Annotated in this window: 49 protein-coding genes and 5 tRNA genes (1 of these 54 only partly in view); 18 read left to right on the top strand and 36 right to left on the bottom strand. The window is 38.4% G+C overall.

The genetic code is table 11. The features are described 5' to 3' along the window. Positions 1-168: 168 nt before the first annotated feature. The gene (locus ABXG98_RS04280) at positions 169-930 is read left to right on the top strand and encodes a hypothetical protein (RefSeq protein WP_353537436.1); all 762 of its coding nucleotides are present in this window, start codon (positions 169-171) and stop codon (positions 928-930) included. A 2-nt stretch (positions 931-932) separates the two neighbouring features. On the opposite strand, the gene yaaA is transcribed toward ABXG98_RS04280, so the two are convergent. Further along, positions 933-1,706, bottom strand: a complete 774-nt coding sequence (gene yaaA / locus ABXG98_RS04275; RefSeq protein ID WP_353537435.1) for a peroxide stress protein YaaA — start codon at positions 1,704-1,706, stop codon at positions 933-935. Positions 1,707-1,943: 237 nt separating this feature from the next. Here yaaA and tal point away from each other — a divergent pair, with 237 nt between their 5' ends. The 7 genes from tal (at position 1,944) to ABXG98_RS04240 (ending at position 12,684) form a co-directional block, all read left to right on the top strand. Further along, positions 1,944-2,912, top strand: a complete 969-nt coding sequence (gene tal, locus ABXG98_RS04270; protein ID WP_353537434.1) for a transaldolase — start codon at positions 1,944-1,946, stop codon at positions 2,910-2,912. Positions 2,913-2,998: 86 nt separating this feature from the next. Then, on the top strand, positions 2,999-3,244 hold the full coding sequence (locus tag ABXG98_RS04265) for a DUF3545 family protein (RefSeq protein WP_353537433.1): 246 nt from the start codon (positions 2,999-3,001) through the stop codon (positions 3,242-3,244). A gap of 180 nt (positions 3,245-3,424) precedes the next feature. Next, positions 3,425-4,237, top strand: coding sequence for an alpha/beta fold hydrolase (locus ABXG98_RS04260; protein WP_353537432.1), 813 nt, complete (start codon positions 3,425-3,427; stop codon positions 4,235-4,237). A 268-nt stretch (positions 4,238-4,505) separates the two neighbouring features. Further along, positions 4,506-4,955 (top strand): hypothetical protein, encoded by a 450-nt coding sequence (locus ABXG98_RS04255; protein WP_353537431.1) that lies wholly within the window; start codon positions 4,506-4,508, stop codon positions 4,953-4,955. A 180-nt stretch (positions 4,956-5,135) separates the two neighbouring features. Continuing rightward, positions 5,136-6,257 carry an efflux RND transporter periplasmic adaptor subunit gene (locus ABXG98_RS04250; protein ID WP_353537430.1) on the top strand — a complete coding sequence of 374 codons (1,122 nt, stop codon included), beginning with the start codon at positions 5,136-5,138 and terminating at the stop codon, positions 6,255-6,257. 33 nt (positions 6,258-6,290) lie between these two features. Next, a complete protein-coding gene (locus ABXG98_RS04245) occupies positions 6,291-9,578 on the top strand; it encodes an efflux RND transporter permease subunit (protein WP_353537429.1) in 3,288 nt (1,095 codons plus the stop codon). A 31-nt stretch (positions 9,579-9,609) separates the two neighbouring features. Beyond that, a complete protein-coding gene (locus ABXG98_RS04240) occupies positions 9,610-12,684 on the top strand; it encodes an efflux RND transporter permease subunit (RefSeq protein WP_502901536.1) in 3,075 nt (1,024 codons plus the stop codon). 45 nt (positions 12,685-12,729) lie between these two features. Here the strand turns inward: ABXG98_RS04240 and ABXG98_RS04235 are convergent, their stop codons facing one another. Continuing rightward, a complete protein-coding gene (locus ABXG98_RS04235; RefSeq protein WP_353537427.1) occupies positions 12,730-13,563 on the bottom strand; it encodes a pseudouridine synthase in 834 nt (277 codons plus the stop codon). Between the two features lie 93 nt (positions 13,564-13,656). Between ABXG98_RS04235 and ABXG98_RS04230 the strand changes: the two genes are divergently transcribed. Genes ABXG98_RS04230 through ABXG98_RS04220 form a run of 3 tightly spaced genes read left to right on the top strand, consistent with a single transcriptional unit; the run spans position 13,657 to position 16,266 of the window. Then, positions 13,657-14,724 (top strand): DUF3549 family protein, encoded by a 1,068-nt coding sequence (locus ABXG98_RS04230; protein WP_353537426.1) that lies wholly within the window; start codon positions 13,657-13,659, stop codon positions 14,722-14,724. Between the two features lie 39 nt (positions 14,725-14,763). Further along, positions 14,764-15,066, top strand: a complete 303-nt coding sequence (locus ABXG98_RS04225; protein ID WP_353537425.1) for a DUF3301 domain-containing protein — start codon at positions 14,764-14,766, stop codon at positions 15,064-15,066. Between the two features lie 54 nt (positions 15,067-15,120). Then, positions 15,121-16,266 carry a DUF805 domain-containing protein gene (locus ABXG98_RS04220; protein ID WP_353537424.1) on the top strand — a complete coding sequence of 382 codons (1,146 nt, stop codon included), beginning with the start codon at positions 15,121-15,123 and terminating at the stop codon, positions 16,264-16,266. Positions 16,267-16,388: 122 nt separating this feature from the next. Here the strand turns inward: ABXG98_RS04220 and ABXG98_RS04215 are convergent, their stop codons facing one another. The 11 genes from ABXG98_RS04215 to ABXG98_RS04165 all read right to left on the bottom strand — a co-directional run bounded on the left by ABXG98_RS04215 (position 16,389) and on the right by ABXG98_RS04165 (position 25,997). Then, on the bottom strand, positions 16,389-16,802 hold the full coding sequence (locus ABXG98_RS04215; protein ID WP_353537423.1) for a putative zinc-binding protein: 414 nt from the start codon (positions 16,800-16,802) through the stop codon (positions 16,389-16,391). A gap of 118 nt (positions 16,803-16,920) precedes the next feature. Beyond that, positions 16,921-18,462 (bottom strand): cobyric acid synthase, encoded by a 1,542-nt coding sequence (locus tag ABXG98_RS04210; RefSeq protein WP_353537422.1) that lies wholly within the window; start codon positions 18,460-18,462, stop codon positions 16,921-16,923. 112 nt (positions 18,463-18,574) lie between these two features. Continuing rightward, positions 18,575-19,267 (bottom strand): YehS family protein, encoded by a 693-nt coding sequence (locus ABXG98_RS04205; protein WP_353537421.1) that lies wholly within the window; start codon positions 19,265-19,267, stop codon positions 18,575-18,577. A gap of 182 nt (positions 19,268-19,449) precedes the next feature. Further along, positions 19,450-19,962, bottom strand: coding sequence for an HvfA family oxazolone/thioamide-modified RiPP metallophore (locus ABXG98_RS04200; RefSeq protein WP_353537420.1), 513 nt, complete (start codon positions 19,960-19,962; stop codon positions 19,450-19,452). A gap of 206 nt (positions 19,963-20,168) precedes the next feature. Continuing rightward, positions 20,169-21,479 carry a hypothetical protein gene (locus ABXG98_RS04195; protein WP_353537419.1) on the bottom strand — a complete coding sequence of 437 codons (1,311 nt, stop codon included), beginning with the start codon at positions 21,477-21,479 and terminating at the stop codon, positions 20,169-20,171. Between the two features lie 2 nt (positions 21,480-21,481). Then, positions 21,482-22,099, bottom strand: a complete 618-nt coding sequence (locus ABXG98_RS04190) for an energy transducer TonB (protein WP_353537418.1) — start codon at positions 22,097-22,099, stop codon at positions 21,482-21,484. 3 nt (positions 22,100-22,102) lie between these two features. Next, a complete protein-coding gene (locus ABXG98_RS04185) occupies positions 22,103-22,507 on the bottom strand; it encodes an ExbD/TolR family protein (RefSeq protein WP_353537417.1) in 405 nt (134 codons plus the stop codon). Positions 22,508-22,519: 12 nt separating this feature from the next. Next, entirely contained in the window at positions 22,520-23,044 is a 525-nt protein-coding gene (locus tag ABXG98_RS04180) for a MotA/TolQ/ExbB proton channel family protein (RefSeq protein ID WP_353537416.1), read from the bottom strand. Further along, a complete protein-coding gene (locus ABXG98_RS04175) occupies positions 23,044-24,393 on the bottom strand; it encodes a MotA/TolQ/ExbB proton channel family protein (RefSeq protein ID WP_353537415.1) in 1,350 nt (449 codons plus the stop codon). The genes ABXG98_RS04180 and ABXG98_RS04175 overlap by 1 nt, the downstream gene beginning before the upstream one ends. Then, positions 24,393-25,172: a DUF3450 domain-containing protein gene (locus ABXG98_RS04170; RefSeq protein ID WP_353537414.1), complete on the bottom strand. Its 780-nt coding sequence runs from the start codon at positions 25,170-25,172 to the stop codon at positions 24,393-24,395. Before ABXG98_RS04170 ends, ABXG98_RS04175 begins: the two co-directional genes overlap by 1 nt. Before the next feature lie 450 nt (positions 25,173-25,622). Further along, positions 25,623-25,997 carry an MGMT family protein gene (locus ABXG98_RS04165; protein ID WP_353537413.1) on the bottom strand — a complete coding sequence of 125 codons (375 nt, stop codon included), beginning with the start codon at positions 25,995-25,997 and terminating at the stop codon, positions 25,623-25,625. A gap of 91 nt (positions 25,998-26,088) precedes the next feature. Between ABXG98_RS04165 and ABXG98_RS04160 the strand changes: the two genes are divergently transcribed. Then, the gene (locus ABXG98_RS04160) at positions 26,089-26,547 is read left to right on the top strand and encodes a YaiI/YqxD family protein (RefSeq protein WP_353537412.1); all 459 of its coding nucleotides are present in this window, start codon (positions 26,089-26,091) and stop codon (positions 26,545-26,547) included. Between the two features lie 779 nt (positions 26,548-27,326). Here ABXG98_RS04160 and ABXG98_RS04155 read toward each other — a convergent pair. Next, entirely contained in the window at positions 27,327-28,163 is an 837-nt protein-coding gene (locus tag ABXG98_RS04155) for an ion transporter (RefSeq protein WP_353537411.1), read from the bottom strand. A gap of 2 nt (positions 28,164-28,165) precedes the next feature. Next, positions 28,166-28,822, bottom strand: coding sequence for an MBL fold metallo-hydrolase (locus ABXG98_RS04150; protein ID WP_353537410.1), 657 nt, complete (start codon positions 28,820-28,822; stop codon positions 28,166-28,168). Positions 28,823-29,004: 182 nt separating this feature from the next. Here ABXG98_RS04150 and ABXG98_RS04145 point away from each other — a divergent pair, with 182 nt between their 5' ends. After that, positions 29,005-30,345, top strand: coding sequence for a sodium-dependent transporter (locus ABXG98_RS04145; protein WP_353537409.1), 1,341 nt, complete (start codon positions 29,005-29,007; stop codon positions 30,343-30,345). 33 nt (positions 30,346-30,378) lie between these two features. Here the strand turns inward: ABXG98_RS04145 and ABXG98_RS04140 are convergent, their stop codons facing one another. Continuing rightward, positions 30,379-31,701 (bottom strand): DNA recombination protein RmuC, encoded by a 1,323-nt coding sequence (locus ABXG98_RS04140; RefSeq protein WP_353537408.1) that lies wholly within the window; start codon positions 31,699-31,701, stop codon positions 30,379-30,381. A 268-nt stretch (positions 31,702-31,969) separates the two neighbouring features. Between ABXG98_RS04140 and ybeD the strand changes: the two genes are divergently transcribed. The 3 genes from ybeD (at position 31,970) to lipA (ending at position 33,951) form a co-directional block, all read left to right on the top strand. Then, positions 31,970-32,233, top strand: a complete 264-nt coding sequence (ybeD, locus tag ABXG98_RS04135) for a DUF493 family protein YbeD (protein WP_353537407.1) — start codon at positions 31,970-31,972, stop codon at positions 32,231-32,233. A gap of 94 nt (positions 32,234-32,327) precedes the next feature. Further along, complete coding sequence (lipB, locus tag ABXG98_RS04130) at positions 32,328-32,960, top strand: lipoyl(octanoyl) transferase LipB (protein WP_502901535.1); 633 nt, start codon at positions 32,328-32,330, stop codon at positions 32,958-32,960. Further along, positions 32,953-33,951, top strand: coding sequence for a lipoyl synthase (lipA, locus tag ABXG98_RS04125; RefSeq protein ID WP_502901534.1), 999 nt, complete (start codon positions 32,953-32,955; stop codon positions 33,949-33,951). The genes lipB and lipA overlap by 8 nt, the downstream gene beginning before the upstream one ends. Positions 33,952-34,079: 128 nt before the next feature. On the opposite strand, the gene ABXG98_RS04120 is transcribed toward lipA, so the two are convergent. Beyond that, positions 34,080-34,970 carry a prenyltransferase gene (locus ABXG98_RS04120; protein ID WP_353537404.1) on the bottom strand — a complete coding sequence of 297 codons (891 nt, stop codon included), beginning with the start codon at positions 34,968-34,970 and terminating at the stop codon, positions 34,080-34,082. Between the two features lie 147 nt (positions 34,971-35,117). Here ABXG98_RS04120 and ABXG98_RS04115 point away from each other — a divergent pair, with 147 nt between their 5' ends. Then, positions 35,118-35,567, top strand: a complete 450-nt coding sequence (locus tag ABXG98_RS04115) for a bacteriohemerythrin (RefSeq protein ID WP_353537403.1) — start codon at positions 35,118-35,120, stop codon at positions 35,565-35,567. Between the two features lie 176 nt (positions 35,568-35,743). Here the strand turns inward: ABXG98_RS04115 and ABXG98_RS04110 are convergent, their stop codons facing one another. From ABXG98_RS04110 to ABXG98_RS04025, 18 genes are all read right to left on the bottom strand, one after another. Then, a complete protein-coding gene (locus ABXG98_RS04110; RefSeq protein ID WP_353537402.1) occupies positions 35,744-36,082 on the bottom strand; it encodes a type II toxin-antitoxin system HicB family antitoxin in 339 nt (112 codons plus the stop codon). Then, positions 36,079-36,327: a type II toxin-antitoxin system HicA family toxin gene (locus ABXG98_RS04105; protein WP_353537401.1), complete on the bottom strand. Its 249-nt coding sequence runs from the start codon at positions 36,325-36,327 to the stop codon at positions 36,079-36,081. Before ABXG98_RS04105 ends, ABXG98_RS04110 begins: the two co-directional genes overlap by 4 nt. Positions 36,328-36,564: 237 nt before the next feature. Continuing rightward, positions 36,565-36,654, bottom strand: a tRNA-Ser gene (locus ABXG98_RS04100). A gap of 113 nt (positions 36,655-36,767) precedes the next feature. Then, positions 36,768-37,826 (bottom strand): quinolinate synthase NadA, encoded by a 1,059-nt coding sequence (gene nadA, locus ABXG98_RS04095; protein WP_353537400.1) that lies wholly within the window; start codon positions 37,824-37,826, stop codon positions 36,768-36,770. A gap of 374 nt (positions 37,827-38,200) precedes the next feature. After that, a tRNA-Lys gene (locus tag ABXG98_RS04090) sits at positions 38,201-38,276 on the bottom strand. 39 nt (positions 38,277-38,315) lie between these two features. Beyond that, positions 38,316-38,391 (bottom strand) — tRNA-Lys (locus tag ABXG98_RS04085). A 30-nt stretch (positions 38,392-38,421) separates the two neighbouring features. Continuing rightward, positions 38,422-38,497 (bottom strand) — tRNA-Lys (locus tag ABXG98_RS04080). Between the two features lie 122 nt (positions 38,498-38,619). Beyond that, positions 38,620-38,695: transfer RNA gene (locus tag ABXG98_RS04075), tRNA-Lys, on the bottom strand. A gap of 210 nt (positions 38,696-38,905) precedes the next feature. Further along, positions 38,906-39,694 (bottom strand): tol-pal system protein YbgF, encoded by a 789-nt coding sequence (ybgF, locus tag ABXG98_RS04070; protein WP_353537399.1) that lies wholly within the window; start codon positions 39,692-39,694, stop codon positions 38,906-38,908. A gap of 44 nt (positions 39,695-39,738) precedes the next feature. Next, the gene (gene pal, locus ABXG98_RS04065) at positions 39,739-40,278 is read right to left on the bottom strand and encodes a peptidoglycan-associated lipoprotein Pal (protein ID WP_353537398.1); all 540 of its coding nucleotides are present in this window, start codon (positions 40,276-40,278) and stop codon (positions 39,739-39,741) included. Between the two features lie 60 nt (positions 40,279-40,338). After that, the gene (gene tolB, locus ABXG98_RS04060; RefSeq protein ID WP_353537397.1) at positions 40,339-41,682 is read right to left on the bottom strand and encodes a Tol-Pal system beta propeller repeat protein TolB; all 1,344 of its coding nucleotides are present in this window, start codon (positions 41,680-41,682) and stop codon (positions 40,339-40,341) included. 57 nt (positions 41,683-41,739) lie between these two features. Further along, the gene (tolA, locus tag ABXG98_RS04055; protein WP_353537462.1) at positions 41,740-42,669 is read right to left on the bottom strand and encodes a cell envelope integrity protein TolA; all 930 of its coding nucleotides are present in this window, start codon (positions 42,667-42,669) and stop codon (positions 41,740-41,742) included. A 4-nt stretch (positions 42,670-42,673) separates the two neighbouring features. Then, positions 42,674-43,099: a protein TolR gene (tolR, locus tag ABXG98_RS04050; protein ID WP_353537396.1), complete on the bottom strand. Its 426-nt coding sequence runs from the start codon at positions 43,097-43,099 to the stop codon at positions 42,674-42,676. A 15-nt stretch (positions 43,100-43,114) separates the two neighbouring features. Continuing rightward, positions 43,115-43,798, bottom strand: a complete 684-nt coding sequence (gene tolQ / locus ABXG98_RS04045; protein ID WP_353537395.1) for a protein TolQ — start codon at positions 43,796-43,798, stop codon at positions 43,115-43,117. Continuing rightward, positions 43,788-44,210 carry a tol-pal system-associated acyl-CoA thioesterase gene (gene ybgC, locus ABXG98_RS04040; protein ID WP_353537394.1) on the bottom strand — a complete coding sequence of 141 codons (423 nt, stop codon included), beginning with the start codon at positions 44,208-44,210 and terminating at the stop codon, positions 43,788-43,790. The genes tolQ and ybgC overlap by 11 nt, the downstream gene beginning before the upstream one ends. 872 nt (positions 44,211-45,082) lie before the next feature. Beyond that, entirely contained in the window at positions 45,083-46,462 is a 1,380-nt protein-coding gene (lolE, locus tag ABXG98_RS04035; RefSeq protein WP_353537393.1) for a lipoprotein-releasing ABC transporter permease subunit LolE, read from the bottom strand. 3 nt (positions 46,463-46,465) lie between these two features. After that, a complete protein-coding gene (lolD, locus tag ABXG98_RS04030) occupies positions 46,466-47,167 on the bottom strand; it encodes a lipoprotein-releasing ABC transporter ATP-binding protein LolD (protein ID WP_353537392.1) in 702 nt (233 codons plus the stop codon). Next, the gene (locus tag ABXG98_RS04025; RefSeq protein WP_353537391.1) at positions 47,160-48,446 is read right to left on the bottom strand and encodes a lipoprotein-releasing ABC transporter permease subunit; all 1,287 of its coding nucleotides are present in this window, start codon (positions 48,444-48,446) and stop codon (positions 47,160-47,162) included. The genes lolD and ABXG98_RS04025 overlap by 8 nt, the downstream gene beginning before the upstream one ends. 343 nt (positions 48,447-48,789) lie before the next feature. Here ABXG98_RS04025 and ABXG98_RS04020 point away from each other — a divergent pair, with 343 nt between their 5' ends. Beyond that, positions 48,790-49,401 carry a PilZ domain-containing protein gene (locus ABXG98_RS04020; RefSeq protein ID WP_353537390.1) on the top strand — a complete coding sequence of 204 codons (612 nt, stop codon included), beginning with the start codon at positions 48,790-48,792 and terminating at the stop codon, positions 49,399-49,401. Between the two features lie 54 nt (positions 49,402-49,455). Here the strand turns inward: ABXG98_RS04020 and ABXG98_RS04015 are convergent, their stop codons facing one another. Continuing rightward, positions 49,456-49,478 carry the end of a methyl-accepting chemotaxis protein gene (locus tag ABXG98_RS04015; RefSeq protein ID WP_353537389.1) on the bottom strand. Its footprint extends 1,144 nt past the window's final position, so 23 of the gene's 1,167 nt are visible here — the last part of the coding sequence; the start codon falls outside the window, past its right edge; it ends in the stop codon at positions 49,456-49,458.

The following is a 49,478-nucleotide window of genomic DNA, read 5'->3' as shown; positions in this document are numbered from 1 at the left end:
TGCTGTATAAATGGACTAATCAATAGACTTTGAGGTGAAGCTAAGTTAAATATAGTGGGGTAAAGCTGCTTAATTTGCCTTACATAATAATAATAATGGTTTATTTTTTAACTTCCCTTGTTGAAGGAGCAACTCTGATAGAAGTTTTATTAATTGGTTGGAAATTTAATGAAGTATATTTATTTTGTATTTACTATCGCTCTAAGTTTGTCTTTTCCAGTACATAGCACAACCACTAATACTATAGAAAACCGTCAAGAAAGTATTCTCAGTGATTTATTTGATCAATTAATCAAGCGCCAAATCAACTCTAAAATGGCAATAGAAAAAAGTGTCAATGCCTTATTGGTGCGTTATCCTGAAAAAATTGATGCTGTTTTAAAAATCGCTATTACTAAATACCCAAATGAATATAAACAAATCATGTGTGGTGCCTTGCGTGCCGAACCAGCTTTAACTAGTGACATTATTGATATTATTCTAACGTCAAATTTAGCTGAAAGTTCTGATGTCGTTACTATTGCGGTGTCTGAAGAGCCTGGTTACACGCAAGAAATAGTAAGTAAAGCTGTTCAGCATGATCCCTTAGCTATAGAAAACATTATTCGGGTCGCACTATTAACAGATTCAGTGATGGCTAAAAATGTTGTTGGGGATTCAATGAAAACTTACCCTGAGAAGATGCTTGATATTCTCACTGTTGCTATTACGTCTTTACCTGAACAAGTCGTTAGCATGGTAAAGACCGCTTTAAGAATTTCACCTGACAATGTCAATGTGATCAGTACCGCGATAAATTCCTCGTCTAGTGATAAAGCGCGTGAAATTGTTGAAGCGGCGATAAAATCAGGTATATCAAAAGAATCTGCAATGGCAGCAGCTCTGGCAGGTGGAGCCAAACAAGCTGACATTGCTAAAGTAGAGCAATAGATTTATTCCTCTTTGCGCGTAAATACCCACTCATTGCCATGCGTTAACTCACTATTAAATTGATAGCCTGCTAAATCAAAAGCTTTAATTTTTTCACTATCAGTGATTTGATTTTGAATAATATAGCGAGCCATTAAACCTCGCGCTTTTTTTGCAAAAAAACTGATCATTTTATATTGACCATTCTTCCAGTCTTTAAATTGTGGTGTAATTATCGTTGCATTTAATACCTTTTTATTTACCACTTTAAAATATTCATTTGAGGCCAAATTAATTAACATGTTATCGCCTTGTGCTGCTAATGCATAATTTAGCTCATTGGTGATGATATCTCCCCAAAATTGATACAAATTACTACCGCGAATATTGTCTAGCTTGGTTCCCATTTCTAAGCGGTAGGCTTGCATTAAATCCAGTGGTTTTAGTAGACCGTAGAGTCCAGATAATATTCGAAAATGTTGTTGCGCAAAGCCAAAATCTTCATCAGTGAAGGAATTAGCGTCTAAGCCACTATAAACATCACCATTGAAAGCTAAAATAGCTTGTCTTGCATTGTCTGGGGTAAATGGCTGAGACCACTCACCAAAACGTGCGGCATTTAGCCCCGCTAATTTATCACTTAATTTCATAAGCGAAGCTATTTGTTCAGGTGAAAGCTCTAAACAGCGCTCAATCAGAATTTCACTTTGCTCAAGTAATGTAGGCTGACTCGTTTTTGTGGTTGCTAAAGGAGATTCAAAATCTAATTTTTTTGCAGGAGAAACAACAAGTAACATAATATATTTCAACTCTGGAAGTTAGTAATACCAATAAGGGCAAACTATAACATAGGATAAATGTATACCCAAGCTGTCGCCATGATTGATACTACTAGAGAGCGAGTGATTCACAGAGAATGTTCAAAAAGGTAAAACAAATGTTTTCAAGGGGGTACATTTAATAATTTAATGGTGTAGTATCTCCTCAACTAAACCCTTTTTTTATCACTTTTAGCAAATTCTATAGGTATTTCCATGACAAGTTCCTCCTCTCAATTAGCACAATTAAAGCAAATGACCACTGTAGTTGCCGATACTGGTGATATTGAAGCTATTGCTAAATTTCAGCCACAAGATGCTACAACTAACCCTTCTTTATTACTAAAGGCAGCCGCATTGCCTTTGTATAAAAATTTGCTAAGTGATGCTGTTGTTTGGGCAAAAGAGCAATCAAATGATGCTAAACAACAAGTTATTGATGCTGCGGATAAGTTATCAGTGTTAATCGGCTTAGAAATCTTAAAAACAGTTCCTGGGCGAATTTCAACTGAAGTAGATGCACGACTATCATTTGATACCAGTGCTTCAATTAGCAAAGCTCACAAGTTGATCGCAATGTATAATGAAGCAGGGGTTAGTAATGATCGTATTTTAATTAAGCTTGCCTCAACTTGGGAAGGCATTAAAGCAGCAGAACAACTTGAGCAAGAAGGCATCAATTGTAACCTCACTCTACTTTTTAGTTTCACCCAAGCAAGGGCTTGTGCTGAAGCTGGCGTTTTCCTAATTTCTCCCTTTGTTGGACGTATTCTTGATTGGTACAAAAAAGATACTGGTCGTACTGAATATGCAAGTGATGAAGATCCCGGTGTAATTTCTGTGACCAACATCTATAACTACTACAAAGCTAAAGGCTACAACACCGTTGTTATGGGAGCTAGCTTTAGAAACACTGGCGAAATTTTAGCACTAGCGGGCTGTGATCGATTAACTATTAGTCCTGATTTGATGAACGAATTAGCAAATAGCACTTTGCCCGTTAAGCAACAACTGACTGCTCAAGCAACTAATACAAATGAGCCTACTGAAGCTAAGCTTACGGAACAGCAATGGCGTTGGCAGATGAATGATGATGCTATGGCTACAGAAAAATTGAGTGAAGGAATTCGTAACTTTGCCATTGACCAAGTAAAACTTGAAAAGCAATTAGCCCAGCTTCTGTAATAGAGAAAGCTGTTCAGTAAAGCATCATACCGAGTACGTTTAACGCACATTTTTTTATAAAAAATGTGCGTTTTTTATTTGCATCAATGAAAAAATATGATATTAAAAAAGGGCAGTTGATTTATGTTTTTGCAGAAAAACTATTAGGGGATACTTTTATGGATAATTTAAGCCACGTTTTAAAGTCAGTTAGTCAACCAGCCAAAGAAAAATCAGCGCCAAATAAAAAAAGAAAATGGCGTGAAATAGAACTTTTAAGAGATAAATTTCAACTTGAGAAAGAGTTAAGAATATACGAAGACTCTTTAGAATACATGTTGGAAGAATTTTAATTTAACTCTGAATGTTCATATAATCAAAACCCAGCTTAGCTGGGTTTTTAATGCTTTTCCCACTAAGACACTCGTTCTTATACTGATTTCAAGCTAATGTAACAAAATCAATATTGACAAAATTCAAACAAGCGTTTAAATTCTAATTGTTAATTATTCTCAATAATCAGTTACCTCCTTATGTCAAAAACACTTATTAACTTTGTTCATGCAAATGGCTTCCCTGCAGGAAGCTATCAAACCCTGTTCAACTATTTACCCGATCATTATCAAGTTATCGCTCATGAAAAATATGGTCATAATGATAAATATCCAGTTGAGAACAATTGGCAACCTTTAGTAAATGAACTTATTGCCTTTGTTAAACAAGAGCTAAAAAATACTCAGCAAGAACAAGTTATTAGCGTTGGACACTCTTTTGGAGGAGTGATTGCCTTCATTGCCGCTTGCCAACAGCCGCAATTATTTAAAGGCTTGATCATGTTAGATCCCCCTGTTGTCACGGGTGGCACAGCCTTTGCGATGAAGTTTTTAAAAAAGACCCGCCTTATTGATAAATTTAGTCCTGCAGGTAAAGCTAAAGTTAGACGGACACAATGGCCTTTAAACACAGATATGGTTAAATTATTTTCAAGTAGGCAGTTGTTCAAAAACTTCGATCGCCGCTGTTTAGCTGATTATGTCCGCCATGGTATTATTGAACGCAATGAACAACTAGAACTAGTGTTCTCTGCACAAGTTGAAGCTGATATATTCAGAAATTTAGCTGCTAACTTGTCTAGCTACAAAAACCAACTAAAGATACCAGCAAACTTGATATATGCGGATAAAACAGATGTATTACCGATAAAATTCTTTAAACGATTTACGCGGTTAAACAAAAACATCGAACTCACCATGACTGCTGGTGGTCATATGTTCCCGTTAGAGCAACCTGAAAAAACCGCGCAATTAATTTCCACTACGCTAAAGCAACAACAGAGCCGCGATTAAACAACATCATATAAAATCAGTCTTGCTCTTTTTGTAGTTAGCAATGAGGTTGCCTGTAAACAGCAAAAAAATGACGGTTTAGCTCTGAGCAAGTTTTTTACTAATTTAATGAAAAAAGCTTAAAGTTAAAAAGCAAAAGACAACAACATTAAACCATGTTTTACAATTAGTTAGTAACATACAAAACAGTACAAAACCGTCAAAAAATCAATTGGCATAACATTTGCTCTTTCATAGTTTAGAAACTATTTTGCTGTGAAGGTATGCTATGAAACCCCTTAATTTGTTTGCGTCTAATTTATCTATTATTAAAAGGTGTATTAGTTTACTGTTTTGCTTTTCAATAGTTGCTTGCAGCAGTACAAAAGCTGTTAACCAAGACTATTTTTCAGATAATAGTAAGGTGAATGACGTTATCACCGATCGTGTTAGCTATGATAAGTTCGCTCCTGTTAATAAAACGACCATGAAAAAATCACTGCCCTCTGATCACTATTTAATGATGACGCTATTAAATAGGACAATAACCGCAGACCAGGCAATGATGTTAACTTTTGCTCAACAAAAACAGCAATTATTTGAAACCCCTTATCCTGATTATGCAATTCAAATAAAAGGCGAGAAAAGCGATGCTCACTCAACTCATAAAACCGTTAACGCCTATGCTAAACTGATTTCGCTGGACATTAATGCCGTTCGTATTACAGCCCCTAAATAATAATTAATAATTTACTTAAAAAGTAGGGAAATTCACTAAAAAATTAACCTTATTACACAATTAATTTTCACCATCTCATCCTAACAATTATAACCTGTTGTTATATAAGCATTAATACTTGTTGGCATAGCCTGTGCTATTTTTTAGATAACTAAAATAGTTCACCCTATGGACCAGCGAATGAAAACTATTAACACAAAAACAGCACTATTAATTTCACTTTTTACTTTTAATGCTATTTTTTTAGCTAGTTGCTCAGAAACAACAGCAACAGTAGCAACAGAAACCGAAAAAGAATTTGCTATCCCAGTTAGTGTTGCCAGTATTGAGCGTAATAATATTTCATCTAACTTTCACACGACTGCAACTCTAGAATCACGCACTGAAGCTGACATTATTACTCGTGTCACTGGGATTATTGAGCAATTAAGCGTTGAAGAAGGTGACTATGTTTACAAAGGCCAAGTCTTAGCTGAAATTGATCCTCGACGCTACCAACTTGCGCTTGATAAAGCCGATGCAGAACTTGCCGGAATTAACCAAGAATTACAACGCTTGTCTTTAATGGCAAAGAAAAAACTAGTGAGTGCTCAGGCATCAGACAAACTTAAGTTTCAACATCAAGCAGCTGTTGCTGCCCGCAAACTCGCGGCACTTGATCTACAAGATAGTCAGGTTGTTGCACCTATATCTGGCTTCATTTCGCACCGTTATGTAAAAGCAGGCTATTTTACTCAAGGATACCAAAAACTGTTTCATATTGTTGATGCAACCAACTTACAAGCGGTTGTTTACTTACCTGAGCATCAATTAAGTAATGTAAAATTAGATCAACAGGCAAACCTGAGTTTTAGCGCTCGTCAAAATCAAATATATCAAGCGAAAGTTCGCTCTATTTCCCCGGTGATTGATCCAAATAGTGGCACCTTCAAAGTTATTTTGTCTATTGATAACAATGAACAAGAATTGAAGCCGGGTATGTTCGCACAAATAGCCCTTACATTTGCCACCCACCATAACACATTAACCATCCCCAGCGATGCCATTATAACGCTAGATAACAACAGTAAAATATATTTAGTAAGAGATAACAAAGCTGTTGAAGTACAAGTAAACAAAGGTTTTATTGAAGAACAACTGACCGAGATAACTGGCGATATCAAAGCAGGGGATTTAGTTGTAGTCAATGGTCAGCATAACTTAAAAGCTGATGCACGTGTTGAAGTACTCAACGGTGATCCATCCACAAAGGCAGATAGCGCACTTAAAACTAATGAAACCGCTATTGTAAAAGCCCATTAACGGCTCATCACAACAACTATTTAAGGAATAATAATGAGTATAGTTGATACTGCTATCAAACGCCCTGTCACTGTGTGGATGTTTACATTTGCCGTTATTTTATTTGGTTTAGTTGGTCTGTCTCGACTAGCTGTAAACTTACTGCCCGAATTAACCTACCCAACGCTCACCGTGCGTACTAATTACACTGGCGCGGCTCCCGGAGAAATAGAGCAATTAATTACCAAACCAATTGAAGAAGCCGTTGGTGTGGTCAAAGGACTACGAAAAATAAGCTCTATTTCCAAAGCGGGTCAATCTGATGTGTTGCTTGAGTTTGAATGGCAAACAGCTATGGATATCACTAGTTTGGAGGTGCGTGAAAAATTAGACTTAATCACCCTACCCTTAGATGTTGAAAAGCCACTTATTTTAAAATTTAACCCTTCATTAGATCCTATTATTCGTCTGGGTTTGCAAAGTCAGGATAACTCAGTCGCCGCTTTAACTAAATTAAGAACCTTTGCCGAGTATGATATTAAACGCCAGCTTGAGTCTTTATTAGGTGTAGCTTCAGTTAAGCTAGGTGGTGGTCTAGAGCAAGAGTATCACGTGATTATCGAACAGCATAAACTGGCCCAATTAAACCTCACAAGTCAGCAAATCATTAATCGTATAAATGCTGAAAATATTAATATTTCTGCCGGTAAATTGATTGATGGTAATACCCAATATTTAGTCCGTACTCTCAATCAATTTACCAATATCACTCAAATTGGAGAACTAGTTGTATATCGTAAAAATGATAAAATAATCTATTTAAATGATATTGCAAAAGTTATTGACGGCTACAAAGAGCGCACTGACATAACACGTATCAACGCAGGTGAAGCCGTTGAACTAGCCATTTATAAAGAAGGGGATGCCAATACCGTACAGGTTGCAAACTTAGTCAATAAAAAACTCAATGAGATTCGAAAAACTACCGGTGATAATTATCAACTTACCCTAGTTTACGATCAATCAACGTTTATCAGTAATGCTATTAGTGAAGTCAAATCTGCCGCTATTGTTGGTGGCTTGCTCGCTATGCTAGTGCTGTACTTATTCTTACGTTCAATTATACCCACCTTGATCATTTCACTTTCTATTCCAGTATCAGTTATCGCTACCTTTAATATGATGTATGGCAGTGATATTAGCTTAAACATTATGTCACTGGGCGGAATTGCGTTAGCAACAGGTTTATTAGTTGATAATGCCATTGTTGTGCTTGAAAATATTTCTCGCTATAAAGAGCAAGGCTTAGGTGTTATTGAAGCAGCAACAAAAGGCACAAAAGAAGTCAGTGGAGCAATCATAGCATCTACACTAACAACACTTGCCGTATTTGTGCCATTAATTTTCATTGAAGGCGTTGCCGGTCAATTATTTGCAGATCAGGCCATGACCGTTGCCTTTGCATTAATTGCCTCTTTATTAGTCGCACTCACGTTAATTCCGATGCTAGCTTCAAGGGAGGTAAAACTGCAAGCTCAGTCAATAGGTGAAAGCACAGATACAACTCCCGCTTCTTTTAAAGAACGATCAGCATCTGAAAAAATTACTTGGCTACTTGCAATGCCTTTCAAAATCATCTTTATTTATTTACCTATGTTGGTGATGCGACTGATTTTATTAATGTTTCACGGCCTGAGTAAGTTGTTATCATTAGTGATGAAACCATTAGCCAATGGTTTTAATTACCTTTTTGAAGTGTTAAGCAACGTTTATCAAAAGTCTTTATCAATAGCACTCAATCATAGTATTAAAACCTTGATAATCACTTTATTATTTGCAGGCTCTGCGGCAATGATCTTGCCAAAAATTGGTGTTGAATTACTACCGCCACTCTCTCAAGGTGAGTTTTATTTCGATTTAGAATTAGCGCCAGGCACGCCCTTAGCAAAAACTGATCGAGCTATTAACGTGATCGCGCAAAAACTGCAAAGTGACAATAGAGTTAAAAGCACATACTCATTAACAGGCCGTGGCAGCTTAATGACCAGTAGTGCTAACAAAGGAGGTGAGCATCAAGCACGTTTACAGGTCATGCTACACAATAGTACTGACGAAAATGCCGTAATGGATGACATCAGACAATATGCGCGTAATATTATTGGCGCTGCCACCTCACTAAATCGTCCAGAGCTATTCACCTTTAGTAAACCTATAAGTATTGAATTAGCGGGGTATGATTTAGACGAATTAAAACAATATGCTAAGCAACTTACACAACTTATGGATGAGTCACCAAATTTTGTCGATGTTACCAACAGCCAACGTAAAGGACAGCCAGAGCTTGCTATTCATTTTAATCAACAAAAAATAGCACAATTAGGTCTAAGTACCCCAGATATTGCGCGCTTGCTAGCGGTTAAAATTGGCGGAAATGTTGCCAGCAAATATACTCTGTTAGATAGAAAAATTGACATTTTAGTGCGTAGCGACATAGAAGAGCGTGACTCAATTAAAGACTTACAAGAATTAATTATCAATCCTGGCAGCAACTACCCTATCACACTAGCGAGTATCAGCAGTATTACTGAAACGGTTGGACCTGCTCAAATTAATCGCATTAATCAGCAACGTGTTGCCGTTATCAGTGCCAATATTGCTGTTGGTGATCAAGGTAGTGCGATTATCAGCGCGACAACATTAGTAGAGCAGCTTAAATTACCTTTTTCGGTTATCGCTAACTTTGGTGGTCAAAGTGAAGAAATGCAGCAGTCATTTGATTCGATGATTATGGCATTAACCTTAGCGGTATTTCTAGTTTACTTAGTAATGGCTTCACAATTTGAGTCTCTATTACATCCACTGTTAATACTATTTAGCTTACCATTAGCTGCAGTTGGCTCTATTTATGGCTTATTTCTAACTGGTACTAATATCAGCGTAATCGTCTTTATTGGTTTGATCATGTTAGCCGGTATTGTCGTAAATAATGCCATTGTTTTGGTAGATAGAATAAATCAATTACGCGCCCAAGGGTGCGATAAAATTAGTGCCATTGAGCAAGCTGCAATATCACGTCTTCGTCCAATTATAATGACCACACTAACAACTGCTTTAGGCTTAGTACCTATGGCTATTGGCTTAGGTGAAGGGGCCGAATTAAGAGCGCCTATGGCAATTACTGTGATCAGCGGTTTATTGTGCTCCACCTTTTTAACGCTAATTGTGTTGCCTGTTTTGTATCGATTATTTGATTTTAAAACATTTGATAGCAAAGACATTAACGTAACCCCCGCTATTCAAACTAATGGCAGCAATGATTTAGCGGAGGTTACTCGTGTCTAATCAACCAATTGATAACAACGATAAACAAGCAATGAACCTAACAGCGCTAGCATTAAAAAAACCAGTAACCACATTAATGCTATGTTTAACTATGTTACTAACGGGCTTTGCTGCAACGCAATTGTTGCCCTTAGAAAAATGGCCTGGAATTGATATTCCTGAAATGATGATAAACGCGCCCTATCAAGCATCTACCCCCGCAGAGGTTGAGCGCTTGGTAACCAAACCACTTGAAGAAGCGTTATCAACCATGGGTGGCATCACTCAATTAAACTCAACATCAACTGAAAATGGCGCGCAAATAGGTATTGAGGTCGAGTGGGAGCGTAGCTTAGCGGGTAAGGCAATTGAGGCAAGAGAAAAAATTGACGCTATCCGTCACCTGCTCCCTGATGATTTACAGCGAGTATTTGTTTACCAATTTTCAACCGCTGACATGCCTATTCTGACGCTACGAATATCAAGTAAGCGAGAACTTAAAAATAGTTATCAATTATTGAATAATTATTTGAAAAAGCCCCTTGAGCGTTTAAGTGGCGTCTCGAAGGTTGAGCTTTACGGAGTTGATCCCAGGCAGATATCAATCCGTTTGCTAAGCGATAGAATGGCTAGTCATAATATCGACATTAAACAGCTAACCTTAATGCTTAGACAGCAAAATTTTACCATTAATGCCGGCTCGCTAAAATCAGAGCAAGCAAGTATCCGCATCAGTCCTAAAGGAGAATATACTAAACTGCATGATATTCGTGCGTTGCAAGTTAAAGACAATGTATATTTAGGTGATATCGCAACAGTTGATTTTGAACAACCTGAGCGAGTTGATGGTCGTCATCTTGATAGAAACTACGCTATTGGGGTGAATATATTTAAAGAGTCTAGCGCAAATTTAGTTGAAGTAGCAGGCAGAGTCGTTAGTTTAGTCGACAACATCAGTGATACTCGTCAATTTGAAGGTGTTAATATCTTTATGATGGAGGATCAAGCCAAAGGCGTGACTAATTCTCTAGGTGATTTATTAACTGCTGGCGGCATTGGCGCATTACTCTCATTTGCTGTTCTATATTTATTTATGCGCAACACTACCGCCACTTTATTGGTAGTTGCCTCTGTACCCTTCTCTATTTGTATCACACTCGCTATTATGTACTTACTTGGTTATTCCCTAAACGTTTTATCTATGATGGGCTTATTATTAGCCGTGGGGATGTTAGTGGATAATTCAGTGGTTATTACTGAGTCGATTTCTGCACAGCATCAAAAAACACCGAGCAAAAATAAGCAAGAGAAAATCAACAACATTCTAAAAGGCGTTGATAAAGTATCACTGGCCGTAATGACAGGTACATTAACCACCATGATAGTATTTTTGCCTAATATTATAGGCGAAAAAGTACAGTTAACGGTATTTTTAGAACATGTTGCCATTGCTATTTGTATCTCACTAGCAGCATCATTATTAATTGCTAAAACACTACTACCTTTATTATTAAGTAAAATATCACTAGATAAACTAAGTAATACTCAAGCTAAAAAAGATAAACCAGCACAGAGCCGTTTTCAAAACCATTATAAAAGCAGCTTAAATTGGGTGTTAGCCCACCCTAAAATTACCGGCGTTGCTGCCCTATTTATTTTAGTGAGCACGGCATTTCCTATGGGGGCAATCACTTCGGATAATAAGGATAATCAAGACGGCACGCGTTTATTTATGCGCTATCATGTTGAAGGACAGTTTCCCCTTGAGCATGTTGAAGCTATGGTCGACCGTTTTGAAGACTATTTATATAAAAATCAACAAGCATTCTACATTGACTCAGTTTATAGTTATTACAATGGCGAAAGAGCTTCTTCAACGTTATTGTTGAAAGAGGATCGTGATATTTCAATGACTGAGTTGAAAGAACGCATTAGAAAAAACATGCCAAATTTTGCCGAAGCAAAGCCCGACTTTGGCTGGCAAAGCCCTAAGAGTGGCGGCGCAAGTTTAACACTGGTTGGGCCTTCAACCGATTTATTAGTTCAACTTGCAAATCAAGTTGTTCCGGTATTAGAACATATTAACGGGCTTACTGATGTTCGCAGCGATGTTTCTCAACATCAAAAAGAAATGGTGCTAATTATTGATCGCATTAAAGCAAGTCACATTGGTTTAGATTCTCAAGAAGTTGCACAAGTAGTGGGCACAGCATTACGTGGCCTTGAGCTAAGGAGCTTTCGTCACGATCCAAACGGTGAAGTAAAAATACACCTACTTTACGACGAGCAATTAAAGTACTCGCTCAACCAACTGAAGAAGTTACCCATTGTGCAAGTTGACGGTCAAACGATCACTTTAGAAAATGTTGCTGAATTTAAAGTCCAACCTAGACTGACGTCAATTTATCGAGAAAATCGCCAAACAGCATTAACCATTGGCGCAAATTTAAGTGACATTACCATGGAGCAAGCACAAGAACGTATAACTCTTGCCATGGAATCAATCCATTTACCCGAGGGCTACAGTTGGAAGTTAGGGCAAGGCTTTAACCAGCAACAAGGTGACCAACAAATAATGATCATTAACATGCTACTTGCTTTAGCAATGATTTATATTGTGATGGCAGCTTTATTTGAGTCATTACTTTTGCCCGCCGCTATTATTAGCTCGATCATTTATTCTATTGTTGGCGTATTTTGGTTCTTCTTTATCACAGGTACCAGTATGTCGGTAATGGGGATGATAGGTATTTTAATTTTAATGGGTATAGTGGTAAATAATGGCATTGTTTTGATTGATCAAATCAACCAAATGACACCAAAAATACAAGATTTAGAACAAGTGATCAGCAATATTTGTGCAACTAGGCTTCGCCCTGTATTAATGACAGTTGCCACAACTGTGTTAGGCATGATCCCACTTGCCTTAGGCTCAACACAAATAGGTGGCGATGGCCCTTCATATTCGCCGTTAGCAATCGCAATTATTGGTGGCTTAACGTTCTCAACAATCACTAGTTTATACCTAGTGCCATGGTGCTATTTAGTTTTCACCAAAATGGCGAGAAACACCAGCATAGGCTTTTACCATGCCAATCTGTTTGCCAAGCGTTTAACAAAAAGTTAATTCATTACAAACATTGAAATGAATAGGTCACTGTATTTTTTAAGTTTAAAGTGACCAATCAAGCGCCTTAAACACTTGTAACCACTGTTGATCAAAATCAGCGCTAATGGTAATTTTTTGTTCACTAACCGGATGAATAAAGCTTAAGGATTTAGCAATAAGCATTAAGCGCTTAAAACCAAAATGGTTAATAAAAAAGGGATTTTGCTTGTTATCACCATAATTAATATCACCTAAAATAGGGTGACGTAAATGTGCCAAATGTCGACGGATTTGGTGACGTCGCCCTGTTATTGGCTCTAGTTTCACTAACGAATAGCGAACACTATCAAACTTGCCAAGGGCAATAGGTAAACTTGCTTGTTTGAGCACTTGATAATAAGTTTGTGCTGATTGCGCTGCTTTGTTTTGACTAACGTATTTATCGCCCAATTTATCTAATTTTTCTTTAAGAGGGTGATCAATTAGCTGAGGTTGTGTTGTGATTGGTAAATGGCCCCGCACCAGGGCAAAATAGGTTTTTGTTAAGCTATCATCAACTGTTTGTGATAATTCATGCTGTGTGTCAATTGCCTCGGAGTCAGTATCTGCACTATTAGATTTAGTAGCAAACGCGGCATTCATTTTTTGTGCTATATCTTTAGTGAGGGCAAATAATAACACACCCGACGTTGGTCTATCTAAGCGATGTACAGGATATACGTATTGACCAATTTGGTCGCGTACCAACTGCAAGGCAAAGTAAATTTCATTCTTGTCCATAAAACTACGATGAACAAATAGCCCCGCAGGCTTATCTATCGCCACAAGGTAATCATCCTGATAAAGAATGCGAAGGATTGGTTTTTCTGGTAGTAAAATATCAGATTGAATAGCCATAGACCTATTTAAAATTTTGCTAGATAGCCCTATTATCTCTATAATAGCGCACAGACTCAATCTCTCTTTAATACTGGTTTACTATTTTCTCCTATGGATACTATCGACACTATTTCGCAACTGCTTCATTCGTCAAACTCTCAGTATCGAGTTTATGATATCGGCAGAAAAATTGAAAAAATATCAAAAGAGCAATTTGAAAAAATAGAATTAAACCAAATCCCCTACCCGTATCCAAGTCAAGGTCATGCCTGTATTGCGCTTGCTTTTTGGCAACAAGGATCACCCGTACCTTATTTATGGTTGCTAAAGCTTCCTCTTGATGAGCGAGGTTTGTTAAACCAAGGAGCTAGAAACCATTTTATTGCCATTATTATTGAGGCACTAGGGAATGATTTAACACAAGATGCAAATGAGCATCAAGAAGCGCTGTTAAAAAGCAACCCCTATTTATACACCCCTGCGCAATACAAGTTAGCGGTATTGAACAGCAAAATAAAAGTTGAACTAAAGCAATCACCTAGCGAGTATCTAGCATCCTTTTCAACTTATCTGTCAGGAAAAAACGGTTGGGACAAATGGCAAGCAGTTGGGGTGCAAGGAATAAGTGACTTTACCGTAAGACTGACTGAAAACGGCTATAGCCAACAATTAATTAATGCCTTAGCACATCTACCCAATGAGGTGTTATTTCCTTTATGCTGCGCATTGGAAAATGAACAGTTTTCGGTTGAATTGCTCGATGCATTATTAGCTTTGTTAAGCAGCAAATTATTGCCTGTTGAGCCAAGCCAAGCACAAGAATATATTGAAATTCAGCAACATTTATTACGCAGCATTGCCAGTAATTGCCAACACCCCCATGTTGAGGAATTTATTGTTACCCTATTAGCACAAGAGAATGTTGCACCGGAACTATTAATAACCCTTTCTGGGCGCTGTTGGTTAGCTCTAGCCAATACTCAGCAATTAATGCTATTTTTAGAGCACTTAATTGCGTGCAATGATCAAGCTCTATTTAATAGTATTTTTAAGGATTTAGTTGCGATTCCTGTTATTCGACCAATACTTTTTCAGTGTATGCGCACACCTGAGCGCAGTAATGCATTAGCTCAAGCCATTGGGCAATTATTTAATCAGCTTTCTCCTAACCAAGTGTAACATCGCAACGTTACTATACTGAGGTTCAATCAATACCCTATGGAAAACATTTATTACTTACTCTTTTTTTTCTTACTGTGGTGGTATTTCATCTATTTAAGAAAAGTATCAGAAGCAGCCCGGTTACATGCAAACCGTTATTGTGAACAAAGCCAGTTACAGTTTATTGCAATAGCTCGACGGTCAAGTCGGTTAACCTTTAATAAAAAACATGGCTTAGTATGGTTTAGTATATTCGATATTGAGTTCAGCGGTGATGGTGAATCGAGTAACCATGCAACGATGAGCTTATTTGGACTAACACTAGATAATGTTGATATACCGCCATACCGAATTCATTAAACATTAGCGCTTTTAATGTTATAAATTATTTCTCCACTTTGATAGGAAGACACTGTGCAGTTTTTAAAGTCCCTTTTTTGTTTACTCGGTTTTGATAACAGAAGCCGATTTTTTGCTATTTGTGCTTCAGTTTATGCCATTTTTATTATGTTGGTTTCAGCATTTACCAGCCAATTGGTCGTTGCTGTATTTATAACACTACTCTTTACTGTGGTATTAGCGCTGACTAATTTACGCCGTCTTCATGATGCCGAACTTAACAAAAACTGGCTATTTGTTCCGAGTATTGCCTTTATCACTGTTGCCTTAATTATTATTTTTGCAGAGCAATATAGCAGTTATGCCTTATTTATTATCCCAGCACTTTGTTCAGCAGTATTACTCACCTACCCTAGCCGCAAATCAAGAAGTTTTATCCTAGGCTATTATGGGCCTGTTAATATGCAAGAATATCAAGTAGAAGCACATCTTGGTAAAGCAGCTAAATTTCGGATTGAACCAAGGCTAGTTGGCGATAACCATCTCAGTACTGATAGCCTAACTAATGTTGAGCAACCATCAGTTTTTCAAGAACATGTCCAAGAAAACAGTCGATATTCAAGCAATACAACTCACCATGATCAAACACTTGATGTGGGTGAGATGATCCGCATAAAAATACTGAGTAATAACAAGCTAAAATGGGGTTGTGGGCTGCTTATTGTACTAACATTACTTGGTTTATTAACTGTATGGTTGGTCAACTTTCTCAACGCCTCTTCCAGCGATTTAAGCCAAGAAAAGACCAATCAAATAGTCAATAAGACTGTGCCTAAACTAGATAGGTACTACCCATTAGCTATGCCAGATAATTACACTTTATATTTATCTGAACATCGAGGTATTACTATCAACTGGCAAGCAGATGAAGTAAACACAGCGCTTTTATGGTCACAAGAAACAGCAAAAGGCGATGGCAGTTGTAAAGAAATTAGCTTTAATAAAGGCGTATCAATACGCACTCTGATGGTACAGGTTGAAACAAACTCTGGTGCTAACACTGACTATTTTGCCAGCTTTTCTCCACTTGATAGTAAAACACTCATTAAAGCTCTCGCCTTTGGAAGCAAGTTTTCTTTATGTGGTTATCAATTCTCTTTAAAAGGCAGCCAAGCAGCTATTGCAATAAATGATCAATATGCGAGCTGGTTAGAGTACTAAGCAGCTAACTGGTACACAACTAGCTGATAAATTGAGGTTAAATTAGTAAAAAAAGCATAAAAAAAAGTTAGCAAAATGTTTGCTAACTTTAAGGGTTATTAATAACTCAACTCATTAATAATTTATTTGGTTTTAAAGCCTATCCCTACTTCAAATAACTGATCATAAATGCTTTTCATTGCGATAGTGTTCTCAGTTAACGAGTCGTTCCACTTGCTTCGCTTTTCAAAGCCTAAATCACTAATTTGATAATAGTAATCTGGCTTTAAACCACTGACATCAAGGCATGATTTTGTACAAGATAAGCCGCAGCCATCAATCGCAATAATAGGTCGGCCAGAAAAAGCTAAATCCATAATAGGAGCAACTTTACCTACTACGCCTGATACGCATGACATTTCAGCAATACCATCACCATCAAGATTAAGTGATATATTGTGCGCCATTTGCGCTAAATTAGAACATCCAGAGCAAGAATACACGATAGGTTTTTCTTGTGGTTGAACTTTTTCGTTGTTTTTAAGGTCTTCAGACACTGGGTAATCTCTCTTTGTATAGTAGTGCTAAACAGCTAAGTGACTTAAATAGCAAATCACCTATATAACGCCGATTATTTGATTCTAACAAGACAAAGCAAGAACGTTTTGATTTACATCAAGGTTTGTACCAATCACTCAATAATTTATCCAGTTTATCTATATCAAGATATTTATAACATGCATCACTAATTCGGTTAATCGCAATATCCTCTAACTGGTCAATACTAACATTTTCAGTAATCTCACTACCCGACCATGCCATAATGAGCGTCAAAGCTTGCGGCGTATCAAATATGCCATGTAAATAACAACCTGCGATTTGCTCATCTGCTGTTATCAATCCCTGAGATTTCCCATCAATACAAAGTAATGCCTGTGTGCTAGTTGAAGTGTCAGGGAGTAATTGGCTAATCCCTGAATGGATTTCATATCCACGCACCGCGACAGTTTTCTGATTTAAGTTTAGCTGGCCTTCAACATTCACTAGGGTTTTCGTTGCCTGTAACTGCGTGGTCATTGGCAAGTATCCTAAACCGGTACACTCACCATTATCGCTCTCTACTTGCATTGGGTCAGCAATAAGCTTACCTAACATTTGATAACCACCACAAATTCCCATTACTTTACCACCGTAGCGGCAATGCTTAGCAATACCGTGATGCCAATTTTGGTTTTTTAAAAATTTAAGGTCAGCAATGACATTCTTACTTCCGGGTAGAATAACTAAATCGCACGCCGGGATACTGACCACTACTTCAGGGTTTTTAGCAAATAAAAACTGACAGTTAATTTGCTTATGATGTCGTAAAGCATCAAAGTCAGTATGATTGCTCATATGCGGATACACTAAAACAACAATGTTAACTTGGCTTGGCTGCTCGTGATGAGCACAAGTTTGCTGTTGGGTAATCAGTGCATCTTCAGACGATATATCTAAGCCATGTAAATAAGGTAATACCCCTAAAACTGGTTTTTTAGTACGCTTTTCTAACCAGCGTAAACCAGATTCTAATAACGTAATATCACCACGAAAGCGATTAATGACAAAGCCGATGACACGATCTTGCTCGGATTGTGACAATAACATTAAAGTACCAACAAGTTGTGCGAACACACCGCCCTTATCAATATCTGCGATGATAATCACTGGACAATCAACCGCTTCGGCAAAGCCCATATTAGCGACATCACCCTCTCGCAAATTGATTTCTGCAGGACTACCCGCTCCTTCAACGACAATTAACTGGAACTGCTTAGATAATCGCTGATGGGACTCAAGTACTGCAGCCATCGCCACTTTTTTATAATCTTGATACTGCGCTGCTTCCATCTGCCCTTTATGAGTTGCAATCGCTTTACCGTGTATTATGACTTGCGCGCCGGTATCAGAATTAGGTTTTAGTAATATAGGATTAAAGTCAACATCAAGGGGAACATTAGCAGCTTTAGCCTGTAGCGCTTGTGCGCGGCCAATTTCACCGCCACAAGGTGTCACTGCACTATTAAGTGCCATATTTTGCGGTTTAAACGGCGCAACGTTAAGGTGCTTGCCGGCGAATAAACGACATAAACCAGCAACTAGGGTGGTTTTTCCGGCATCAGAGGTAGTACCCTGTATCATTAACGTTTGCGCTGAGGCTGGTCGATTATCATTCATGGTTAAAATGTACTAACTTGGGAGATATTGGGCAACAAAGCAGATACCAAACATAATAACTATAGGTGAGATAGTTAAGGTAAATAGAGTGTTACCTTAAAGGCTGTTGGCTTTATTTGTCACCAAGCTTTAAAACCTGACGTGATGATTTTTTTGACTGAGCTTGCTCAGACTTCGGATTAACATACACCGCACTAGCATTTGGCCTTGCACCTTCGATCCATTGCTCAACGGCTTTGCTTTTTGCTTTGTGTTGGCTTTTTTGTGTTTTGGCAGAGTGATTATGCTTATTACTGGCACCAGCTTCTTGTGCATTGGCATCATTTTTAACAATTTTTCCAGTACGTGCTACGTGATATCTTAGATCAATGGCTTGTAATAAGTTTCTCAGCACTTGATCCTTACATTCACGATAGTGTTTATGATCAGGCTTTCGGCTAAACGCACTCAGTTCAGGTTTATTAAGACGAAAGTCAACTGTTTTAAGTAAATCAATTAACTCTTCTGCTTTAAGATTTAGGGCTATTTTTAGTTTTGTCAGCACGATATTATTCGTTAAGCGTTTTTCGGGAACTGGTGAAGGCCCCGCTTTTTTGCCTCGTTTTTCATTAATAAAACCATTTAGAAATGCAGCTAACTCTATGTCTTGGCAATTAACAAAATCATCATCGTTATCTTTCTTTAACCAGCCGCTAACTTGCTCTCTTGTGACTGTTTTTCCAACAGAAGCAAACAAAGCAATCATTTTGTTGTCATTGAAGTTAAAGGTATAGCGCAAGCGGCGCAAGACATCGTTATTGTTCAAGATAATTCCTAATATAATAAAAAATAGTGTTCATAAATAAGGTTAGCTCATTTTAGCAGGTTTAGCGTGTTAAGTTCTGCTATTTTTGACATAAAAAAACGAGCAAATCACTCGTTTCTTTTATCTTTAAATGCCACTAAACCAAATAAATCTAGGAGTGGCATGCTGATGTTATAGCATTATTAAGCCTTGCTTTCGCCACATTTACCTTTGGCTTTAGCTTTGCCTTCACCACATTTACCTTCGCCACATTTACCTTTGGCTTTAGCTTTGCTTTCACCGCATTTGCCTTCGCCGCATTTACCTTTGGCTTTGGCTTTGCTTTCACCGCATTTGCCTTCGCCGCATTTACCTTTGGCTTTGGCTTTGCTTTCACCGCATTTGCCTTCGCCACATTTACTTTTGGCTTTAGCTTTACCTTCACCGCATTTGCCTTCGCCACATTTGCTCATAGCTTTGGCTTTGCCTTTGCCTTCACCGCATTTGCCTTCGCCACATTTTCCTTTGGCTTTAGCTTTACCCTCACCGCATTTTCCTTCGCCACATTTTCCTGCTTTTTCTGCTGGTTCCGCAAAGGTTACCAGATCTTGAGAAGCAAATGGGTTGGTTTCAGCTTTAGCAACATTACTAGCGAAAACAGATAAAGCTAATAAGCCAACAATAGCCGCTAAGCCCGATTTTTTAAGTAAATTCATAACATGTTCCTTTCTTATTTAAATTATTGATACTGATATTCTATTAGTTCTATAGCTTTTTAGATAGACCAAAAACTGTCGTTTTTAATTTCAAAAAAAATAATATTTTTTTAATTATTATCGCTTATCTATATTTAGCAATAAAAAAACCAGCAACCTGATTAAGGAGTGCTGGTTTTTTGCTTGCTATTTATCAATAAAGCTTACTAAATAGCAACGTTTTTGCGTCTAGCTGTGTCAACAATAAAGCCTTTCCAACCTTTAGCTGCTTTACGCGACTTGGGATCGTCCATTGCTTTGTTAATGGCTGCATAAGCTTGCTTATATTTTTCAAGGTAAAAATAAGACTCAGCAATACTCATGTAAATACGGCCTTTATTTTTAACTCCAAGCTCAAGTGCTTTATTTAAAGCAGGAATTGCCTTAGCAAATTGTTCATCTTGCTTAAGTAACATGCCTTGCTTACGATAATGCTTCGCTTCATTGGTCATTTTAGCCAACTCACCATAATATTTGGCGGCTGTACCAACATGCTGAGCAGCATGCCAAGCGTTTGCTAAGGTCGCAATGTTTTTATCATCACGTTTAACAAGCCCTGAAGCAATATGCTTTTCCAACAACCTAGCAGCACGATAAGGTGACTCATTAGAAGAATACAAATTAGCTAATGTCTTAATTTGTCCTTCTTTTTCGAGGAATCCTTGCTTGTATGCTAGATCTAGCGTTTGCAGTGCTTTAGGGTAATCTTCCACTAATAAATAAAACATTGGCAATTGTGTCCACCACGATTTATTTTCAGGGAAAATCAAGATAACCGTTTCAAGTACATCAATGGCTTCTTTATACTTTTTACGTTCGTAATAAGAAGTCAATTTCAAAACATATGGGTTTTGATTCGGTTTATCACCAAAAGCAGCAATGGCTTTATCAGCAGGCACAATCATTTTATCTAATTGTTTCAGCTCATAGTTTGCTTGTGCAATTTTAACCCAAGTATTGCCATCACTTTTACCGGTAAAGTCCATCCAAGCATAGTAATTAGTTAAAGCGTTTTTATAGTCTTTAGTTTGCATTTGCAAATCAGCCAATAGCTTTAACGCTTCACCATGGTCACCTTCATTTAAAATGTCTGGCGCAATAGCTTGTTTAAGATACTTTATCGACTCTTTTTCATGGTCACCTTTTGTGGCGTACATAACCGCAATAAAACGTGCAACATAAGCTTTATCGTAATCTTTACTTGCATCAATATCCAAAAGCACAACTAGTGCGCCATCGATATCAGACTTAACACCTTTTTTCTCGTCACCTGCATATAGTTCAAAAGCTTTTTGTACTTTTTTACCAACAGAAGGACCAACGAGTTGCGTAGGACGTTTCTTTTTCTCTTCTTTTGCACCCGCCGCCATTACAGAATCTGTAAAGGGAACTTGAGCAACTAACAGTGATGCTACAACTACTAATGAAGTTGACGCTTTACGAAAGAAAGATCGCTTAAGGGTAAATTGTTTCAACATAACTACTTCCCTCCGTCCATTTTAAAGTCTAATTGAACCGTTAAACCTGGCTGTCTCAATGGCTTACCATCAACAACTTTTGGCTTGTATTTCCACTTTCTAAGCGCACGTTTTGCTTCTTTATCAAAAACACGCTTAGGTTGTGCTTCAATTACTTTAACATCTTCAACACCACCAATTTCGTTGATAGTAAAAGAAAGCTTAACCCAACCTTCTTTACCATCTCGTGCTGCTTGAATAGGGTATTTAGGCTCTATTCGTACAATTGGTGTTGCATCGCCATCACGTCCAAAACCAGCACCTGGTGCAGATAATCCCGTTGAGGCGCCAGATAACTGAACACCTGGCATGTTAAACGTTAAACCACTGCTATCATTGCTCGCTTCAGGCTCTTGTGGAGCTTGCTTCGGCGGAGCTTTAGGCGGCGGCGGTGGCGGCGGCGGTACACGACGACGTGTTTCTGCAGACGACTTTGGTGGTGTAGTATTAACTTCTACTATTATATTCTCTTGTGCCTCATCCTTAGTTCTATCACCTGATGATACAAGGAAAGCCATAAAAGCAAATAAACCAAAGGTAACTGCAGCGCCTAGTAGTATTGATACTAAAACGCGTCCCATACTCTACCCCTTAGCTGCAGCAATGGATATTCTAAGACCACTTCCTGCTTCTTTAATTGCATCCATTACTTTAACAACAACACCGTGTTTAGCGTCTTTGTCTGCTTGGATAATAACAACATCGGTTGGTTGCTCTGCAAGTAATTTTTCAATCCTTGCGCCAACACGTTCGATATCAACACGGCCTTTATCTAACCAGATTTCACCATTATCTTTAACTGCAATAAAGATATTAGCGTTTTTCTGTTTAGTTTGTTGTGCCGCTTTTGGTTTATTTACTTCAATACCTGCTTCTTTAACAAAAGAAGTGGTTACAATGAAGAAGATCAGCATGATAAATACGATGTCAAGCATCGGTGTCATATCAATTACCGCTTCTTCGTCCTCACGAATTTTTTTACGTGCCATGAAAATCTCTCTCTAGTGATGAGGTAAACTGTCAACCAGTTTAGCCTTTGCTAGTTTAACTTGAGCGTCTAGTCTTGAACTGAAAAACACACCAGATAATGCTGCTACCATACCCGCCATAGTCGGAATAGTTGCTTGTGATATACCTGCTGCCATTAAACGCGGGTTACCTGTACCTTGTTGTGCCATCGTTTCGAACACCCCAATCATACCTGTTACCGTTCCCAACAACCCGATTAATGGACACATTGCCACTAATGTTCTGATGGTAATCATACGCTGTTCAAGCAATTCGTTTGCTTCGGAAATCCAAGTCTCTCTAATACGATGTGCATACCAAGACGTTGTGTCTGTGCGTGCATCCCAGTTAGAAATAATATTTTCTTTCATTGCTGGGTAGACAGATGACAAGAACCAATAACGTTCTATCATCATTATCCACATCAATAAGAGTGCAAAGGCAACAACGTAAAGCACGTTACCGCCAGTTGCAATAAAACCCCTGACAGATTCCCAAAGCTCTATCAGGAATAACATTATTTAGACTCCTTCTCTGCAATCGCAGCAATTAAACCTGCACTTTGCTCATCTAGTTTTTGTAAAACGCTTTTCGCTTTACCAGCAACAACTGAGTGAATAAGAATAAGTGGCAATGCACAAATCAAACCTAATGCTGTTGTTACAAGTGCTAGTGAGATGTTACCCGCCATAATTTTCGGGTCACCCGTACCAAACAAAGTAATGGTTTGGAAGGTCATAATCATACCAATTACGGTACCTAATAGACCCATTAATGGGGCAATAGCAGCAAACATTTTAATTAAGTTAACACCACGGTCTACTTTAGGTGTTTCACGTAAAATACCTTCATCAAGTTTCAATTCTAACGTTTCAGCATCAACTGATTTGTTATCATGGTAAATTTGCAATAAACGACCTAATGGGTTGTTAGCATTTGGCGTATCAAGGTTTTTCTCTTGTGCCTTAATTTTAGCTGACATACCACCTAGTACAATGATACGTTCAAGGGCAATTAAACAACCGATAATTAAAAGTACTGTGATGGCATAACCTACTTCTTTACCTTCGTGGAAGAATTCTTCTAAGGTTTTCTTACGTGTTTCTAGTGATAAAATACCACCACGTGAAGGATCGACATAAACACCAACATATCCAGAGCTCGCATTAAAGAACTCTTTAGCAGTTCCTGAAATATGACCCGCAGGTTGCTTAGGTAAAGGTTGAACTTGACCTACTTCATCGTTATACGTTAGGTAGCCATTGTCTGATACTAAGTTAAACGTACCTAAACGAGTCACTGTTTCAGTAGACTTAGAGCCATCTAGGTTGGTAACTTCAGTTGTAAACTTAGAAATTTTACCTGATTGCGTCATTTCAGTTTGTAGTGCAAACCATAACTCTTCAAGATCACTAATCGATGGGATTTCTTTAGCATTAGCGATGCGGTTAAGCGCTTCACCACGGTTTGAAAACTCAGCGCTTACAATTGAAGTTGAAATCTGTCCGTAAGCACCTGCAGCTGCTGCACGTGATACACCGAACATTTCACCTAACGTACCCGTTGCGTTATCAAGTTCAACTTCTTTTTGTGCTAACGTAATTTCGTTTGCTGCATATTCTTTAGTTAAACGCTTATTACGCGCATTCTGGTTAGCTAATTCTTTTTTTGCTTTATTTAGTAAGGCTTTTTTATCAGCACGAGCAGATAAAAACTCAGCTTCACGTTTTTTATCAAGTTTAGCTTCTGAAACACGGTCAGCTTTAACTTGCTTTAATAAATCATCTAACTGGTTTGCGTGGGTAGTAGTCACTACACCAGCAGTCATAATTGCTGCTAGAGCGACAAAATTTAACACTTTTTTCATTATTCTGCTCCTGCTGCAAATACTGGTAATTTAGCTAAATCCATAGGAAGTTGCTTACGCGCCATGGCGATTGCATCTTTAACGGGTTTGATGTACTCATCACCCAACTCTTCCCATGCACGGCTTTGGTTATTCCACAACCATGAACGTTTACCATCTAAAGATTGTGCAACAAAAGCAATACGCCCCATATGCACAAAATCAGCAGTTAGTGTGGTGCCGTTAAAATCCATCTCTGCTTGGTATGCATCAAAGATTGTGCCGTAGCCCGCTTCAATTTCATAAGCTTCAAGTACTAAACGAAATTGCTCTGAAGTAGTAACGTTTGAGTTATTCATAACGTCACGTAAGTTAGCAACACGTTCTTTACGACGTTCAATATTCATTGGCACGTCTAGTTCAATAAACTTATCTAAGGTGTCAATCATTTTGTACATTAGTGGTACAACACCTGATTTGAATTTATCGATACCATCAATTTGCTTTTGTAATGAAGCAATATTTGCTTTTTGATCATCAACCATACGTTGTACATGGTCGTTATAACCACGAAGTACGTCAGCTTCATCAACCGTATTACGATACTCAGCAAGTAGATCTTGCGTTTGCTCGTAGATAGTGTTGATTTTGGCTTGTGATTTTGCTGAGGCTTTAAAAATTTTAGCTTCAGCTTTTTGAAGGTCTGTTAATGCATTTGCATTAGCGATGTTGCTACCTGTTAATGCTAGTGCGCCTACCATTGCCGTAGCGATGAGGCTTTTCTTACTTACTTTGGACATAGTTCCCAACCAATTGCTATTTAAATTTTGATAACAAAGATTTATGTTACCGCAAATATAAAAATCTGTCGTTTTGTACTTATTATACAACTAATGTGTAATTTTTTATGAATACAACCTATCAATAATCCCAAATGACAAACAAGCTGTCAAGATGAGAGTTAAAGTTGCTTTCTATTGTAGTAACAAATAAAAAATATCACCCATAAAAAAACAATTTTTGTAAATAAAATGTTTGAATTGTGATGAATGGTCTTTTTTGCTTATTACTTAAACAAAGCTGCCTAAATTTAGGCACAAATACTTTGCTGCATATGTTTTACTAATTCATTCGTAGTAAGTCAAATTTATTTGTGTTTTTTGAGGATAAAAAAGACAAGAGAAGTGAATAAATATCAGAAAAAATGAAGTTAAGCCCTTAATAAACAATGAAAGAATGATTTTTTTAGCTTAAAATTCTAGTTTGTATAATATTTCAGCTAAATCAGGTTGCCACTGAAACTCGCTTAATTTAACTCTGGCGCCAATAACCACCACTTGCTCTGTTTGTAATCGCTGTTTTTGTTTGTCAAAATTAAGGCTATCAGTAGGAAAAGATATTTTACCTTGCGAATTAATCACTCGATACCAAGGAACGTTTTGACCTTGCCAACCACTTTCTGGCACCATACCTAATGCTTTCCCCACTAACCTTGCTCTACCGGGCAAACCGGCTAGATCGGCTATTTGTCCATAACAAGCCACTTTACCTGTTGGAATAAGCTGCACTGTTTGCCAAATTTGCGCATAGTGTTGATTGACTGAGTGCTTAGTTATATTTGACAAAGTGTCCTCCTTATTTCATAAGAATAAGTTATCATATCAAGATGAAATATTTATTTATAGATACGAACACAATGATGGAATTAGTATATTTATGAACATTTGGGTCGATGCTGATGCCTGCCCCGTGGTAATAAAAGAAATTTTATTTAAAGCGGCTGAACGTACAAAAATACAAACAACGTTAGTAGCCAATCATCACATTAAAATTCCACCATCTCGTGTTATTCACTTTATGCAAGTGAGTTCAGGCTTTGATATTGCTGATGATGAAATTGTTAAACGGGTTGAAAAAGGTGATTTGGTTATTACCTCAGATATTCCTTTAGCCGATGAAGTAATTACTAAGTTTGCAGTAGCGTTGAGCCCAAGAGGCGAACTATTTACTAAAGAAAACATAAAATCTCGGCTTAATATCCGTGATTTTATGGATACGATGCGTGCCAGCGGAATGCAATCAGGTGGGCCACCACCTCTTAGTCAAAGTGATCGGCAAACCTTTGCTAATCACTTAGATACTATTTTAATGCGTTATCAAAAATCGAAGCGGTGAAAATTGTAGGGGTAATTCATTGCCCGCTTTTTTGTCGGAATACCCTACATGGGGGGTTCTCTTTGTAGGAACGGGATTCGCTGCACGCTTTTGTCGGAATACGCTACATGGGGGTTCTCTTTGTAGGAAGGGGATTCGCTGCACGCTTTTGTCGGAATAAATTCCGCCCTACATTGGTTTATCAATCCGCCCTACATTGATTGCCCTGTGTAGGGGGTAATTCATTGCCCGCTTTTTTGTCGGAATACCCTACATGGGTTGTCCTCTTTGTAGGAAGGGGATTCGCTGCACACTTTTGTCGGAATACGCTACATGGATGTAGCTTATTAGAGAATGCAGGACGCACATTCTCCTGAATTCCGCCCTACATTGATTGCTCTTTGTAGGGGGTAATTCATTGCCCGCTTTTTTGTCGGAATACGCTACATGGGGGGGTTCTCTTTGTAGGAAGGGGATTCGCTGCACGCTTTTGTCGGAATAAATTCCGCCCTACATTGATTGCTCTTTGTAGGGGGTAATTCATTGCCCGCTTTTTTGTCGGAATACACTACATGGGGTTCTCTTTGTAGGAACGGGATTCGCTGCACGCTTTTGTCGGAATACGCTACATGGATGTAGCTTATTAGAGAATGCAGGACGCACATTCTCCTGAATTCCGCCCTACATTGATTGCTCTTTGTAGGGGGTAATTCATTGCCCGCTTTTTTGTCGGAATACGCTACATGGGGGGTTCTCTTTGTAGGAAGGGGATTCGCTGCACGCTTTTGTTAAAAATCATTCTACCCTACATTTTTTTGATTTTTTACTAACAAGGCTTTGATTTCAACAAGCTCTTGTTCAAGTTTTTCAATTTGAGCACGACTAGCTGGCTCCCCGCCCTCGCCTGTTTCTCCATGCTGCTCAGCACGAAAACTTTCATGCTCTTGGCTCATCACTTCCAGTACGGTACCTACCATCATATTTAAGAACACAAAGGCAGTTAAGAAAATGAAACTTAGATAATAAATCCAACTAAGTGGGTGTACAGCCATGGTTTCGTACATGACATCAGTCCAATCTTCAAAGGTTGCCACCCGAAACAGCGTTAGCATTGAGATCGACACATCGCCCCATAATACATCGTTAATTTGATTAAATAACATGCTACCAATAGCTGCGTAGATATAAAAAATAACAAACATGAGCAAGGCAATGTAGCCCATTCTAGGTATGGCTTTGAGTAAGGCATTAATAAGCAACCTCAACTCAGGCACCATAGACACTAGGCGTAACACTCTGAAAACTCTCAACAAACGAGCCAATAACACACCTGAGCCACCATCAGGGATTAAGCTGCCAATAACAATAACGGTATCAAAGATATTCCAGCCATTATGAAAAAATCGTTTTCCTTTTGGGTAAGCAAGAAAACGAATCACTATTTCGATAACAAAAAAGATGGTGATGCCAAGGTCTAATAAGGCAAGTACCGCAATGGTATTATCAGATAATTGATGTGTTTTGGCGCCAATCAATAACGCTGACAGTAAAATTACGGTAATAACCGCACTTTGAAACACTTTACTTGAATCAATTTTTTTTAAACGTCGTTGCGCTCTAAAAACAAAACTAGCCATAATTAACGCGTTGCGCCCACCGCTTGGTCACTTACATATGGGTTACTAAGACGTTCTTGTCCAAAGGTACTCATAGGTCCGTGGCCCGGAATAAAACGCACCTCATCTCCTAATGAAAATAGGTTATTACGAATAGAGTTGATCAGTGTGGCATGATCACCACGGGGAAAATCGGTTCTACCTATAGAGCCTTGAAACAGTACATCTCCAACTTGCGCAAGCTGTGAATCACGATGGTAAAATACCACATGACCTGGCGTATGGCCGGGGCAGAAGTATACCTCTAAGGTGATATTACCAAAACTAACAGTGTCACCTTGGTTTAAAAAGCGATCAGGGGTGAAAGATTCTGCATGAGCAAAACCAAAGCGTTGCTTTTGCTCTTCAATTAAATCAATCCAGAACTGGTCTTCTTTGTGGGGTCCTTCAATTGCAACATTATAATGCTTTGCTACTGCATTAGTTGCTCCAGCATGGTCTATATGGGCGTGGGTTAAAAACACCTTAACTAGGGTTAAATGATGTTTGTCAATTGCCGCTATCACTTTATCAATATCACCACCGGGATCAATCACTGCCGCCTGTTGTGTTTCATCACACCAAAACAAAGTACAGTTTTGTTGAAAAGGGGTCACTGGAATAATTTCAAATTGCAACATACTACTATCTACTTATATAAGACTACTGAGTTTTTTGAAATAATAACACAAAGTAGCGCATGAAAATCACCCTTTATATGTAACAAATTTGTATTTTTAACACTTATCCTAGTTTGCTTTACTCAACTAGAATAAATAGGTAAGCTCACCTCCTATTATTTAATACTTAAACTGTTAACTTCATGTCGTCTTCTGCTCTTCCTCGTGATTCATTTCATTCTCGTATTGGCTTTGTACTTGCCGCTGCTGGCTCTGCTATTGGTTTGGGTAATATCTGGGGCTTTCCTACCCAAGCCGCCAACAATGGTGGTGGCGCATTTTTATTTGTTTACCTTATTGTGACCTTATTACTTGCCTTACCTGCACTCTATGCCGAGGTTTATATTGGTAACCAAGCACAAAAAAATCCGGTTAGTGCGCTTGCTGAAGCGTGCGGCAATGGTTCTAAGCGCTTAGGTCGTAATGCTGGCATTATTGGCTTAGTGGGCGCCATTATGATGTTAAGTTTTTATACTATAGTAGCAGGTTGGATGTTAGCGCATGCATTAAGTGCCTTAACTGCATTGATGGGCTTTACAGATATTTCAAATTGGTTATCCACTTCTAGTACGCTGCGTAATCTGGTATTCACCCCTGTATTTATTGTTTTGGGCGCAGGTATTATTCACCAAGGAGTACATGGCGGCATCGAACGTTGGTCAAGTCGCTTAATGCCAATGTTACTATTGATGCTCATTGGCTTGATTGTTTATATTCTCCAACTAGAAGGAGCACAAGCTGGCTTGGCTTTATATTTAATTCCGGACTTTGCTCAAGTCAGTGATCCCAAACTCATTATTTCTGCCATGGGACAAGCTTTTTTCTCACTTTCTATCGGTGTAGGAGGTATGATGGTGTATGGCTCATACATGAAAAAAGGGCAAGATCTAGGTAAATTAGTGGTGTCTATCGCTGCACTGGATACTTTTATCGCGTTTCTAGCCGGGTTATTAATTATTCCTGCGTTATTTGTCGCCCAACATGCGGGTCAAGAAGTATTCACTAACGGCCATTTAATCGGTGAAGGCCAACTAATATTTCAAATTCTACCTTCTTTATTTGCCACTATGGGCATGGGTGGCTTACTGGTTTCTTTTAGCTTTTTCACCTTGCTGTCTATTGCGGCACTGACATCGACAATTTCTTCTACCGAGGTTCCTGTAGCCTATTTAGTTGAAGATAAAAACATGAATCGAAAAGGTGCGACTTGGCTTATTTCTGCCGTTGTTTTAGTTGCTAGTATGTTACTTATTGCATTTTTTGACTTACTATTTGGCTTGGTCATTCAAATGCTAACTACCATTCTCCAACCGCTAATGTCATTGTTTTATTTTATTGTGGTTGGTTGGATTTGGCAGCGTGGTAATAAACTTACCGATGTTGCACAACTACAGGAAAATACCAAACTAAGATTTTTTGGTTTTTACTTACGTTATATTTGCCCTATTTTGTTAATCATTGTTTTTATCAATGTTGCATTTTAAAAGGGGTTGCCTGTTAAGCAAAAACAACAAGGTTTATAATAACCCCTCGGCGCGCATTGGCTTGGTATCGTGATCTTGAAGTTCAACTTGCTCTATTTTTTCAAAACGATTTGAAATTTTATCCGCCGAGGTATGGATTTGTTTGACATCGGTGGCGGCTTGGTCAATATGTTTTGCTAAGTTAGCAAATCGTCCCTTAAAACGGTTGAAGTCGAGTGCTAAATCAGACAAGTGCGCCTGAATAATATGAATTTGCTTGCGCGTTGCTTCATCTTTTAATACCGAACGCGCTGTAGTCAAAATAGCCATTAACGTGGTAGGAGACACTAACCATACTCGTTTCTTATTCGCATAATCAACCAGCTCACTTTGGTGCCCGTGTATCTCTGCAAACACTGCCTCAGCAGGAATAAACATTATAGCGCCATCGGCAGTTTCATTATCAATCAAATATTTTTCGCTAATATCATTGATATGTTTTTTGATATCAATTTTAAATTGTCGACCAGCACTTTTTCTATCAGATGCAGGTAATTCAATATCCATCATTTTTCGGTAACTCTCTAGCGGAAATTTTGCATCGACTACTACGTTACCGGTAGGCTCAGGTAAAAACAGCACACAATCTGCAATTTTTCCGTTTGACAACGTATGTTGCAACTTGAAACTTTGTTCCGGTAATACATTTCGAATTAAGCCATTGAGCTGTACTTCACCAAAAGCCCCCCGTGAGCGCTTATCGTTTAGCACAGCTTGTAAACTCACCACATTGGTTGACAGTTCAGTAATTTTTTTCTGGGCATCATCAATTAACGCTAACCGTTGTAAAATATCACTAAATGTCTTAGTGGTTTTCTCAAACCCTTCTGTAAGCCGCTTTTCAACCTGACCACTAATTTGCTGTAAACGCTGATCGGTTGCATTAGTTAACACATCAATTCGTTTGTTCATTTGCTCACTGCTTTGCATTAACGACTTGCTTAGCTCTTCACGATTAGCCTGCGTGGTACTATTTAAATGCTTAATCAGTTGCTCAAGAGTTTGATTTTGATTGTGTGCTAACGTCTGATTGAGTTGCTCTTTTTGACTATTCAATTCTCTTAATAGTTTAAGACGAAGATCTGACATTTGCTGATCAAAAGCACTTGAAAGTTGTAATTGTTGTTTATCAAATAGTTGTAATAATGCCTTATTTTGCTCCGACGAATACAGCTCAAACTTAGTTTGTAGTTCAGCAATTTGTCGACCTTGTTTACGGTTATATCTGACAATAAGCAATATTGCGGTTAATAACACCCCAAAAGCATAAAGTATTAGCAAGGGTAAAATATCTGGCTGTTGCAAATTAAATAACATAGAAAACCTAATACACTGTAAATAACAACAGTTATTTAATCATATGTGAGTATTAACAACTAGTTATTTATTATTTAAATTACTTTGCCACTTAAGGTAATAACCCTGGTGTGATTACCTGTATCGGCTGGAAGAAAAAAGTAGCCCTTTTTATTGCTCTTTTTTATTCCCTGATAGCACTTCAATCGACATTAGTGATAAAATAATCAAATAACGATTATTGCAGTATATATCATACTATCGACCTTTAGCTTTTGTAGAGAGAAACATGAAAACCCATTTTGATGAATTATTAGACTTTCCCACCGTATTAAACTTTAAAGTAATGGGGGTTGCTTGTGATGAGTTGCCAGACTTGATTATCGCAGAACTACAAAAACATACCCCTGGTGACTATACAGTTAAAATAACCCCTAGCTCTAAAGGTAATTATCACTCGGTTTCGATCCCCGTTACTGTGACCAGTAAAGAACACATCGAGCAGATCTATAAAACCTTAAACGCTATTGAGCAAGTTCGCTACGTTCTCTAATTGTCAGCCAGATATATTCAGGTATACTGTTTAAAACAAAATTAAATAAGGCTTTTTTGTGAATAGCGAACTAATAATTCGACAGTTGTTTACTATGGATTACAGCAAGGTTTGGCATGCAATGCAAAACTTTACTGACAATCGTGACGAGCAAACACCCGATGAACTTTGGCTAGTAGAACATCCGCCTGTATTCACTCAAGGACAAGCAGGTAAAGAAGAACATTTATTAATGCCTGGTAATATTGAAGTTGTCAAAGTTGACCGAGGCGGTCAAGTAACCTATCACGGCCCGGGTCAACAGGTGATCTATTTTATGATCAATCTGCGCCGTAAAAAGATAGGGGTACGAGACTTAGTGACCTTAATTGAAAAAAGCATCGTGGCTGCGTTACATGACTTTGCTATTAAAGCCTACCCAAAGCCTGATGCACCAGGTGTATATGTGGATGATAAAAAAATAGCCTCTTTAGGTTTAAGAGTACGTAAAGGCTGTTCTTTTCATGGTTTAGCACTCAATGTAAACATGGACTTATCTCCTTTTTTAAGAATAAACCCGTGCGGTTATGCTGGCCTTGAAATGGTACAGACTTGCGATTTACAAGGCCCAAAAGATATAAAAAGCGCTAGCGATGCGTTAGTTAAATATGCCATCAACCTGCTACAAGTAAGCAAGGTTGAATATCAAACAGGATTACCCAGCAGTTATGAGCAAGCCAATGCCTAAAGACGAAAACAAATCAAACTCAGCCGTTAAAAAGCCAGTTAGAATGGCACCCGGCACCAAACTCCGTGACGCCGACAAAATGGCGCATATTCCGATTAAAGTTGTTAGCTCAACCAAAGAAAGCATGCTACGTAAACCCGAATGGTTACGTATTAAGTTACCTCGTTCAAGTGAACGAATTGACGGTATCAAAGCAAATTTGCGCAAGCACAACCTGCATTCAGTTTGTGAAGAAGCCTCATGTCCTAACTTGACTGAATGCTTTAATCACGGCACCGCTACTTTTATGATACTAGGTGACATCTGTACTCGTCGTTGCCCTTTTTGCGATGTAGGTCATGGCCGTCCTTTGGCTGTAGACCCAGAAGAGCCAAAAAAACTCGCGTTAAGCTTAAAAGATATGGCGCTAAAGTATGTAGTGATCACCTCAGTTGACCGTGATGATCTGCGCGACGGTGGTGCTCAACAATTTGCAGATTGTGTGCGTGAAATAAATGAACAAGCGCCAAATACTAAAATTGAAATTTTAGTTCCTGATTTTCGCGGCCGTATGGATAGAGCACTAGAGATCCTTAATAAAAATCCGCCTCATGTTTTAAACCACAATTTAGAAACCGCCCCAAGGCTTTATACCAAAGCCCGACCCGGTGCTAACTACCAATGGTCTTTAGATCTGTTAAAGAGTTTTGGCGAAGCCAACCCAAATGTTACAACTAAATCAGGTTTAATGGTGGGTTTAGGCGAAACTAATGAAGAAATACTGCAAGTGATGCGCGATTTACGAGCTCATGGGGTGACTATGTTAACTATTGGTCAGTATTTACAGCCAAGTAAAGACCACCTACCTGTTGAGCGTTACGTCCACCCTGATGAGTTTGCTATGTTTCAAGAAGAAGCCACTAAAATGGGCTTTGAACATGCTGCCTGCGGTCCATTAGTACGTTCTTCCTATCATGCCGACAAACAAGCAGCGGGTGAAGAAGTAAAATAGCCCATTTTGATTTTGCTTATTATGCAATTTGTTCAATTTGGTATTAAAAGGCAGTCAACCGACAGTTAAACTAAAAAAGCAATAACCTCGCTGTTATTGCTTTTTTGTTTTAAGGTAAACCAAAACACTTAAAGATATAAACTAATTGCCAGTACTAATGGTGTAAGTACACTGCAGCCAACATTAGCAGCCAAAAATTTAGGATTGACGGCAATGTTTTTCCCTAACCTTAATAGTCCTACCACGACACCATAACTCAACAACATAGGTATAAAGGTAAACAGCGCTCTATCAGGTAATCCCCCTAAGAAAACTAAATACGCCAGCAAAAGTTGTGCGCTAACACTGAAAAAAATATAAATGGCTGTACTGACCTTAACCCCGTACTTAATAGGAAAGTGATTCCTGCCAACACTTTTATCGGCATCAATATCTGGATATTGATTCACGAGTAGTAAGTTGTTAATTAATAGGAAAGGAATAAAAGAGAGCTGCCACATGCTGTTATTATACTCACCGGTAATACAAAAATAACTGCCACCCACAATAAAAATGCCAAAACCTATCCCTGGTGCCAATAAACACAATAAAGCATTGCGATTAATCCACCGAGTATAAGTTACCACCAATAATAGACCAAATAGCCCTAAAGGCACAATTTGCCAACCATGAAGGGCAACAAAATAACAACCTACGCTGACCGTCAGTAATAAAGCGATAATACAGACCAATAAAACCTGATTAGCAACCTCTGGATTGGTAGGCAATAAACCACTGCCACCACTAAAAGGGGTTCTAACCGTTTTAAAGTCAAGTCCGCTTTTAAAGTCTTGATACTCATTAAGTGTGTTAACTGCAATGTGTGCTGCCAATGCCCCTAATAAACAAAGGAACACATTAACACCATCAAACGCAACTTGTTGAGACCTAGCTATTGCTACCGCTAAGAATACACATATCGGCGCTAATACTAAAAAGGGTAAACGCATTGCTTGTAAGACTAAAATATAACGACTCATGTTACTCCAGATAATGAAAGTTGTAGGCAACTAATAAAATGTGATAAAAATTTATAAACATATAAAAATTAAGCTAATATTAGAATACATTCATTAGAAAGTATTTACCAAAAAATAAGGTAACGCTAAAATCAGAAGGAAAAATCCATGCATACGTATGAATGGAAAAAACAGTATTATATCGGCTTAGATTTAATAGATTCTGAACATAGTAACCTATTTGCTTGTATTAATAAGTTGGTTATTGCCCAACATTTTGAACAAAGTATTATACTAAGCCTAGCCGACGAAGTTATTTCTTATGCCGAATTTCATTTTCTCAGTGAAACTAACTTTATGCGTATTCTGAACTACCCTAAACTTAAAGAGCACATGGCATACCATAATGAATTGACGCAAGAGTTATGGCAAAGACGAGATAAGTTAACCGAATCTACCAGTAATTTACAAAAGTTCATTGAATTTATTGTTACATGGTTTGTTGAACATACCCAAACAATTGATAGAGAATTTGCTGCCTATGTTAACGAGATAAAACCTTTACCTAATTCACCTAAAGCAAAACTAAAAGAAATAGTACTAACCCATAAGATTTAGCCCATCAAACGCCGTGGTTTGGGTATAGCAGAGTTGAGAAACAAACCGAATTCACTGATCATTATTGAGCATTAAAAAGCAAAAAACCCTGATAAATCAGGGTTTATATATCACTTAATATGGCGGTGAGCGAGACCAGGGAAACACAACTTAATATATACATTATATTTAAAAACTTAATGCTCATTAATTCTGTTTACTTTTTCTTTGATTGCCTCGCACACAAAAGCATTTAAACTCATATCGTCCATGGCCATAACAGCAGCCCTATGTAGATCTGAGCCTGTTCGCACATTAAAAGACCCCTTAAATGGTTTATTAGGTTCTCTGTTTAACTCTTTACAGTCTTGTAAATATTGATCCACTGAGGTTTCAAATTCATTTTGTAACTCAGTGATTGTTTCAGCTTCATAGGTAACAAGATCACGAATAAACGCCAACTTACCAAATAAATTACCGCTTTCTAGCTGCGCCTCTATAGTGCCAGAATAACCTTTATATTCTAAATAAGTCATAATAAGCCCTCTTGCTTTAATGTTGTTTTAACTGACTTTAATGCACCACCTTTAAGTTCATTGTCAGGGTGTGGCTTGTGCAATAAAATCATGCTGTCTATTTTTTCGTTGTAAAATCGTACCCTAGAGCCAGCCATTTCTTTTTTGGTATAGCCTAACTGGGTAAGTAAACTAACTAAATCAGTCCATACAAACGTATTTTTTGCATTATTCAGTTTACTTATTAGTTTAATTAATTTCGTCATTAGTCACTTTACCTTATGCAACTAATTATAGTTGCTAGATTTTCGTTTTACAACTTTAAAAACACCAACAAATACACCTAAGAAAAACACTTCTAAAATTGCGTGGATCAGATAACGTAGCAGCTTAATTGTGGTCTATCACGGTCTTTTATGAAGTCTGATGAAGCGAAGTACTAGCTTGTAGCCCTTGCTTTAATTGGATTAGTGATACGTTAAGGTACCTAGTGGGGTTCAATATGGCGGTGAGCGAGAGATTCGAACTCTCGTTAGGGGTAAACCTAAACACACTTTCCAGGCGTGCGCCTTCAGCCACTCAGCCAGCTCACCTATATTGTTTAACCGCGCTATAGTAGATAAAAAGCGGTGAGCACGCAAGCCCTTCACTAAAGTTACTCGGTAAAAAGTAACTAAGTGCTTAAAGTTTACTCGATTTAATGCCCTTAAGCGTTACCTTGAGTTTTAAGTTTGTTCTCAGCAGCAAAATTGAGCATTCTATGTAAGGGGATCAAAGCTTTCTGGGCCAGCTCGCTATCAACAACAATCTCTTTACCAATAGGGCTTTCTAATGCCTCAACAATCGATTTTAGCCCGTTCATTGCCATCCAAGGACAACTGGCGCAACTTCGACACGTTGCACCATTGCCACCAGTTGGCGCAGCAATAAACGTCTTATCGGGGTTTGCCTGCTCCATCTTATAAAAAATGCCCTGATCCGTAGCAACAATAAAGTGCTGATTAGGCATTTCTTGGCTCGCTTTAATCAGTTGGCTGGTTGAGCCGACAGCATCGGCAAGCGCTACTACGTTAGCCGGTGATTCTGGGTGAACCAAAACAGCCGCTTCTGGGTATTGCACTTTTAAATCACGTAGCGCTTTCGCTTTAAACTCATCATGGACAATACAAGCGCCTTGCCACATAGTCATGTTAGCACCAGTGACTTTTTCAATATATGAGCCTAGGTGGCGATCAGGGCCCCATAAAATAAGTTTATCTTCACTGTCTAGCATTTCAACAATTTCTAGGGCAATACTTGAGGTTACCACCCAATCAGCACGTGCTTTAACGGCTGCTGAAGTGTTAGCATAAACAACAACAGTATGCTCGGGATGTTGATCACAAAAAGCTGAAAATTCTTCAACTGGACAGCCTAAGTCTAATGAACAGGTAGCTTCAAGCTCAGGCATTAATACCGTTTTTTCCGGAGTGAGTATTTTCGCCGTTTCTCCCATAAATTTAACACCTGCTACAATCAAGGTATCTGCAGGGTGCTGATTACCAAAGCGCGCCATCTCTAGTGAGTCGGCGACACAGCCACCAGTTTCTTCTGCAAGTGCTTGGATTTCAGGATCTGTATAATAATGAGCAACTAATACAGCATTTCTTTCTTTCAACAGTCGTTTGATTTTATCTTTTAAGGTAGCTTTTTCATCACTTGACAAAGGCTCAGGCATTGCTGGTAGTTGAAAGTCAAAGTCGACGGCTAAATTAGTTTGGCTCATGATTAATCTCAATTATTATTACAAAACAAGTTGTTTTAAAGCGCAGCAATTATAAAGGAATGCACGGTGAATGTGTAGTGATCAACCCTGAATGATTGAACCTTCGAGATAATTTTGCTTAGTGGTTAAAAGCCTTGGCTTGCTGAAAGGTTTTCTTGAAAAGTCTGTTCTAGAATTGGTCGGCCGTGAAGGATTTGAACCTTCGAGATAATTTTGCTTAGTGGTTAAAAGCCTTGGCTTGCTGAAAGGTTTTCTTGAAAAGTCTGTTCTAGAATTGGTCGGCCGTGAAGGATTTGAACCTTCGAGATAATTTAGCTTAGTGGTTAAAAGCCTTGGCTTGCTGAAAGGTTTTCTTGAAAAGTCTGTTCTAGAATTGGTCGGCCGTGAAGGATTTGAACCTTCGACAAATTGGTTAAAAGCCAACTGCTCTACCAGCTGAGCTAACGGCCGATTCTAGTTTTTCTTTACTTTGTTCTCGTTATATTAAAGTGGTCGGCCGTGAAGGATTTGAACCTTCGACAAATTGGTTAAAAGCCAACTGCTCTACCAGCTGAGCTAACGGCCGTTTTAATATAGTTTTTACGTTTTCTTGAATTGGTCGGCCGTGAAGGATTTGAACCTTCGACAAATTGGTTAAAAGCCAACTGCTCTACCAGCTGAGCTAACGGCCGATTCAAGATATTTACAATTTTTGTTCTTCTAAATTTTCATCTAGATTTACTTTAATAATTAAATTTTAGTAAACAAGTAATACGTTTTAGTTTAGTTGTTTAAAATAATTTAAAAATAAAAGTGGTCGGCCGTGAAGGATTTGAACCTTCGACAAATTGGTTAAAAGCCAACTGCTCTACCAGCTGAGCTAACGGCCGACATCGCGTTGAGGTTGCTACCTCAACGCGCCGCATATGATACTGATATAAAAATTTAGTGCAACAATAAAGTTCGTTTTTTTTGCTATTATTTTTCGATTGCCTAAAAACAAAGCAAAGCGCTAGTTTTGTCGACACATAATAGACCTTTACCGCAGCTTTTATGCGTAAAACCACATTAAAAAGATAATGCAGTAAATGGTACTTGATCTATTGGGTTAAATTTTCTAAACGTGGTTTTGCTAATTGTGCTGACGTTGAATCTGGATATTGTGTTATCAACTGTCGATATAGCTTAACCGCTCTGTCAGTAATGTTTTGTTGTTGGGCAACCATCGCCAGTTTTAATAAAGCATCAGGACGTTTATTCGAGTCTTTAAACTGTTCAATAACCGTATTAAACTCTTGCGCTGCTTGTGCTAACTCACCTTTGTTAAACAACAACTGCCCTAACCAGTAATGGGCATTGGGTGCATAAGTTGATTGAGGGTAAGTTTGATTAAAACTCTGGAACGCAGGAATGGCTTGCTCATAACGTTTATCTTTTAGCACTAAATTAAGCGCTTTGTCATAAGCTTCATTTTCTGTTAAATCATCACTGTAATGTTTAGATACTACCGCAGTGTCTATGACATTTGTTGCTTGTGGTGTTGGCTGTAATGCTTGGCTAACACGTCGATCAAGCTCTTGATACAACTCTCGCTGACGCTCAAGTACCTGAGAGAGTTGATGGGTATGAAGCTCAGTAACACCACGCAATTCATTTACTTGAGTTTGTAAATCGTCAAGCTGGCGCTGTATGTTAACTTGCGCACGATTACGTACATCAAGCTTACGCTCAATATTAGCAAGTTGTTCAGAAAGCGAGCCTGCACTTTGATTATTCATTGATGTAGAGCTTACGTCTATCACTGGCGCTTGCGCCGCTAGCACTGAAAAAGTGCTAGCGGTTAAAGATATACCAAATAAAACTGCTCTAGTTGAAAGGGTTAGTTTCATTTTTTTTCCGATGTTATGTATCAGCCGTTTTGAGTGTTCTGTTGTTAATATACAATAACAGCGCGACGGTTTTTAGAGAACGCTTCTTCTGAGCGATCTTTAATCATCGGCTTTTCTTCACCATAACTTACTACTGATAGTTGATTTGAAGAAACACCCATATTTTCTAAGTACGTTACCACTGCTTTAGCACGACGCTCACCTAAAGCGATGTTGTACTCTGGCGTTCCGCGTTCATCAGCATGGCCTTCAATTAACACTTTAACATCAGTATTAGCATTCAAAAAAGTAGCGTGTGCGTCTAATACATTTGAAAATTCACTGCTAATATTCGACACATCAAAACCAAAATAAATAATGTGCTCAGAACGTAATTTAGCTAGTTGCTGACGTTTTTGTTCTTCAATTTCAGCCGCACGTTTAGCCGCAGTAACTTGCACGCTATCTTCAGCAGCTTGTTGGCTAACTTGGGTATTAGTATTGATACTACTATCCTCATCACTGCTATCATTAGAGCTACAAGCCGCTAAAGCTAGAAGTGGTAGAGCAACCGCTACATTTTTAAGTGTTTTATTCAAGCGCATGTTATTTTCCTTATTATTCAAAAATAGGTTTAAAAATTGTTTTTCATTGTGAGGGCTAGTCTATAAAAATGGTGACCAAGCAGGTGACTTAACTTGCCCATCAAGCGCAGGTAAACGCGCTTTAAAACGTCCATCAACAGAGACTAATCCCAGCACCTGTCTATTATTATGTAATGTACTATATATTATCATTGTGCCATTAGGTGAAACACTCGGAGATTCATCTAAACGAGTTTTCGTTAACACTTGAAATATACCTGTGTCTAATTCTTGTTTCGCTAAACGATATTGGCCACGTGTTCGATTAACCATAATTAACTGTTTACCATCTGGGCTGATTGAGCCACCTAGGTTCATTTCACCATCAAAGGTTAATCGCCTAATCTTACCATCGACTAAATTTACGCGATAAAGCTGCGGTTTACCACCCCGTTCTGAACTAAATATTAAAGAATTACCATCAGGAGACCAACTTGGTTCAGTATCGATTGCTCTATTACGAGTTATACGTCGTAATTTCTTGGTTGCTAAGGTCATTATATATATGTCAGGGTTGCCATCTTTTGACAAAACCATGGCCATTTTACTACCATCAGGTGAAAAACGTGGAGCACTGTTTATCCCTTTAAACGAACTAATTAATTGGCGTTGTCCCGTATAAATATTCATGGTATGAATTTGTGCTTGTCGGTTCTCAAACGACACATAAGCCAATTGTTCACCATCAGCATGCCACGAAGGTGACATTAACGGCTCATTTGAACTTAGCAATACTTGCTCATTAAAACCATCATAATCGGCAAAAGCTAATTGATAAGGATATTTACCTTGATCTCTCACAATAACATAAGCTATTTGTGTTAAGAAAGCGCCTTTAGAGCCAGTCAGTGCTTCATAAACTGCATTGCTAATGGTATGAGCATAACGGCGAAATTGGTCACTAGAGATTTGAGCACTACTTTGACTTAAAATATGATCCTCCGTTTTGACTAACTCACCATTACTTAGCATCGAGGTTTGTCCGCCCGTGATTTGACCTCGAATAACATCAACCAATTGGTAACTAACACGATATTTACCAATATTAGTTTGTTCTACGCTACCAAACACAATTGCTTCTACCCCAGTGTTCGCCCAAGCACTATAATCAATATTGGTTGCTGAGGTGGGTAATTGCGGAAATTTATCAGCGCTAATGGGGCTAAACTTACCACTGCGTAATAAGTCATCACTAATAACCTTAGATACTTCTGCGGGCAATTCCCCCACACCTTGCCATTTAAATGGCACTACAGCTATTGGCCTTGCACTGTCAATGCCGCCAGTGATCACAATTTCAAGTGTTGCCATTGCCGAGGTAGACAGTAAGGTGATAAAAATTCCAAGTAGTAATTTAATTTTCATTGTTCACTTCTATTTATTTTTGAATATAAGGGTTTGATTGTTAACTAAAGCCTGCTGTTAAAACTCAGGTACTACGGTAACATCAATATTGCGCATTTGTTTAAACACTTCAGGATCTTTTGATACTGGCAAAGTGCCCGCTTTATACACAGCTCGTTTGGCCGCTTCGCAAACAACAGTGTCACCACTAACAACACGCGCCTGTGTAACAAATCCCGAAGGTGCTAGGCTAATCATTAATTTACATGATTTTCCTTCCATTGTTGAGCGGTCGTTAATCATATTTTGATCTATCACATTAGTGATTAACGCTGCGTAACGTTGAATTTCAGTCATCATTTGTTGCTTACGCGCTTGATTACGTGCCGCCATTTCAGCTGCCATTTGTTCAGCTAACAATTTTTCTTGCGCGGCCTTCTCTGCTGCGGCTTTCTCTCTTCGTTTACGCTCTGCTTGTTGTTTTTTACGTAAATCATCAGCTTTTTTCGCCGCTGCTTCTGCTTTTAATCTTTTTGAGCGTGCCGCAGCCGCCGCGTCTTCAGCTTTTTGTTTTTCTTGCTCTTTCTGTTTCCTGACTTTTTCAGCTTTCGCAGCTTTGGCTGCCGATGCTTTAGCTGCCTTGTCTGCATTTCGTTTTTCTTGTTCTTTTTTCTTACGCTGCTTTTCTAATTTTTTAATACGGGCTTCTTCTCTGGCACGACGTTTTTTTGCATCGGCTGCACGCTTTTCAATAGCCTGTATACGTTTTTTTTCAGTTGCCTTGTCATCAGCTTTTTGTTTTTTAATTTTGTCTATCGCTTGTTGTAATTTACTCGCATCAACAACTGTTGCTTGAATCGGTTTAACCTCACTAGCAACCGAAGTCGCCTTTTTAGGTTTGGTTTGGCTGCTAAAGTCACCAAAAAAAAGCATGGTGATTAACGCAATATGCAGAACCACACTAACGATAACAGCTTTAATTAACGTGGCACGATCATATTTGGGCATCACTTTAATTCTCCACCGAATCTGTCATTAGCCCAACCGAAGGTACACCTGCAACTTGTTGCAGTAACACCATCAACTGAATCACTGCATCATAGGACACCGCACCATCTCCGTTAACCACCACGGGTGTATCAGGGTTCACGGCTAAATGTGCTTTAACTAAAGTGGCAACTTCTTCAGCCGACAATGGTTCTTTGTCGTTACTTCCCAGGGTAATATAATAACGTCCTTGCGCATCAACAGAGGCAACTAGCGGCGGTTTTGTATCTTTATCTAATGGCTCAGCCTCTGCTTGCGGTAGGTCCACTTTAACACCTTGGGTTATTAAGGGGGCTGTTACCATAAAAATAATTAATAATACCAACATCACATCGATATAAGGGACAACGTTAATTTCAGCAACTTTACGGCGCCTAACTCTTTGATACATCAATAAACCCCTTATTTACACTCGCTGCTCAATCGCCGATTGACGTTGTAAAATGCTGGCAAACTCTTCCATAAAATTACCATAGCTATTTTCAAGCTTTTCAACTTTATGACTAAAGCGGTTAAATGCCATTACAGCAGGAATTGCCGCAAACAAGCCCATAGCGGTTGCAATCAAAGCTTCTGCAATACCGGGGGCAACCATAGCTAAAGTCGCTTGTTGTACCGAGCCTAAGCCAATAAATGAATTCATGATCCCCCAAACCGTTCCAAATAAACCTATATACGGGCTTATTGAGCCAACTGTTGCCATAAAGGGTAAGTGAGTTTCTAAACTGTCAACTTCACGAGATAATGCAACTCGCATTGCTCGATGAGTACCATCAACGATCGTTTGGGGATTATCTATATGACTTTTACGCAAGCGGGCAAATTCTTTAAACCCTGCAACAAATAAACTTTCTATACCATGAATTTTATCTTTAACTGATATTTCATTATAAAGTTTGCTTAAATCGGCGCCACTCCAAAATTTATCTTCGAAGTCTTTTAATTGTTGTTTCGCTAAATTAAGGGCTTGGCGACGCTGAAAAATCATCGCCCAGCAAGCAACCGAAAAACCCAGCAACACCAACATAACAAATTTAACCAACAAGCTAGCTTCTAATACTAACTCAAAAATTGAAAATTCAGCAGACACGTTTAAACGCTCCTAATATAGATTCTGGAATAGCCGTAGGCTTTACATTCTTAAAATTAACACAGGCAACTCTTACTGTTGCTCTGCATATCACTTGCTGCGTTTGGTTAATAATTTGTTGATGAAAAACCAAACTAGCCCGTTTTAACGAAATAATAGTGGAAGTTACCGTCAGTAAATCATCTAACCTAGCCGAAGCAATATTGTCCATTTCTACCTTTGTGACCACAAAACCTATGTTTTGTTCTAAAAAGTTTGATTGATTAATGCCTAATTCTCTCAGCCATTCTGTTCGAGCACGCTCAAAAAACTTTAAATAGTTGGCATAATAAACAATTCCACCTGCATCAGTGTCTTCATAATACACTCGAAGGGAATATTTTTGACTTGTATTAGGGGCTGAAGTTGACATTTACAATAGGGTTTCTAACATAATATTCCTGAGTGAATCTATAGTAATAGATAACCTAGCCCACAAACAAGGCGAAGTTAAAGAATAATTACATTTTCCTAGCAATAGATTAGTTTTGTGCGCAATTAATATCCGTAAGCCTAGTCTCCGATAAAGTAGAATAACTAATTCCCAACAAGATGTATAAATGCTGGATGGCTATAGAAAGGCTTAGAACTCCAGCCAAGTCTGCCATTAATGTTGAATTATGTCGTTATTTGTAATCGGGGTATTGGATGACCATATGCATTCGGATTAGTTTTTCTAATACATAACCCTATTTTTTTTAGTTTGTCAGTAGTGTCCAGTTAACCTAAAATACACTTGTTTTCTGATTTAGCTCCTAGCGCTAAACTAGTAATGACTTACTCTTCCCCATAGAGACATTATTAGCAGATAACTTAGAATTGATATGTTTGATTACTATTCCCGTAGGTTCAGATTTTATTTTTTCTCCTTGACATGTTTATTGGAATTTTCTCTTTGAAAAATATTTCCTTCTATCAACTTGATATTTAAGTTGGCCCACATTTATTAGTGTGGGCTTTTTTTTGTCTAAAATCCGTCAGGATTAAAGGTTAATCACTAACGGGAGCGGCCAATAAATTACCCCCTACATTGAGACGCGGCATAGTCTGAACATTAATCGACAACAAGCAATAAGTTCACAGTTACACTGCCCTCTGTGTAGGTTGGACTTTAGTCCGACAACGGGCAATAAATTACCCCCTACATTGAAACGCAGCATAGTCTGAACTTTAATCGACAATAGAAAAAGGACAATGGACAATCGAGACTATTCTACTGGGTTAGACTAGCGCAATAAACACCAGTTATAATTGCCCTAGCACTTTCGCTGGTTCAACTTTAGTAGCTCGCCAAGCAGGGTAAATAGTTGCGAGTAATGACATAAGTAATGCAGTAATAATGGTGATATAAACATCAGCCTGATTTAATTGGCTAGGAATATGGTCAATAAAATATACATCGGCTGATAACAGTTTTAACGTAAACAATCGCTCTACAAAAGAGAAAATATCCGCAAGGTTTAATGAAATAATGACTCCTAGACCAGCACCAAGCACACTTCCTAATACCCCATTAACTAATCCTTGAAAAATAAAGGTTGTCATAATCAGCGTATTACTCGCCCCCATGGTTTTAAGGATCGCAATATCGCCCTTTTTGTCATTTACCGCCATAATCAAGGTGGAGACTATGTTAAAACTAGCGACCGCAATCACCAACACTAGAACAATAAACATCACCATACGTACCATTTGTATATCATTAAATAAATGTCCTTGGCTATGGGTCCAATCTAAGATATAAACGTAATGGTTAAAGTTTGAGGCAATCATCCTACTAACGCGTGGCGCGGCAAACACATCATCAAGTTTTAACCGAATACCTTGTGTTTCACCTGTTTGATATCCGTTAATTTCAGCGGCATGATTGAAAGCAATATAAGCAAGCGTTTCATCAATGGTGCCACCAAATTTAAAAACACCTACAATTTCTACATTGCGCTTTATCGGCGCAGCAAAAATATTTTGTGTTGTTTGCTGAGCCACTCTATTGTCTTGAACACGTGTAGGCAATAAAATCTGTACGCTGTCTCCAACTTTAACCGATAATTTTTTTGCAATACCTGCACCAATAATTATCCCTTGATAAGACGTTTTCTGAGCATACTCTTGATGAGTTGCCTCTGGGTTTAGTGCTTGCCAACTGCCTTCAACAATGTAGTTTTGAATATCTGAAACGCTTGCTTCAAGTGTGGCATCGACACCTCTAATCTCTAACGCCTTTAATTGTGCTTTGTGCTGCATCATTGCTGTTATGGTAATCACAGGGGCTGCCGCCAAAACCTGAGGGCTATTTTGAATTTGCTGAACACGCCTTGGCCAATCAGGTATCGGCTCATTCACCGACATTAACTCTGCATGAGGTACTATTGATAACAATTTTTGCGCTAATTCTCGCTCAAAGCCGTTCATGGTGCTCAAGGCAATAATCAACACCATGGTGCCTAAAGCAATGCCAAAGGTTGAAGACGCAGAAATAAAGGTGGCGAAACCCTGCCCCTGACGACTGCGTACATAACGCAACGCTAAAAAAACACTTAGCGGTTTTAACAATGATGAGTTATGTGCTGACTTAGCGTTTGCTTGCTTTTGGCTACTTGATGAATCGGGCGCTTGATTTATCATTTTTTACTTGCTCATAGGGCTGGTTTCAACAAACGGCGATAAGTGACCATGATCTAATTTTAATTGTCTATCCATGCGCTTAGCTAAAACAAGATCATGAGTGACCACAACAAAGCTGGTTTGCGCGCTTTGGTTTAACTGGCGAATTAATTGATAAATTTGCTCTGCAGTATCTGAGTCTAAATTTCCTGTAGGTTCATCGGCTAAAATAAGTGCAGGCTTTGTCACTAACGCTCTGGCGATTGCAGTACGCTGTCTTTCACCTCCTGATAACTCACTCGGCCTGTGATGCAAGCGATGAGCTAACCCCACTTCAGTCAATACGGTGGTAGCGGCATTTATAGCAGCTTTAGGTTTATCTCCTCGGATTAGCAAGGGCATAGCCACGTTTTCTAATGCCGTAAATTCCATCATTAAGTGATGGAACTGATAGATAAAACCAATATGTTGATTTCTAAAAACAGCTCTTTGTTTGTCTGAGAGCGTTAAAATATTCACACCATTAATATAAACTTCGCCAGAGCTTGGTAAGTCCAAGGCGCCTGCTAAATGTAAAAAAGTACTCTTACCACATCCTGAGCTACCAACTATAGCCAGTAGTTCACCCTTTTCCACCGTCAACTCCAATTTATCTAATACCTTAGTTTCAATATCCCCTTGCTGGTATGACTTAGATAACTGACTGCAATGTAAAACTTTACTCATTTCGTAAAACCTCTGCCGGTTGAGTTTTAGATGCCTGAAAAGCAGGATATAAGGTAGCGATGAAGCTCATCGCTAGTGCTGAAAGCACAATAACAACCACATTAATCAATTCTAGTTGCACCGGTAAAGCTTGCGCCGCCGTATTACCCCCTAAGATATTAAGCCCCATCATAGCTAACATTTCATTAAGGTTTAGCGCGATTAAAACCCCAGACACACTCCCGAGTATTACCCCCCATAAACCATTAATCATGCCTTGTGTAATAAATATTTTAACAACGCCAGCACGAGATAAACCCAGTGTTTGTAAAATACCTATTTCGCCTTGTTTTTCTACAACTACCATCACCAAAGCTGACACAATATTAAATGTTGCCACAGCAACAATTAAACTTAACATTAACCACATCATCGTTTTCTCCATTTTCACAGCGGAGAATAGCGCACCTTGGGTATCATTCCAGGTGGTAAACGTCAGATTTTTAATTGGTAGTTCATTTAGAGAGGCACTCGTTAACGCATTGACAACACGCTCAGCATTAAACGCATCATCAAGATAAAGTCGTAATTGGTCAATTCCATCACCTTGACGGCGTAATAACTTCGCACCATATTGGCTATGAATATATACCATGGCGTCATCAACTTGCGAGCCAACATCAAAAATACCACTGACAATAAAGTTTCGCTGTACCGGAATTCTACCCATTGGTGTAAACAGCGTTTTATTTGGCAAAACTAAACGTACCGTATCTTGGACCGTCACTTTTAACTTATTCGCTAGCGCGCGACCAATAACAATGGCATAAGGCTGTTGAGATAAACTTTGCAAGGAGCCTGCGAGCATATGGTCGTTGATGATATTATTTTGTTCGAATTTAGGGATTATCCCTTGTAACAACACCCCTTGTAGATTGCTTGATGATTGAATAAGTGCCTCGCTGCTTAAAAACGGGCTAACATGCTCAATATGAGGTTGCTGCAACAGTTGCGCTTTTAAAGCAGGCCATGCTTGAAAGCTTTCGGGCATCACTTGGTTAGTTACTTGGCTTGGCGCTTGACTAGATGATTGTGCAATCACCACATGCGGCACTAGCCCTAAAATGCGTTTTTTTAGCTCGCCTTCAAAACCATTCATCACAGATACAACGGTGATCAAAGCTGCAACACCGAGCAAAATTCCGACAGTGGAAAAAAAGGTAATAAAAGAAATAAAGCCAGTGCTTTGTTTGCTACGACTATAACGTAAACCAATAAACAGGCTAACAGGTTGAAACATTTGTTATTCTTGTGAAAAGTGCTGAGCTAAAATAAGAAACTAAGCATAACACAGCCAATTGTTGCTCTGCTATAAATAATACCATTCAAGCCAATAAAACAAATAATATCGCATCAGTAACTAACTTAAAAAAGACAGGGAATTAAGATAGAAATTAGCGTTGAACCTAATGCGATAGCTGATATTATAAGATCATCAGTAAAGATTGAAGACGACATTAATTCTATATTTATACGAGTTGACAGTGCATTATATCAAGCCAAAGATGCCAGAAACAATCAATATACTATAGCCTAGACATACTATCGCCCAAGTAGGCCTAGTCAGCAATAAGGAAAAATAAGTGAAGTTAGAGAATCACGAAACAATTGAGCAAAAGTTAACTAAGTATCATGAATTCTTTGCCGTTGAACATGACTTTAGCATTAACATTAGGCCAATTGATCCACACCATGGCATAAGTTATGAACAATTTATTGCTAACATGCCAACCCCGTTTAAAATGGCTAGCGATATGTCTACTATTGACCAATCAGCGCTTCGCTCTATTAAAGCGCTGTCAGGGGTAGCCAGTCAGTTAGTAGACTTTCTCAACTATCAATCGACTAAAATTGATTTATTAATAGGTTATATTTTAAGTCAACAAGATGATGAAAGCTGCCGCTACCAAGGGATTGAATTTGGCGGAGGCGGTCTATTATTTATCGCAAAACAACCCTTTGAATTAGCGCAGTTATTAGAGATGAAAATTTTTCTATTAACTGAAAATAGTGGTGTGTATTGCTATGGTGAAGTCATTGAGGTAGAGCAACAAGCCGATGATTATTACCACAAAGTAATATTTCACTTTATTCGTGAAGACGATCGAGAAGTATTAGTACGAACCAGCCTGCATCAACAGTCAAAGCAGCTTCAGGCACTGACGCAAAAAAGAAACCAAGAAAGTAAGGAATAAAGCTAAAAGCAGGCTAGTCCTAGCATGCTTTTATCTTCTGTAGAGTTCACTACACTAAACACAAATACGATTTAAAG

Source organism: Colwellia sp. KU-HH00111, assembly GCF_040362745.1.
Classification (GTDB): Bacteria; Pseudomonadota; Gammaproteobacteria; order Enterobacterales; family Alteromonadaceae; genus Colwellia.
This window is presented reverse-complemented; position numbering and strand designations above follow the sequence as displayed.

Bases quoted from the DNA above. Each gene is read 5' to 3' on its own strand.
- ABXG98_RS04280 (WP_353537436.1), top strand. From the start codon at position 169: ATGAAGTATATTTATTTTGTATTTACTATCGCTCTAAGTTTGTCTTTT.
- yaaA (WP_353537435.1), bottom strand. From the start codon at position 1,706: ATGTTACTTGTTGTTTCTCCTGCAAAAAAATTAGATTTTGAATCTCCT.
- tal (WP_353537434.1), top strand. From the start codon at position 1,944: ATGACAAGTTCCTCCTCTCAATTAGCACAATTAAAGCAAATGACCACT.
- ABXG98_RS04265 (WP_353537433.1), top strand. From the start codon at position 2,999: ATGAAAAAATATGATATTAAAAAAGGGCAGTTGATTTATGTTTTTGCA.
- ABXG98_RS04260 (WP_353537432.1), top strand. From the start codon at position 3,425: ATGTCAAAAACACTTATTAACTTTGTTCATGCAAATGGCTTCCCTGCA.
- ABXG98_RS04255 (WP_353537431.1), top strand. From the start codon at position 4,506: ATGAAACCCCTTAATTTGTTTGCGTCTAATTTATCTATTATTAAAAGG.
- ABXG98_RS04250 (WP_353537430.1), top strand. From the start codon at position 5,136: ATGAAAACTATTAACACAAAAACAGCACTATTAATTTCACTTTTTACT.
- ABXG98_RS04245 (WP_353537429.1), top strand. From the start codon at position 6,291: ATGAGTATAGTTGATACTGCTATCAAACGCCCTGTCACTGTGTGGATG.
- ABXG98_RS04240 (WP_502901536.1), top strand. From the start codon at position 9,610: ATGAACCTAACAGCGCTAGCATTAAAAAAACCAGTAACCACATTAATG.
- ABXG98_RS04235 (WP_353537427.1), bottom strand. From the start codon at position 13,563: ATGGCTATTCAATCTGATATTTTACTACCAGAAAAACCAATCCTTCGC.
- ABXG98_RS04230 (WP_353537426.1), top strand. From the start codon at position 13,657: ATGGATACTATCGACACTATTTCGCAACTGCTTCATTCGTCAAACTCT.
- ABXG98_RS04225 (WP_353537425.1), top strand. From the start codon at position 14,764: ATGGAAAACATTTATTACTTACTCTTTTTTTTCTTACTGTGGTGGTAT.
- ABXG98_RS04210 (WP_353537422.1), bottom strand. From the start codon at position 18,462: ATGAATGATAATCGACCAGCCTCAGCGCAAACGTTAATGATACAGGGT.
- ABXG98_RS04200 (WP_353537420.1), bottom strand. From the start codon at position 19,962: ATGAATTTACTTAAAAAATCGGGCTTAGCGGCTATTGTTGGCTTATTA.
- ABXG98_RS04195 (WP_353537419.1), bottom strand. From the start codon at position 21,479: ATGTTGAAACAATTTACCCTTAAGCGATCTTTCTTTCGTAAAGCGTCA.
- ABXG98_RS04190 (WP_353537418.1), bottom strand. From the start codon at position 22,099: ATGGGACGCGTTTTAGTATCAATACTACTAGGCGCTGCAGTTACCTTT.
- ABXG98_RS04185 (WP_353537417.1), bottom strand. From the start codon at position 22,507: ATGGCACGTAAAAAAATTCGTGAGGACGAAGAAGCGGTAATTGATATG.
- ABXG98_RS04180 (WP_353537416.1), bottom strand. From the start codon at position 23,044: ATGTTATTCCTGATAGAGCTTTGGGAATCTGTCAGGGGTTTTATTGCA.
- ABXG98_RS04175 (WP_353537415.1), bottom strand. From the start codon at position 24,393: ATGAAAAAAGTGTTAAATTTTGTCGCTCTAGCAGCAATTATGACTGCT.
- ABXG98_RS04170 (WP_353537414.1), bottom strand. From the start codon at position 25,172: ATGTCCAAAGTAAGTAAGAAAAGCCTCATCGCTACGGCAATGGTAGGC.
- ABXG98_RS04160 (WP_353537412.1), top strand. From the start codon at position 26,089: ATGAACATTTGGGTCGATGCTGATGCCTGCCCCGTGGTAATAAAAGAA.
- ABXG98_RS04155 (WP_353537411.1), bottom strand. From the start codon at position 28,163: ATGGCTAGTTTTGTTTTTAGAGCGCAACGACGTTTAAAAAAAATTGAT.
- ABXG98_RS04150 (WP_353537410.1), bottom strand. From the start codon at position 28,822: ATGTTGCAATTTGAAATTATTCCAGTGACCCCTTTTCAACAAAACTGT.
- ABXG98_RS04145 (WP_353537409.1), top strand. From the start codon at position 29,005: ATGTCGTCTTCTGCTCTTCCTCGTGATTCATTTCATTCTCGTATTGGC.
- ABXG98_RS04140 (WP_353537408.1), bottom strand. From the start codon at position 31,701: ATGTTATTTAATTTGCAACAGCCAGATATTTTACCCTTGCTAATACTT.
- ybeD (WP_353537407.1), top strand. From the start codon at position 31,970: ATGAAAACCCATTTTGATGAATTATTAGACTTTCCCACCGTATTAAAC.
- lipB (WP_502901535.1), top strand. From the start codon at position 32,328: ATGGATTACAGCAAGGTTTGGCATGCAATGCAAAACTTTACTGACAAT.
- lipA (WP_502901534.1), top strand. From the start codon at position 32,953: ATGCCTAAAGACGAAAACAAATCAAACTCAGCCGTTAAAAAGCCAGTT.
- ABXG98_RS04120 (WP_353537404.1), bottom strand. From the start codon at position 34,970: ATGAGTCGTTATATTTTAGTCTTACAAGCAATGCGTTTACCCTTTTTA.
- ABXG98_RS04115 (WP_353537403.1), top strand. From the start codon at position 35,118: ATGCATACGTATGAATGGAAAAAACAGTATTATATCGGCTTAGATTTA.
- ABXG98_RS04110 (WP_353537402.1), bottom strand. From the start codon at position 36,082: ATGACTTATTTAGAATATAAAGGTTATTCTGGCACTATAGAGGCGCAG.
- ABXG98_RS04105 (WP_353537401.1), bottom strand. From the start codon at position 36,327: ATGACGAAATTAATTAAACTAATAAGTAAACTGAATAATGCAAAAAAT.
- nadA (WP_353537400.1), bottom strand. From the start codon at position 37,826: ATGAGCCAAACTAATTTAGCCGTCGACTTTGACTTTCAACTACCAGCA.
- ybgF (WP_353537399.1), bottom strand. From the start codon at position 39,694: ATGAAACTAACCCTTTCAACTAGAGCAGTTTTATTTGGTATATCTTTA.
- pal (WP_353537398.1), bottom strand. From the start codon at position 40,278: ATGCGCTTGAATAAAACACTTAAAAATGTAGCGGTTGCTCTACCACTT.
- tolB (WP_353537397.1), bottom strand. From the start codon at position 41,682: ATGAAAATTAAATTACTACTTGGAATTTTTATCACCTTACTGTCTACC.
- tolA (WP_353537462.1), bottom strand. From the start codon at position 42,669: ATGCCCAAATATGATCGTGCCACGTTAATTAAAGCTGTTATCGTTAGT.
- tolR (WP_353537396.1), bottom strand. From the start codon at position 43,099: ATGTATCAAAGAGTTAGGCGCCGTAAAGTTGCTGAAATTAACGTTGTC.
- ybgC (WP_353537394.1), bottom strand. From the start codon at position 44,210: ATGTCAACTTCAGCCCCTAATACAAGTCAAAAATATTCCCTTCGAGTG.
- lolE (WP_353537393.1), bottom strand. From the start codon at position 46,462: ATGATAAATCAAGCGCCCGATTCATCAAGTAGCCAAAAGCAAGCAAAC.
- lolD (WP_353537392.1), bottom strand. From the start codon at position 47,167: ATGAGTAAAGTTTTACATTGCAGTCAGTTATCTAAGTCATACCAGCAA.
- ABXG98_RS04025 (WP_353537391.1), bottom strand. From the start codon at position 48,446: ATGTTTCAACCTGTTAGCCTGTTTATTGGTTTACGTTATAGTCGTAGC.